Here is a 57,671-nt window from a genome sequence, read left to right as displayed (position 1 = left end):
CACCAGGCGCAGGCTTTGCACCGCATGCGGGTCCACCGGGGCGGGGGCTGCTTCCTGCGCGCTGCGGCCCTTGGCGCTGCTGGTGCTGCTGGCCTTGCCGCTGGGCTTTTTCTCCAGCGAGGTGCGCACCGTGGGGAACTGCGAGCCGCTCTTGTCCGCCACGGCCTTGCCCACGGGCGCACCCACGGTGCTGGCCAGCACCGGCAGCCAGGGCGTGCGGCGCGCAGGCACGGCAATCGATTTCTGGCCGCTCAGGTACTGGCCGGTGAGCGACTGCGGGTGGGCGCAGATGTCGGCATAGCGGCCCTGGGCCATGATCTGGCCGCCGTGCACGCCGGCGCCCGGGCCCATGTCGATGATCTGGTCGGCTGCGCGCATCATGTCCTCGTCGTGCTCGACGACGATCACGCTGTTGCCGATGTCGCGCAGGTGCTGCAAGGTAGCGATCAGGCGGTCGTTGTCGCGCTGGTGCAGGCCGATCGAGGGCTCGTCGAGCACATACATCACGCCGGTCAGGCCAGAGCCGATCTGCGATGCCAGGCGAATGCGCTGCGCCTCGCCGCCCGAGAGGGTCTCGGCGCTGCGTGCCAGGCTCAGGTAGGTCAGGCCCACATCGTTGAGGAACTGCAGCCGCGTGCTGATCTCCTGGATCACCCGGGCGGCAATATCGGCCTTGGCGCCCGTCAGCTGCACCGTGGTGAACCAGGCGTGGGCCTCGCTCAGGGTGACCTGGCTGATGTCCTGGATTGCACGGGCCTGGTCGCCGTCGCCCACGCGCACAAAGCGCGCCTCGCGGCGCAGGCGCGCGCCGTGGCAATCCGGGCAGGGCTGCACGCTCTGGTAGCGCGCCAGCTCGTCGCGCACGATGCTCGAATCGGTCTCGCGGTAGCGCCGCGTCATGTTCGGCAGAATGCCTTCAAACGGGTGCTTCTTCGTGACCATCTTGCCGGCGTTCTCGCCGCTGGCCAGCTCGTACTTGAAGGCAATTTCTTCGTCGCCCGAGCCATAGAGCACCACCTGGCGCACCGCCTCGGGCAGGCTCTCGAAAGGCTGCTCGATGTCGAATTGGTAGTGGCGGCCCAGGCTTTCGAGCATCGCAAAATAGTAGCCATTGCGCCGGTCCCAGCCCTTGATGGCGCCGCTGGCCAGGCTGAGCGTGGGGAAGGCCACCACACGCTCGACGTCGAACACCTCATGCAGGCCCAGGCCGTCGCACGACGGGCAGGCGCCCTGGGGCGAGTTGAAGGAGAACAGGCGCGGCTCCAGCTCGGCCAGCGCATAGCTGCAGACCGGGCAGGAGAACTTGCTGCTGAACAAGTGCTCCTTGCCGGTGTCCATCTCCAGCGCCAGCACCCGGCCATTGCCTTCGTTGCCGCCCACGCGCAGCGCGGCCTCAATGCTTTCGGCCAGGCGCTGCTGCAGCCCGGCGCGTACCTTGATCCGGTCGATGACCACGTCGATGTCGTGCTTCTCGTTCTTGGCCAGCGCGGGCAGGGTCTCGTGCTCGTACATCTGGCCATCGACCCGAAAGCGCACATAGCCCAGCGCCTGCATCTGGGCAAACAGCTCGACGAACTCGCCCTTCTTGCCGCGCGCCACCGGCGCCAGGATCATCAGCCTGGTGTCCTCGGGCAGGGCCAGCACGGCATCCACCATCTGGCTGACGGTCTGGGCCGCCAGCGGCAGGTTGTGGTCGGGGCAGAAGGGCGTGCCTGCGCGGGCGTACAGCAGGCGCAGGTAGTCATGGATTTCGGTGACCGTGCCCACGGTCGAGCGCGGGTTGTGGCTGGTCGCCTTCTGCTCGATCGAGATGGCCGGCGAAAGGCCCTCGATCAGGTCGACATCGGGTTTGTCCAGCCGGCCCAGAAACTGGCGCGCATAGGCCGAGAGGCTCTCGACATAGCGGCGCTGGCCTTCGGCATACAAGGTGTCAAAGGCCAGGCTGGATTTGCCCGAGCCGGATAGCCCGGTGATCACCACCAGCTGGTGGCGGGGGATGTCCAGGTCGATGTTCTTGAGGTTGTGCGTGCGCGCGCCACGGATGGCGATGCGGCTGTGTGCCAGCCGCGCACCCAGGTAGCGGCTGTCGTCCTGGCGCGCCTCGGACACGCCGAGTTCGTGGTGCAGGTCGATGGCAGCGGATGGGTCGGTGGGGGTGCGTGGTGGCATGTGGGCGTCAGGATCCAAAACCCCTCATGATAGCCAGCCTGCCCGTTCGTTGTGCAATCTGCCGGGTATCGCTGCACATGCTTTGCGGATAAACCGGGCGCCGCCCCAGGGGAGCGGCCTACAACTTGCCGCCAAAACCGAGGTGGGGGCTTGCTGCAGCTTTGCGCCCAGCTATCGTTTCTGAAGGGCCTGCAGCCGCGTAGATTCCGTCTGCCAGCAGGGCTTGCGGCTGCGCTCTACACTTGCCGCTGGCGATCGTCGCCATCCGTCCCTTGTTTGCCAGCGTATCGCCCTTGTCTCTCACTTCTGTTTCTTCATCCACGGCCATGCTGCCGGCCGAGCGGCGCGCCAGCTTCAGCCTGGCGCTGATCTTTGCATTGCGCATGCTGGGCCTGTTCCTGGTGCTGCCGGTGTTCGCGCTGGAGGCCCACAAATACCCTGGTGGTGATGACCCGGCGCTGGTCGGGCTGGCCATGGGTGTCTATGGCCTGACCCAGGCCGTCTGCCAACTGCCGCTGGGCATGGCGTCTGACCGCTACGGGCGCAAGAAGGTCATCGTGCTGGGCCTGCTGGTGTTCGCCGCCGGCAGTCTGATCGCCGGCATGGCCGGCAACCTGCATACCTTGCTGCTGGGCCGGGCGCTGCAAGGCGCGGGCGCCGTGTCCGCCGCCGTCACGGCGCTGCTGGCCGACCAGACCCGCGATGTGGTGCGCACCAAGGCCATGGCGCTGGTGGGCGCGAGCATTGGGCTGATGTTTGCGCTGGCGCTGGTGCTCAGCCCGCTGCTGGTCGTGCATATCGGCCTGAGCGGTCTGTTTTTGATGACTTGCGGCCTGGCGCTGGGCGGCATTGCCGTGGTGCTGTGGGTGGTGCCGCCGGAGCCGCTGGAGCACCGGGGCGGCGCACGCGGCGGCCTGCGTGAGGTGATTCGCCATGCCGATCTGGTGCGGCTCAACGCCGGGGTGTTTGTGTTGCACACGGTGCAGATGTCGATGTGGGTGGCCGTGCCCGCGATGCTGGTGGCTGCGGGTCTGCCCAAGGCCGAGCACTGGCAGGTCTACCTGCCGGCCGTGGTGCTGTCCTTTGTGCTGATGGGCGGGTTGTTTGCGCTGGAGCGGCGCGGTTACCTGCGCGGCGCGCTGCTGGGCTCGATCGGGCTGGTGGCCCTGGTGCAAATAGCCTTGGGGCTGGTGGCGACCTCCGGCCAGGCGCCCACGCTGTGGCTGATGGGGGTGCTGCTGTTCGTGTTTTTCTGCGGCTTCAATGCGCTGGAGGCGACGCAGCCGAGCCTGGTGTCGCGCATGGCGCCCGCCTCCCTGCGTGGTGCGGCGCTGGGCAGTTACAACACTTTGCAATCGCTGGGCCTGTTTGCCGGCGGCGCGTTGGGTGGGGTGCTGACCCGCTGGGGCAGTGTGACCGATTTGTTCATCGCCACCAGCGCCTTGGCGCTGATGTGGCTGGTGCTGACCTGGCCCTTGCAACCGCTGGCCCGCACCGCCGCTGGCGCTGGCGCTGCACAAAAGTAAGCGCTGGCTGGGAATGGGGCCGGCCCGTCAGGCCCCTTTGCAGAATCTGCGGGTACTGGGCAAGAAATGCCTGGCCGCTTTGGGGTAGGATACGCCCCTGTATCTCAGTGATGGGCGCTTTGAAGGCTGCAATGCCTGCAACACTGCCAACGCATAGTAGGCGCCCATTTTTCAAAGGAAAAACCTGAACCATGGCATCCGTCAACAAAGTCATCATCGTCGGCAACCTCGGCCGCGACCCTGAAATCCGCACCTTCCCCTCGGGCGACCAGGTAGCCAACGTCACCATCGCCACCACCGACCGCTGGCGCGACAAGAACAGCGGCGAGAACAAGGAAGCCACCGAGTGGCACCGTGTGGTGTTCAATGGCCGTCTGGCTGAAATCGTCGGCCAGTACCTGCGCAAGGGCAGCCAGGTCTATGTGGAAGGCAGCCTGCGCACCCGCAAGTGGACCGACCAGGCCACCGGCCAGGAGCGCTATGCGACGGAAATCCGCGCTGACTCCATGCAAATGCTGGGCAGCCGCCAAGGCCAGGGCGGCGGTGGCGGCCAGGGCGGTGGTGATGACTACGGCTATGGCGACAGCGGCTACGGCGACCAAGGTGGCGGCGGTGCACCCGCTGGCAACTACCAGCGCCGCGCCCCGGCACCGGCCATGGCCCCAGCGGCCGCACCCCGCCAGGCGCCACCTCCCCGTCCTGCGCCAGCGCCCATGCCAGCGCCGGCCCCACGCGCTGCGTCGGGCTTTGACGACATGGACGACGATATTCCGTTCTAAGTCCTACCGGCGTTGCTGCATACCTCGGCCATAAGCTGAGACATCCTCGATTCCACTGGATTTATGCAGCAGCGACCGTCAGGGGGCGTGGCCAGCGCGGTAAATGATTGAGGATTGACGCTCGAATATTGAGCTCGGTCACTTGGCGCTCAAACGTCCTGGCCATCACCTTCTCGCCCAGACGCTTGGAGCAATTCATCTTGGCCTCTACCAGAGACCAAGAGGGCAGCCGCTCCATCTTTTCCAGATAGCCCGCCCCAACCTCCTACGCGCCTTGACCGCTTCATCGCGGTGAGCAAATGCCAGCCCTTTGCACAGCTTCGCTCGTTTGCGGGGTGATTGGACTGGCCCCTCGCAGGTAGCACTCCCTATGTACATCCTGCGTGTCGGATGCCCCTGGGTAGCGTTGAGCCCCTGCAGTCGCGCAGTGCCACATCATGCAGGGCTTACGCAGCATGCGGTCAAAGTGTATAGAAAACCGCAGTTAGCTATGCAGATGGAGGCTGCGTTGCGCGGAAAGGCGCATGAAACGCAGTTTTTCTATACACGTGGGCGGCGATATGTATAAGAATTGGCGTTTTCTATACATGTTGGGTTGACCTCATGGAATCCCTTGCCGCGCTGCGGGCCGAGCGCTTTGACACCGCCCCCATCCTCAAGAAGTTGGCCAGCGCCAGCCGCAAGCTGGCGGAGCTGAAGGGCATTGCTGCGGCCATACCCAATCAAGGCATTCTCATCAACACCTTGGGTTTGCAGGAGGCCAAGGACAGCTCAGAGATTGAGAACATTGTCACCACGCACGATGAGCTCTTCAAAGACGAGGTGTCCCTTGAGAGCAAACTGTCTGCCGCCAGCAAAGAGGTGCTGAGTTACCGGCAGGCGTTGTATACGGGCTTCCGGCTAGTGAAAGAGACTGGCTTGCTGACAGCCAACCATCTGATCGAGATGCAGCGTGCACTGGAGCGCAACCATGCAGGCTTTCGCAAATTGCCCGGCACGGCCTTGAAGGATGGCGCAGGTCGCACGGTGTACACACCGCCGCAGGAGCCAGATGCCATCGTAGGGCTGATGCGCGATTTGGAGCAGGTCATCAACGACCCCGAGGCAGTGCCCGTAGACCCGCTTATCAAGATGGCGCTGATTCACCACCAGTTTGAGAGCATTCACCCCTTCTATGATGGCAATGGCCGAACGGGGCGCATTTTGAATGTGCTGTATTTGGTCAAAGAGGGGCTGATGGACATTCCGGTGTTGTACCTGAGCCGCCATATTGTGCAAACCAAGGCTGAGTATTACCGCCTGCTGCAGGCGGTGCGTGACGACGATGCGTGGGAGGACTGGGTGCTGTACATGCTAGAGGCAGTGGAGCAGACAGCCCAGCAGACGGTGAAGACGGTGATTGCCATTCGGGATGCCTTGTTTGATTACAAGCACCGCATTCGGGAGCAGCACAAGTTCTACAGCCAAGACCTCATCAACAGCTTGTTCATGCACCCGTATACCAAGATTGAGTTCATGCAAAACGACCTGCAGGTATCACGGTTGACGGCGACGAAATATCTGGATGCTCTGACGGAGACAGGTTTTTTACTAAAACAAAAAGCGGGGCGCAGCAACTACTACATTAACCATGCGTTGACCGTGATTTTGACAACGCCCTAATAGTAAGAAGAAGAACTCGATGGGAAAGAATGGGCCAATACCAATGAGAATTTCGCGAAGTTAGACCACTTTTTAGTGGGCACAACCGTTCTAAACAGCCGCTGCCTGTTTCGCAATGAATGACGAGCCCGCGCCTGACCAGGCGCGGGCTATTTTGATGGCGGAGCAAAAGGGGGCTCGCCTGCAGTCTGCTAGGTCTGGCGGACGCCTTGCGCCGGGAGCGCTGATGCGCCCTCGGGCGCGCTGGCCTGCTGGATGCGTAGATGGCGGCGCAGGTCGAATTTGAGCAGTACGGCCCCTGCGCCGATCAGCAACACGTCCTTGACGATGAAGCCGTCCAGCATGGTCAGTTGCGGCAGCAGGCTCAGCGTCGTGATGCCTGTCACGATGACGATGGCCGAGCCCACGATACCGAAGGCCGGTTTCTTGAAACCAACGACCAAGGCCACAAAGGCCAGGGTTTCGACAACGCCGAGAAAGTAGCTGCCTCCGTGCACGCCAAACAGGGTGTAGAGAAAGCTGAGCCAGGTGCTGGAGATCAGCGGCTCCAACTCGCTGACCTCGAAATCAAACCATTTGAAGGTGCCGAACAGCGCAAAGATAAAGATGACGGAAAGCCGCAGCAGGGTGAGGTCGGCATCGGAATGCACAAAGCGGTGGATGGCGTTTTTCATGGGGTCTCCTGTTTCAAGGCGGGGGTGGGGGGATGTGTACCAGTGCTGAGCCAGTGGACGATGGCTTGAACGGCGCCGGCATAGGCATCGTGTGGGGGAATGCGGTTGAGCAAGAGCGCGCCTTTGAGCGCCGCGCTGACCATCATCGCCAGCTCGGCAGCGGGCAGCGCAGCCTGGAGCTGTGCAGATTGCTGACCGGCTGCGAGGATGTCCTGCAGCAGGTGCTGCTCCTTCTGTGCGAGCCGGAACACGGCAATCTGCAGCTCCGGAAGCAGGAGATGGCTGTCTGACAGCATCGCGTAGACGCCGCACATCTGCCCTTGCGCAGCGCAGTCCGAAAAGGCCTCCAGGTAGCCTTGCAGCCGCTGCACTCCCGCAGGCAATTGGTTCAGTTCGGCTTGCAACTGGTCGAACTGCGCGGTCTTGTAGGCACAGTAAGCCAGGCCCAGATCTGTCTTGCTGGGGAAATGGTGGTGGATGCTGGCCTTTCGGATACCAATGCCGGATTCCAGATCCGCGTAGCTGAAGCCCTGGAAGCCACGCTGCTGGATATAGACATTGGCCAGCTCGATGATTTTTTCGTAGGTGGACATATTTATTTATAAAAACTATTAAAAATAGTATTTCATTTGATCTGTTGAATGTACCTACTGAAAGGTAGGCTGTCAAAAGCTGTTGTGATTCAAAGCGTAAACTTCTTGCTGCGCCACCGGTTGGATGCCCGGTCCGTATGCGCTTTGGACGACGTGGCGGCAGGCATTCAGCACCGTGCAGAGGCCTATGCGCCACAGGCCATGCCGGCAGAGGGAGAATGTGGGGGCTGCGGCGTGCCTGCGCGCCGAGCGTCGGCCCAGCGCAGCGCGACGCCCTTTGTTCCACCTTGTCCGAAAGCGGCCATGACAGAGACCACCGATATCGCTTCCCTCATCGCCCCCAGGGGCCGCCTGCGCGCGGCCATCAATGTGGGCAATCCTGTGCTGGCGCACAAACGGGCCGATGGCTCGGCCGCAGGCGTTTCCGTCGATCTGGCGGCGCGCATGGCGGCCCAGCTGGGGCTGCCGCTGGATCTGCAGCTGTTCGAGGCCGCTGCCCATTCGGTCGATGCGGTCACCCAGGGCCAGGCCGATGTCGGCTTTTTTGCGGTGGACCCGGTGCGGGGCGCGGGCATTGGCTTTTCTGCGCCCTATGTGCTGATCGAGGGCGCCTACATGGTGCGCAGCGATTCGGCGCTGACCGACAACGCGCAGGTGGATGTGGCGGCGCACGAAGTGGTGGTGGGCCAGGGCAGTGCCTATGACCTCTACCTGAGCCGGGCGCTGAAACACGCCCGCATCCTGCGGGCGCCCACCTCGCCGGCGGTGGTCGATGTCTATCTGCAACCCCGGGGCGATGTGGCTGCGGGCGTCAAGGTGCAGCTGGAAGCTGCGGTCGCCAGCCACCCGGGTCTGCGCATGCTGCCCGGGCATTTCATGCTGATCCAGCAGGCCATGGGCCTGCCCAAGGACCGGGGCGACGCCGCCCTCCAGTGGCTGGCCACCTTTGTGGAAGAGGCCAAGGCCAGCGGCTTTGTGGCCCGGGCACTGGCACAGCACCAGGTGCAAGGCGCGGTGGTGGCGCCGGGAGTGCAGCGATGAGCGTGTTTGAGCAGCTGCAGCAGTTGCTGGAAGGCGAGGGCGCCCGCTTTCGGGTGCTGAGCCACCCGGCCGAGGGCAAATCGGACGAGGTGGCGCGCATCCGGGGCACCACGCCGGGCCAGGGCGCCAAGGCCATGCTGTGCAAGACCCGCAATGCCGAGCATTGGGTACTGGCGGTGCTGCCGGGCGACCAGAAGCTGGACTTTCGCCTGCTGGCGGCTGCGCTGGGCCTGCCCAAGATGACGATGGCCAGCGCGGAAGAGGCCACCGAGCGGACCGGCTGCGTGATCGGCGCCATTCCACCGTTCAGCCCGGGCCCGCAGGTAGCCCTGGTGGTGGACCCGGACCTGGTGGAGCGCCATGCCGACATCGCGTTCAATGCCGGGCGGCTGGACCGCTCGATGGTGCTCAATGCCCAGGACTATGTGCGCGTGGCCAAGCCGGCGTTGCACCGCATCTGCGCTATGGGCTAACGCAAAAATCCAACACTGCGGCCGGCTGTGCCCGGCGCGGCAGCCTGCCGCCGCAGGGCCGCTGCACAATAGGCGCCATGTTCATCGCCATCCCGCTGGAAAACAAGCCCTCCTGGCAGTCGCCGCCCTGGATGACGGTGCTGCTGATTGCGATCAACTGCCTGGTATTCTGGGTCTGGCAAGGGGGTGAGGAGCGGGCGGCAGAGCGGGCCTCCAAAACCTATGCGCATACGGCGCTGCCGGCGATCGAGGTGCCGGCCTTTGTGAAGTACCTCGACGCACAAAGCCGCAACCCGGACAGCCGCATCCAACCGCAGATGGTGCGCATGGTGCAGGGGCTGCAAAAAAAACAGGACTACGGCCAGATCTACCTGCTGATGCAGCAGGAAGGCCGTTTTCGCCGCCAGCTGCTGGCCGGCGAGGTGATCCAGGCAGGCGATCCGCTGCATGCCGAATGGCAGGCCGCCCGCGCCCGCTTTGCACCGCTGGAGCCCGCTCCCTTCACCGCCCGCTGGGCGATGAGCTATGAAGCCGGTGCCGGCCTGCAGCCCCTGCAGGCGCTGACCTCCACCTTTTTGCATGGCAGCACCGGCCATCTGCTGGGCAATATGGTGTTTTTGTTTCTGTTTGGTTTTACGTTGGAGATGGCGCTGGGCGCCGGGCTCTATCTGTGCTTCTACCTGGCCGCCGGTGTCAGCGCCTCGCTGTTTGCCGGTCTGTTCTATGCCGGCTCCGGCAGCTATGGGCTGGGTGCGTCGGGCGCGATTGCCGGCCTGATGGCCATGTATGTGGTGCTCTACCGCATGCGCCGCATCCGTTTTTTCTACATGCTGGCCTTCTACTTCAACTACGCCACCTGGCCCGCGCTGGTGGTGCTGCCGGTGTGGATGGGCTTTGAGCTGGCCCAGCATTTTCTGGGGCAGCAGGGCGTGGCCTATATGGCGCACTTTGGCGGCCTGCTGGCCGGCGGTCTGCTGATGGCCTTGTACCTGCAGCTGCGGCGCAAGGAATCGGTGGTCGAGGTGGCCGCCCGTGACAAGCAGCAGGCCCAGGCCCAGAGCGCCGCACTGGCCGCCGCCGTGCAACGCGCGCAAAAGCACACCGATGCGCTGGCCTTCGAGCTGGCTGCCCCCGCTTGGCGCCAGGCGGCCAAGCTGGCGCCGGCCGATGCGGCCATCTTGCGCGCTTGGTTTGAAAGCGCCCGCCATGCGCCGGGCAGCGAGGATTTCCACCGCGCGGCCCGCGCCATCTTCAAGCTGCCAGCCAACACCGAGGCGCTGCGCCGGCTCCAGCACCACAGCTGGCAAACCTATGTGAACCGCGCCCGGCCCGCCCCGCGCATCAGCGACAACAGCCTGCATGCGCTGGCGCGCAGCTTTGTCCGCCTGGGCGAATGGGACGATGCCCAGAACATTTGCCAGCAGCTGGAGCACGCCGCCGACCATCCGCACTGGCCCGCGACCCTGGCCCTGGTCGCCAATGGCCTGGCCAAGGCCGGCCGGCTGGATGACGCCCGGCGCTGGCTGCCAGCGCTGCAGCGCGCCGCGCCGCAGGAGCCGGTGACGCGCTGGCTCAGCCAGGCGAGCACCTGAACGCCGGCCGAGCGCCTGTAGGCGTCAGCGCCATGTAAAGTTTTCGTGAAGCCATGCCTTATGATCGCTCCCATGCTGCGCCAGCGGGGGCTGCAGACAGAAAGGCTGGCCATGGGCCCATTGCGTTCTCCACAGCAAGACGACGAGGTTGACAGCGCCCAATGGGTGATCGAGCCGTTCTGGCGCAAGCTCAACAGCTTTTTCCTGTTCCCGCTGCAGCGCAAGCCCTTGCTGTATGCGCTGGTGCTGTCGCTCTGCGCCTATATGCTGATGTGGGGCCTGTTGATCGGCCTGGTCGTGGCGGTGGGCCTGCTGCTGGCGATCAGCCGGCATGCGTTCAAGATCGCGGCCTATGCCTCGCATGGCGTGCTCGACAGCAACGACTACGACGACTACCCCTGCGATGCCGACCTCAAGGTGCTGCCCTGGAAGTTCTTTGGCGTGTTGCTGGTGCATGGCTTTCTGATCGGCATGCTCGCCCGGGTCAGCCCGGGGCTGGCGGCGCTGGGCGATCTGCTCTCGTCCTTTCTGATCCCCGCCACCTTGATGGTGCTGATCACCAGCGGCAGCCTGCGCGCTGCCATCAACCCCTTCCTGCTGCTTGGCACCATGGGTGCCATCGGTCTGCCCTATGGCCTGCTGTGCCTGTTTCTGTTCCTGCTGATGCAGGGCGTGCCGATGGCCTTTGCGCTGTTGGTCACGGTGGTGCCCCAGGCGCTGCTGGCGCCCTTGCTGGCCTTTGTCGTGATCTATTTCAACGGCGTGATTGCCGCGATGATTGGCTATGTGATGTACCAGAACCATGCGGCGCTGGGCATCACGCCGGACAAGGCGCCGCAGGCCGAAGCCGGCGCGCCGGTGGTGGACCCGCAGACTGCGCTGGCCCAGCGCCGCGATGCCCAGATGGCCCAGCTGGTGCAAAGCGGCGACATGAACGCCGCCCTGGCTGAAGCCCGTGAATGGCAGCGCAGCGAACCGGACAGCCTGGCCGACCAGCGCCGCTACCACCGCGTGCTCAAGCTCAGCGACAAGGGCGATGAGCTGGCGCGCCATGCGCAAAGCTATGTTGCGCTGCTGCTGCGCAAGCAGCGCAGTGCCGATGCGCTGGAGGTCTGGGGCAGTTGCTACAAGCGCGACAAGGGCTTTCGGCTGAACGAAGCCAGCCATGCCTTGGCACTGGCACAGATGGCCTGGAAGCGCATGCAACTGCCGCACACCTTGGCCTTGCTCCATGGTTTCGAGAAAAGCTATGCCGGCAGCGATCTGGTGCCCCAGGCGCTGGAGCTGACGGTGCGCGTGCTCAAGCAAGGCGCCAACAAGCCCGACCAGGCCGTGCGCGTGTTCATGCGCATGAAGATCCGCTACCCCGAACATGCCTGCACGCAGGAGGCCGCCTGGATCTTGCGCGATGAGCTGCCGGGCGCTGCGCAGGCGCCTGCCGCACCCGCCTGAGCTGCTGGATTTTTAAGCAGCCGTTGAAGGCGCCACGCTGGCAATGATGCCGCCGCCCAGGCAGACCTCGCCGTCATACAGCACGGCGGACTGGCCCGGCGTCACTGCCCATTGCGCCTCGGGGAAGTCGAGGTGGAACTGCGCGGGCGTCGTATCGGCGCCGATGATCGCGGGCGAATCGGGCTGGCGGTAGCGGGTTTTGGAGCCATAGGTGCCGGCAGCGGGCGGGTGGCCGGCGACCCAGCTGGTGTTGTCGGCGTCCAGTGCCTGCGACAGCAGCCAGGGGTGGTCATGGCCTTGCACCACGCGCAGGATGTTCTTGTCCAGCTCCTTGCGGGCCACAAACCACGGCGCGTGCTCGCCTGCGCCACGGGCAGCGCCTTTTTCCTTCACGCCCCCAATGCCCAGGCCCGAGCGCTGGCCCAAGGTGTAGAACGACAGGCCGACATGCTTGCCCAGCTTGCGGTTGCGGTCGTCGAGGATCGGACCCGGTTCCTGGCTGATGTAGCGGTTGAGAAAGTCGCGGAAAGGGCGCTCGCCGATAAAGCAGATACCGGTGGAGTCCTTCTTCTTGGCATTGGGCAGGCCGATTTCCTCGGCAATGCGGCGCACCTCGGTCTTCTTCAGCTCACCGACCGGGAACAGCGATCTGGACAGCTGGGCCTGGTTCAGGCGGTGCAGAAAATAGCTTTGGTCCTTGGCCGGGTCCAGGCCCTTGAGCAGCTCGAACAACTGGGTGCCGGGGTTCTGGCGCACACGGGCGTAGTGGCCGGTGGCAATCTTTTCGGCGCCCAGCCGCATGGCATGGTCCAAAAAGGCCTTGAACTTGATCTCGGCATTGCACAGCACATCCGGGTTGGGTGTGCGGCCGGCCTGGTATTCGCGCAGAAACTCGGCAAACACCCGGTCCTTGTAGTCGGCCGCAAAGTTGACGTGTTCGAGCTCGATGCCCACCACGTCGGCCACGGCTGCGGCATCGACAAAGTCGATGTTGGACGAGCAGTACTCGCTGTCGTCGTCATCTTCCCAGTTCTTCATGAAGATGCCGACGACCTCGTGCCCCTGCTTTTTGAGCAAATACGCGGTGACGGCCGAATCCACGCCGCCACTCAGCCCCACTACGATGCGCTGTTTAACCATGGGCGCAATTATCCGCTCGTCAGCGGGCGGCCGCTGTGCAAGGGCTATGCGCCAAGCCGTGCTGATCGTTCTTTTTTTTGAACGATGAATGCGAATTTCAGTGATTTATCGTTGATCGTTCCATCGCTAATATTCGTTTCAGGCGTTAAGCACGAATCCTCGTTGCAGACGCTTGCGGTGGGCCCGTCCCGCCAGCGCTTCAGAAAAGGAACGACCATGACCTCCAAGCCCTATGTTCGCCTCGACAAAGACAATGCTGCCGTGCTGCTGGTGGACCACCAGACCGGTCTGCTCTCGCTGGTGCGCGACATCGACCCCGACAAGTTCAAGAACAATGTGCTGGCGCTGAGTGATCTGGCCAATTATTTCCAGCTACCCACGATTCTGACCACCAGCTTTGAAGATGGGCCCAATGGCCCGCTGGTACCTGAGCTGGTCCAGGCCCATCCCCGTGCACCGTTCATCGCCCGCCCCGGCCAGATCAACGCCTGGGACAACGAGGACTTCGTCAAGGCCGTCAAGGCCACCGGCAAAAAGCAGCTGATCATTGCCGGCGTGGTGACCGAGGTCTGCGTGGCTTTCCCGGCACTGGCAGCGATTGCAGAGGGCTTTGATGTGTTCGTGGTGACCGATGCCTCGGGCACCTTCAACGAAGTCACCCGCGATTCGGCCTGGCGCCGCATGGAGGCGGCAGGCGCGCAGCTGATGACCTGGTTCGGCGTGGCCTGTGAGCTGCACCGCGACTGGCGCAATGATGTCGAAGGCCTGGGCACCCTGTTCAGCAACCACATTCCGGATTACCGCAATCTGATGAACAGCTATGCGCGCGCCAAGGGCGGCCAGTAAGGCGCCGTTGCCCTAGCCCACCCGGTTGCCACTGCTAAGGAGTCCCGCCATGGAGCAAGCACAGATCTTGGTCTACCAGCCGCAGACCGGCCTCATCGGCCTGCAGCTGGCCGGTGGCAGCTACGCGCTGGCCGAACAATGGGGCAACCAGCCCTTGCGTGAAGGCCAGCGGCTGCAAGGCAACCTGCACAGTGTGGGGATGGAGACCCTCGAGGACACCCGTACGCATGCGCGCTATGAGGTGTTCATGCAGGCCTACGGGCTCTCGGCAGAAGGTCTGCGGCTGGCCCTGCTGTAAGCACCTGCACAACACCCCCGCAGACCCGTGGGGGCAGAGGGCGATGCAGGCGATCCGACGATGGCCTGCATCGCCTTGCGGCTGCCGCGCCGCCGTGGCTTACTGCGGTGTCAACGCAATGCGCTCGCGGGTGGCCTTTTCCACCGCACTGCGCGAGTAGGCCAGCGGAAAGTACTGGCCTGCGGCCCAGGTGTTGGCCAGGTCGCGGTAATGCGGGCTGGCGGGGTTGCCCGATTGGCCTGGCGTGTTGACCACGCGTGAGGCGTCCCAGTTGCCCACGTCCACCACCATGCGGAAGGATGCGCCAGAGGTCAGCTGGTAGGTGTCCACGTTGTAGCTGGTGGCCATCGGCGTAGCCCAGGAGCCGCCGATGCCGCCGACGCCGACATTGAGCCTTTGCTGGGTGGCACTGTCCACCACACTGGCGAGCGGGTGCACAAAGATCGCCTGGTGCAGGCTGCCCCAGGTCCAGCTCCTGGCATCGGCCCCCAGCTTGGTCTGGATCCATTGCATCGCCGGTGCGATGGACGAGAGCAGCACTTGGTCGCGCTCGGCCTCGCTCATCCAGCCCTGCGGGCTTTCCAGCACCGCGATCATGCGGGTAGCGCTGGTCTCTTTGGCAAAGCTGCGCTCGTTGGCGGCCAGCACCTTGTCGGTCAGCGCTTTCTTCAGGGTGGCATTGCTCCAGACTTCGTAGAGCGCGGCGGCTGCGCTGTCCTTGGCCATCGTGCCGTCCCAGGCTTGCAGCAGTGCCAGGCCCTGGGCAGTCTGTGCATCGCTGCTTTGCAGCGGTGCCAGCAGTTTGAGCAGGCGCTGGGCAGGCACGGCGACGATGTCGGTCTGCCAGGCTTCGGAGTCTGCGACGCTGAGCTTCTTGCCGTCCTTGGCGGCCTTTTCAAACAGGCCATGCAGGCGCTGCGCGCGGGCCGCGTCCGACCATTCGTAGCCAATGCCCTTTTGGTAGAGCGGGTGGGTGGGCGGCACATTGTTTTCGTTGGCCGTCACGACATAGCCGCGCTGCGGGTTGAACTCCCAGGGCAGCTCGTCGCCGTTGCGGTAGCCCGACCATTCATAGCGGCCGTCGCCGGGCACCGGTGTCAGCCCATCCCAGTTGGGGCGGATGGGGGTGAGCCCGCCCGGAATCCAGCCAATGTTGCCACTGCTGTCGGCATAGACCTGGTTCTCGCCCGGTGCGCCCCAGCGGTTCATCGCGGCGCGGAACTGGTCGAAATCCTGCGCACGCATATAGTCCATCGAGCCGAAGTAGGGCGCCATGCCCAAGTCCAGCCAGGCGGCGCGCAGCGCATAGGCCTTGTTGCCTTCGGCAGCCAGCACGGGGCCGTGGCGGGTGTACCAGTTCTCGACGATGACGGGCTGGGCGGCGCCCTTGACCGCAATGGTTTCGGCCACCCGGGTCATCGGCTCCCAGCGGCCCTGGTACTTGTATTCCTTGCTGTTTTGCGGGTTGGTTTCGTAGACATACAGGTCTTCCTGGTCCATGTAGAAGCGCGTCAGGCCAAAGGCGATGCGGCCGTTGTGGCCGATGGAGATGCCGGGCAAAAACGGCTCGCCAGCACCAATCACATCCATGCCAGGCGCGGAGATGTGCGAGATATAGCGCAGGCTGGGCGCGCCATGGGCGCGGTGCGGGTCATTGGCCAGAATCGGGCGGCCGGTGGTGGTCATGCTCGGTGCGATCGTCCAGTTGTTGCTGCCGTAGCTGGCCAAGGTATTCGCATCGGGCTGGTTCAAGGTGGATTCGGACAGCGCCAGCAACTGCTCGGGTGCCATGTCCTGGGCCGAGACCTTGACGTTGTCCTTGGTAAAGCGCGGGCTGGCGGTGGCCAGCGCATAGGCGCGCTTGAGCTCCTTGCCGGGCAGGCCGCAGACCTCCAGCCCTTCGGGAATCTGCGGCTTCACATCGGGCACCAGCTCGCGGCGCAGCCAGTCCACCCGGGTGCCGTTGTGCTGGCCCTCGCAAAAGGCCTGGGCGCGGTCCACTTCGCCGGTGAAGTTCAGGGTCAGGCCATGGTGGCGGATGCGGACCGTGTCTTCCGCAGCCCATCGGGCCGGCTGGTAGCCCAGCAGCCTGAACTCTTCGGGCAGCAGGCTGGGGTCGGCCTGGGTCTGGGCGACGAAGGCGTTGACGCCGGCCACAAAGGCCTCGGCGACGCGTTTGGAGTCCGAGCCATAGGCCAGCCATTCGCGGTACATGTCGCCACGGAACAGCACCGCGCGCGCCGCCTTGTCGCTCTCGACCCAGGCCGGGCCAAAGTCCTGGGCCATCTGGCCCAGTCCGCGCTTGCGCCACAGGTCCATCTGCCAGAGCCGGTCGCGCGCCGCCATATAGCCTTGCACGACAAAAGCGTCATAGGTGGTGCCGGCGTAGATGTGCGGCACGCCCCACTGGTCGACCAGTACCTCGGCCGGCTTTTCCAGCCCGGCAATCCTGGCGCTGTGCTGGCTGGTGGGCGGTGTGCCCAGGGAGCTGCAACCGGCGGCAAGCAGCGCAGCGGCCAGTGGCAGCGCCAGGCGGGTGGCAAAACGACGGGGGTCGTGGTGGGGCATGGTATGTCTCCTCGTTATGGTCCAGGGACAATGCCATGCTTGCCTGCGCTGCGCAATCGCGTTGGCGCCAGGCGTCGGCGGGGCTCCAATCTGTGCGAGGATGCGCGCATCTGCACGCGCTCGCGGCTGCGACTTCGGAAGGAACCCCACCATGGAACTGCGCCAGCTGCGCTACTTTGTACGCATCGTTGAACTGGGCTCGATGAGCCGCGCCGCGCTGGATCTGGACATGGTGCAGTCGGCCCTGAGCCAGCAGGTCAGCCGCCTGGAGTCCGAGCTCTCTACCCGTTTGCTCCAGCGCACCTCACGCGGTGTCATCCCGACCGAGGCGGGCCTGGCGTTTTTCCATGAAGCCCAGCTCAGCCTGCGCCATGCCGACCAGGCCATCCATGCGGCCCAGCAGGCACGGCTGTCGGGCGCTGTCAGCATGGGCCTGTCTCCGACGATCGCCAACGTGCTGGGCCTGCCGCTGCTGCGGGCCATGCGCGAGCGCTACCCCGATGTGCGGCTGCACATGGTCTCGGCGCTGTCCGGCCACCTGACCAGTCTGCTCAACGCCCGGCAGATGGACATTGCCATTCTGTTCGACACGCAGAGCGCACGCCGCTGGCGGGTGACGCCGCTGCTCGAAGAGCAGCTCTTTCTGATCCAGTCCCGCCAGAGCCCTGTTGCACCCAAGATCCGCCATGGCGCGCCGGTCAGTCTGGCGCAGCTGCAACAGGTGCCGCTGATCCTGCCCTCGGGCAGCCATGGGCTGCGCAGCTCGGTGATGGCCTCGTTCACCAGTGCGGGTTTCCAATCGCAGATGGCGATGGAAATCGATTCGCTGCCGCTGTTGATGGAGGCGGTGGACGCAGGCATGGGTGCGACCGTCCAGCCCTGGTCGGCCGTCGGCATGTACCGCGATGCGGAGGCGCGTTTCCAGTGGTCGCAGATTGCAGACGATTCGGTGCGCCGCAAGGCGGCGCTGTGCAGCCTGTCGGACGATGAGCTGTCGCCCGCGGCGCTCGCCGCGCGCGTGGTGCTGGTCGATTGCGCCAGACGGCTGGTGCAATCGGGCCAATGGCTGGGCGCCTCGCTCGCGGCCTGAACGCGGGCGGCGCCCGGCCACATCACAAACCGTGATACCCCCATGCCCAGGGACGGCTGCACCGGCGCGGACCGGTTGTCTACAGTGGGGGCAACTCTCGCCGGTCGGGGTGCCGGGACCGCATCCCTTGTGATGCAGCGCCACGACCAGGACGGGCCCTTCCCACGTTGAACCGCCACCAGGCACGCCTTGTGGCAACCCCTCATGAAAACTGAAGCCTTTGACACCGATGTGCTCGTCATCGGTGGCGGCAATGCCGCGCTGTGCGCTGCCCTCATGGCCCGTGAAGCGGGCAGCCGCGTGCTGCTGCTGGAAGCGGCACCACGCGCATGGCGCGGCGGCAACTCCGGCCACACCCGCAATCTCCGCTGCATGCACAACGCCCCGCAGGATGTGCTGGTCGATGCCTACCCGGAGGAGGAGTACTGGCAAGACCTGCTCAAGGTCACTGCCGGCATCACCGATGAGCACCTGGCCCGCCTGGTGATCCGCGCCTCTTCAACCTGCCGCAGCTGGATGCGCCGGCATGGCGTGCATTTTCAGCCTCCGTTGTCGGGTGCGCTGCATGTGGCGCGCACCAACGCGTTTTTCATGGGTGGCGGCAAGGCCCTGGTCAATGCCTACTACCGCAGTGCGCAGGCGATGGGCGTGGACGTGCGCTACGAGTCGCCGGTGGACCGGCTGGAGATCGCCAACGGCCGCTTCGAGGCCGCCTGGTGCAAGGGCGAGCGCATCACTGCCAAAAGCTGCGTGCTGGCGGCCGGCGGCTTTGAGTCGAACCGGGAGTGGCTGCGCGAGGCCTGGGGCCAGAATGCCCGTGGCGAATGGCCTGCCGACAACTTCCTCATCCGTGGCACGGCCTTCAACCAGGGTGTGTTGCTCAAGCACATGCTCCAGGACCAGCTTGCCGATGCCGTGGGCGACCCCACCCAGGCGCACATGGTGGCCATCGATGCCCGTGCACCGCTGTATGACGGCGGCATCTGCACGCGCATTGACTGCGTGTCGCTGGGCGTGGTGGTCAACCGCGATGCCCAGCGCTTCTACGATGAAGGCGAGGATTTCTGGCCCAAGCGCTATGCCATCTGGGGCCGGCTGGTTGCACAGCAGCCTGGCCAGATGGCGTATTCCATCATCGACAGCAAAGCCATCGGCCGCTTCATGCCGCCGGTGTTTCCGGGCGTGCGCGCTGATTCGCTGCCGCAGCTGGCCCAGAAGCTGGGACTGCCGGTGGAGACCTTCATGCAGACCCTCCAGGCCTACAACGCCAGCTGCAAGGCGGGCCATTTCGACCATACGGCGCTCGACGACTGCCACACCGAAGGTATCAGCCCCGCCAAGACGCACTGGGCCCGGCCGCTGGATACCGGCCCGTTCTATGGCTATGCACTGCGCCCGGGCGTGACCTTCACCTACCTGGGTTTGAAGGTCGATGACAGCGCGGCAGTGCGCTTTGGCGGGCAGGCCAGCCAGAACCTGTTCGTGGCGGGCGAAATGATGGCGGGCAATGTTCTGGGCAAGGGCTACACGGCGGGGGTGGGCATGTCCATTGGTACCGCTTTCGGGCGGATTGCCGGCCGCAATGCTGCACTGGCCGCTGCCGGCCAGCCCGCGCTGCATGGCGCTGTGAACGACGAGGTCTGAATGAGCATCCAATCACTGCAAGAACTGGGCCAGCAGGCCCAGACCCTGGCCACTGGCAAGGTCATCCCCATCATCGCTGCGCCCACGCAGACGCCCGCAGAGCAAGAGGTGGCGCGCGTGATGCAAATCTGCAATGCCTGCCGCTACTGCGAAGGCTTTTGCGCCGTGTTCCCGGCGATGACGCGCCGTCTGGAGTTTGGCAAGGCCGATGCGCATTACCTGGCCAATCTGTGCCACAACTGCGGCGCCTGCCTGCATGCCTGCCAGTACGCGCCGCCGCACGAGTTTGCCATCAACATCCCCCAGGCCATGGCCGAGGTACGGGGCCAGACCTATGCCGACTATGCCTGGCCTCCTGCGCTGGGGCGGCTGTACCAGCGAAACGGCCTGACCCTGTCGCTGGCGATGGTGCTGGGGCTGTTCCTGTTTCTGGCATTGGCTGTCGCGTTGCGGGGCGGCGTGGGCCAGCTGTGGAATGCGCAGCTGGGCAACAACTTCTACAACCTGTTCCCGCATGGCCTGATGGTGGGCATTTTTGCGCCGGTGTTTTTGCTGGTAGTGCTGGCGCTCTTCATGGGCGTGCGCCGCTTTTGGAAAGAGGTCAAGCCCGCCACCAGTGGGGTGGATGTCGGTATGCCGGCTGCGGCAGAGGCGACGCAGGATGTGCTGCGCCTCAAGTACCTCGATGGCGGCCATGGCGAGGGCTGCCACAACGAAGACGATGCCTACACGCTGACGCGCCGCCGGTTCCACCATTTCACCTTCTACGGCTTTGCGCTGTGCTTTGCGGCAACGGCGCTGGCCACGGTGTACCACTATGCCTTCGACCTGCCTGCGCCTTACGAGCTGCCCAGCCTGCCCAAGGTGCTGGGTGCGCTGGGCGGGCTGGCCATGATGGTTGGCACGGTGGGCCTGTGGCGCCTGCACCGAAGCCGTCACCCGCTGCACGGTGATTCCCGGCAAAAGCCCATGGACCTTGGCTTCATTGCGCTGCTGTTTGTGGTGGCCTCCAGTGGCATGGCGCTGTGGCTGGGGCGCGGCACGCCCGCATTGGCACTGTTGCTGTGCCTGCACCTGGGCGCGGTGATCGCATTGTTCGCCACGCTGCCCTACGGCAAGTTTGCCCATGGCGTGTTCCGCACGGCCGCGCTATTGCGCCACAACACTGAAAAGCGGCAGCCCAGCCCGGTAGGCCTGGGCGCCGACTGACAAAAATCCCATACCCAGGAGACTCACGATGAACAAACGACAAGCGCTGTTGCGCACGATGGTGCTCGCACTGGTGGCGGTGCAGGGCGCCGGCCATGCCCAGGATTTTCCGCCGCGCAAACCGGTCACCCTGGTGGTGGGCTTTGCAGCTGGCGGTGCGGCAGATTCAGCAGCCCGCCTGATTGCCAAGAAGCTCGGGGAGAACTTCGGCCAGACGGTGGTCGTGGACAACCGGGGCGGCGCCGGTGGCAACATCGCGCACCAGTTTGTGGCCAAGGCCCCCGCCGATGGCTCGGTGCTGCTGTTCGGATCGGTGGGCCCGCTGACGATCGCGCCACACATCATGAAAGTCGGTTACGACCCATTCAAGGACCTGGCGCCGATCTCGGGCGGCGTGAACTTTCCCAATGTGCTGGTGGTGCACCAGGGCGCAGGCGTGAAGGATCTGGCCGGTTTTGTGGCCAAGGCCCGGAAGACGGCCGGCGGCGTGGACTATGCGTCCACCGGCGCCGGGTCAGCCTCGCACCTGGCGGGCGAGCTGTTCAACCAGCGCGCTGGCGTCGACATGGTGCATGTCCCCTACAAAGGAGGCGCTCCCGCGCTGCAAGACTTGATCGGGGAGCGCGTGACCTCGTACTTTGCGGCTCCGCCGACAGCGCTTCCCCATATCGAGACCGGCAAGCTGATTCCGCTGGCGACCACCGGCTTGACGCGGCCCGCGTACATGCCCAACATCCCCACCGTTGCCGAGGCGGGCTACCCCGGCTTCGAAGCGCTCAATTGGTATGCGTTTGTGGCACCGGGCAAGACGCCCGAGCCGGTGCTCGAACGCTGGAATGCGGAGATTGTCAAGGTGCTGAACGACCCCGCTGTGGGCGAGGCGTTGAAGGTGCACGGCCTGACGCCGCAACCGACCACACGCGCAGCATTTGCCGCCTTCATGAAAAAGGAGTACGAGCAGTGGGGCAAGGTGGTCAAGGAGCGCAAGATCAGCATGCAATGAACGCAGCGGCCAGGGGCCGCCCCCGAGGCTGCCGGTGCGATGCCTGAGGCTTCCCGGGGTCTATTCCAGCGGGTTCACGCCATCGGGCTGCACCAGCACCGATGCATCGGTGTAGATCAGGTTCAGCGCAAAGCGTTGGCCGGCCAGGTAGTCGTCCAGCGACTGCAGCACCAGCGGGCTGCGCATCTGGTGGGCCTCGGCGCGCATTTCATCGGCGGTCATCCAGACGGTGCGGCGTATGCCTTCGTCGAGCGGCTGGTTTTCATAGAACGCGCCCACCGTGCCAGTGAACGCAAAGCGCATATAGGTGGTGTCCGCGCCGCTCTTGGTCCGTACAAAACGGTTCATGTAGATGCCCAGCAGGGCCGAGGGCTTGAAGTCGAAGGCCGTCTCTTCAAGCACCTCGCGCACACAGGCCTGGATGGGGGATTCGCCCGGGTCCAGATGGCCCGCCGGGTTGTTCAGGCGGATGCCGTCCGAGGTGTCTTCCTCGACCAGCAAAAATCGGCCATCGCGCTCAATGACGGCGGCCACGGTGACGTTGGGTTTCCAGCGGTGGGGCATGCGGCATTATGTGCCAAGTCGCTGAAATTATAAAAAGCGGCGAAAGGGCTTGCCGCGCCCATGCAAGCTCGGGCGCTGCAGCCATGCTCTGCAGTACGATAGCGCCATGCACGCACCTGCCCCCACCCCAGCCATACCCGCACAGTCCGTCTATGCCGAGCGCCGCGCCCAGGTCGCGCGCCAGCTGGGCGAAGGCGGGATCGCCATCATCCCCACGGCGCCCGAGCATCCGCGCAACCGCGACAGCGACTTCCTATACCGCCACGACAGCTATTTCTACTACCTGACCGGTTTCACCGAGCCCCATGCCAGCCTCGTGATCACCGCCGATGGCAAGACCACCTTGTTTTGCGCGCCCAAGGACCTGGCGCGCGAGATCTGGGACGGCTACCGCCTGGGCCCGGAGGCAGCGGTGGCGGCCCTGGGTGTGACGCAGGCCTATTCGGTCGCCGAGCAGGCCGCCCGCATGCCCAAGATGCTGGAGAACCGCAGCGTGGTCTGGTACCCGTTTGCGATCCACCAGGGGCTGGAGAGCACGGTGGCGCAGTGGCTCAACGGCGTGCGTGCCCGCACCCGCTATGGCGCGCTGGTGCCCGAGCAGCAGCGCGACCTGTGCACCGTGCTCGACGAAATGCGGCTCTTCAAGGATGCGCATGAGGTGCCGATCCTGCGCCGCGCCGGGGCCATCAGCGCCCGCGCCCATATTCTGGCGATGCAGCGCTCGGCCCGCATGCTCCGCGCCGGCCAGGATGTGCGCGAGTACCACCTGGATGCCGAGCTGCTGCAGGCCTTCCGCGAATACGGCTCGCAGTACCCGGCTTATGGCTCCATCGTGGCCGCTGGCGCCAATGCCTGCGTGCTGCACTACCGCGCCGATGCCGCGCCCATCTGCGATGGTGAGCTGGTGCTGATCGACGCAGGCTGCGAGCTCGATGGCTATGCCAGCGACATCACCCGCACCTTCCCCGCCAATGGCAGGTTCAGCGGCCCGCAGCGCGATCTGTACGATCTGGTGCTGGCCAGCCAGGATGCGGCCATTGCGCTGGCCCGGCCCGGCAAGCGCTTCAACGACATGCATGACGCCACCGTCGCCGTGCTGGCGCAGGGCATGCTTGATCTGGGCCTGCTCGACAAGAACAAGGTCGGCAGCGTGCAGGATGTCATCGACAACCGCAGCTACTTCCAGTTCTACATGCACCGCACCGGCCACTGGATGGGCATGGATGTGCATGACTGCGGCAGCTACATCGAGCCCAGCGAAGTCGGCCACACCAGCGAGCGGCGCGATCCGCTCTCGGGCGAGCTGATCCTCAACCGCCCCAGCCGCATCCTGCGCCCCGGCATGCTGACCACCATTGAGCCCGGTATCTATGTGCGCCCGGCCGATGGCGTGCCTGAAGCGTTCCACAACATCGGCATCCGCATCGAGGATGATGCGCTGATCACCGACGATGGTTGCGAGCTGCTCACGCGCGGCGTGCCGGTCAAGGCCGACGAGATCGAAGCGCTGATGCGCGATGGCGCGCCCCGGCCTGCCGATCTGGCCTGATCCGACCTGCGTTTACACAACACCTGCCGGGCCTGGCGTCTTGCAGGTGTTTTTTGCGGGCCGCGCCATTGTGCAAACGCACATCGAATGAAACCGCGCTGTAACTCGCAGTGGCTGTTTCTCGTGTCAGAATGGAACTGAATTACATCGGGCCGGTATCTGGTGACAGGGCCGGCCCCACTTTTGAGACAAAGACACAGGGACCTGTCCATGATTTCGCCCAAGATCCGCCGCGCCACCAAGATTGTTGCCACGCTGGGCCCCGCCTCCAGCGAGCCGGCCCTGCTCGAAGAGATGATCCGTGCGGGGGTCAATGTGGTGCGTCTGAACTTCAGCCACGGCAAGGCGCAGGACCATGTGGACCGCGCCCGCATGGTGCGCGAGGCGGCGCAGCGTGCCGGCCGTGAAGTGGCGATCATGGCCGACCTGCAAGGCCCCAAGATCCGTGTCGGCAAGTTTGCCGAAGGCAAGGTGATGCTGGAGCCGGGCGCGAAGTTTGTACTCGATGCCTCCCGCCAGGAGCCCGGTGACCTGCAGGGCGTGGGTCTGGACTACAAGGAACTGCCCCGCGATGTGCGCGCGGGCGATGTGCTGCTGCTCAACGACGGCCTGATCGTGCTGACTGTCGATGGTGTGCTGGGCGACGCGGTGCACACCACCGTCAAGCTCGGTGGCGAGCTGTCCAACAACAAGGGCATCAACAAAAAGGGCGGCGGCCTGACCGCGCCGGCGCTGACGGCCAAGGACATGGAGGACATCAAGACCGCGATGAGCTTCCAGGCCGACTACGTAGCCGTCAGCTTTCCCAAGACCGCCACCGACATGGAAATGGCACGCCAGCTGTGTATGGTGGCCGCAGCCGAGTACCGCCACCGCCCCGGCCTGATTGCCAAGATCGAGCGTGCCGAGGCGATTCCGCACCTGGAAGACATCCTGCGCGTGTCCGACGGTATCATGGTCGCGCGCGGTGACCTGGCGGTGGAAGTGGGCCATGCGGCAGTGCCGGCCTTGCAAAAGAAGATGATCCGCATGGCGCGCGAGATGGACAAGGTGGTCATCACCGCCACGCAGATGATGGAGAGCATGATCACCAACCCCGTGCCCACCCGCGCCGAGGTGAGCGACGTGGCCAATGCCGTGCTGGACGGCACCGACGCAGTGATGCTGAGCGCCGAGACGGCTGCCGGCAAGTTCCCGCTGGAGACGGTGCTGGAGATGGTTGACATCTGCGCCCAGGCTGAGGCCTCGGCCGACTGGGATGTGGACACCGACTTTGTGGGCAAGACCTTCCAGCGCATCGACCAGAGCATCGCGTTGGGCGCGCTGTTCACTGCCACCCATCTGGGTGCCAAGGCCCTGGTCGCGATGACCGACAGCGGCTCGACCGCGCTGTGGATGAGCCGCCACCGCACCCAGATCCCCATCTACGCGCTGACGCCGAAGGTGGCTACCCAGCGCAAGATGGCGCTGTACCGCAATGTGCGCCCGTTGCTGATGGACACCAGCGCCGACCGCGACACCGCACTGGCCCAGGCCGAGGTGCACCTGAAGGCCCGCGATATCGTGCAAAGCGGCGATATCTATGCGATCACCTGTGGCGAGCCGATGGGCTCGCCCGGCGGCACCAACATGATGAAGATCAGCCGCGTGCTTTAAAGCCGCCTGGCCTTTGACCGGTACCGGGGCGCTTGCAGGCGCCCTTTTTTTGCGCCGCATGGGGACCTGCTGCAAAGCCCCTGTTATGGCTCGACGGCAAAAGGCGCGATGCGCCGCATCCCGATCCGCGTCCATCCCGTTGGGCAAGGGCCCTGCAGAGGATCGCTAGATCCGTCCCAGGTTGTGCGGATTTGTGACTGCGGCGATACTATGCCGCTCAGCGAGCCTGCCCATACGCCCGTGTGGACCAAGGGACTGCGCTGAAGCCATTCGAAACCAGGCTTTCTTGCCCCCGGAGACAGGGGCAGACCGGTGCTTCACCCGCCTGGCTTTCGACCACCTAGCCAAGCTGCTGCGATAAGAATTCACAACACGCACGCCTATAGCAGCCAAGCCAAACCCTTGTTGTTGAGCAGCACAGCGCCGCTGTGCCTGCATGTTTTTTTGGAAGAGGGAATCTATGTCGCAACGACTAGTACGCCGTTCGGTGTTGGGGCTGGCCTTGGGCCTGGGTTTGGGCGCAGTTGCCGGCGTGTCTGCACCGGCGTTTGCACAGACGGCGGCCGCCAAGGCCGGCAAGCTGGACGCCCGTGCGGTGGCAGTGGGCTACAGCGAATTGGTCTACGCCAACTACAGCGACAGCCTGGCATCGGCACGCGACATGCAAAAGGCCATTGCCGCCTTGCTCGCAGCCCCCTCCAAAGAGACGCTGGAAGCCGCACGCAAGAGCTGGCTCGACGCGCGTGAGTTCTATGGCCAGACGGAAGCGTTCCGTTTCTACGGCGGCCCGATCGATGACGAGAACGGCCCCGAAGGCCAGATCAATGCCTGGCCGATGGACGAGTCCTATGTGGACTATGTCGAGGGCAAGCCCAACGCCGGCTTCATCAACGATCCCAAGTTCAAGATCACCAAGGCCAACCTGGCCAAGCAAAACGAGCGCGGCGGCGAGGAAAACATTGCCACTGGTTGGCATGCGATCGAGTTTCTGCTCTGGGGCCAGGACCTGTCCGAAACCGGCCCGGGCGACCGCTCGTTTGAAGACTATGTCGATGGCAAGCGCGCCAACGCCGACCGCCGCCGCCTCTACCTGAAGGTGGTGACCGAGCTGCTGATCGACGACCTGGCCAGCGTCACCAAGGCCTGGGCGCCGGGCCAGAAGAACTACCGCGCCCAGTTTGACAAGGGTGGCGTGGAGTCGGTGCGCAAGATCATCGTCGGCCTGGGCTCGCTCTCGCGCGGAGAACTGGCGGGCGAGCGCATGGAAGTGCCGCTGAACTCGCAGGACCAGGAAGACGAGCATTCCTGCTTCTCCGACAACACCCACCGCGACATGGTCGCCAATGCCACCGGCATCCAGAACGTCTGGATGGGCCAGTACAAGCGCCGCGATGGCTCGACCCTGAAGGTGGCCTCGCTGGCCGACCTGGTGGCGGCCAAGAATGCCGAGCTGTCGGGCAAGACCAGCGCGCAGATCGCCAGCACGGTCAAGGCGACCGAAGGCATCCAGGCCCCGTTCGACCGCGAAATCATTGGCGGCGCCGACGCACCGGGCCGCAAGCGCATCCAGGCGGCGGTGGACAGCGCAACCGAGCAGTCCAAGCTGCTGGTGCAGGCGGCCAATGCCATCGGCATCACCAAGCTGACCCTGGTCCAGCCCTGACGAAGGACCGTTGCTGCACTATGTCTGTGAAGATGAATGACAACAAGCCCGGTGGCCGCGTGCAGCGGCTGGCATGGGCAGCAGCGGGTCTGTGCGCGGCCACCGCCCTGGTGGTGGCCCTGCGCCCGGAGGCCAGCGTGGCGCAGACCAGCGCCCCCGCCGAGGCCGCCGCAGCGGCGCCCGTGCAAGACCCCAGCGAGATGACCGGCGGCGACACCACGGTGTTTGCCACCGGCAAGAACGCGTTCTCGTTTCCTTTTGCTTCGCTGGCCGATGCAGAGCGCACGCGCTTTGTCATTGGCAACTCCTTTTTCAAGCGCAACTGGGTGGAGGCACCGGCCTCGACCCGGCTGCGCGATGGCCTGGGCCCGCATTTCATTGCCCGCAGCTGCGCGGGCTGCCACGTCATGGATGGGCGCGGTGAGCCGCCAGAGTTCCACCGCACGCTGGGGCCCGATCCCGAGCCCACGGTGGCGCTGCTGATCCGCCTGTCGGTACCCGGCAAGGCCGACCCGCATGCGGGCGTGGTGCCCGAGCCGACCTATGGCGACCAGTTCAACAACGCGGCCGTGCAGGGCGTCAAGCCCGAGGGCATCGTGCGCATCCACGGCACGCCGATCAAGGGCCGCTTTGCCGATGGCACGGCCTACGAACTCATCCAGCCACGCTACGAGCTGACCGACCTGGGCTACGGCCCGATGGCCAAGGATGTGATGCTGAGCCCGCGCATCGCACCCCAGGTGGTGGGCGTGGGCCTGATCGAAGCGATTGCCGAGGCCGACATCCTCGCCAATGTGCAGGAGCAGGCGGCGCTGGCCGGCCCCATCAAGGGCCAGGTCAACCGCGTCTGGGATGCCTATGGCCAGCGTGAGGCGATTGGCCGCTTCGGCTGGAAGGCCAACTCGCCCAGCGTCGCGCACCAGACGGCCAACGCCTTCTCGGGCGACATGGGCATCACCTCGCGCATCTTCCCGAACGAGAACTGCACCCCGGCGCAAAAGGACTGCCTGGCCGCACCGCATGGCGGCGGACTGGACAAATCCACCGCCGGCCGCACGGCGGCGCAGGCGCGCGCCGATGCCCCCGAGATCGACGACAAGACGCTCGACGATGTGATCTTCTACCAGGCCACCTTGGCGCCTGCGGCCCGCCGCAACATCAATGACTCGGCCGTCAAGCTGGGCCAGCGCCTGTTTGCCCAGGCGCAGTGCGCCGTCTGCCACAAGCCCAGCTATGTGACCGGCCCCGGCCCCTTCCCCAGGCTGACGGCCAAGAACATTGCCGGCCAGAAGATCTGGCCCTACACCGATCTGCTGCTGCATGACATGGGCCCGGCGCTGGCCGATGGCAGGCCGGACTTTCTGGCCAACGGCCAGCAGTGGCGCACGCCGCCGCTGTGGGGCATTGGCCTGATTCAGGACGTGAACGGCCACCAGCGCCTGCTGCACGATGGCCGTGCGCGCGGCGTGCTGGAGGCCATTCTCTGGCATGGCGGCGAGGCCGAGCAGGCCAAACAGCAGGTGCTGAACATGGAGGCCTCCGAGCGCGAGGCCCTGGTCAAGTTTGTGGAGTCGCTATGACGCAAGTCGGTACCAAGCGCTGGCCTGTGACGGCCGCGCAATCGCTGGGCAGGGCCTGCGCCCTGGCGGCCCTGGCCGCCACGGGCAGCCTTGCCCCGTTGGCGCAGGCCGCGGACACCCCCATGCCCTACTACACGGCTGCCCAGGCGCTGCAAAGCCTGTATGGCCAGCACCTGCCAGCGCGCGCGGCGGCGTTTACCCAGGCCGCCAACGCGCAGGACCAGGCACTGACGAGCTTCTGCGCCGGACCGGCCGCTGCCGCCAAAACGGCGGCAGCAGAGCTGCGCGGCCAGTGGCAGCGCAGCCATACCGCCTGGCTGCAGTTGTCAACGCCCAGCGTCGGGCCCTTGGTGGAGCGCCGCTCGCTGCGGCAGATCGATTTCACGCCGATCCGCACAGCGCTGATCACCCGCGCCGTCAAGAAAGGCCCGCAGACCGCTGCCGACATGGAGCTGGTGGGCACGCCCGCCAAGGGCTTTGGCGCGTTGGACTGGTTGCTGAGCCAGGGCCTGCAACCAGCCAGCCCGGAATGCGCGTTTGCAGTGCAGGTGGCCAAAGCCATCAGCGCCGAGGCCCAAAGCCTGCAGGCGGCGCTGGAGCCCCTGCGCAGCAAGACCTGGAGCGTCGAAGGCTCGGAGAGCGAGCCTGAAGATGTGGCCAGCCCCGGCGCCAAGGAGACGGGTTCGGCCATCGAGGAATGGGTCAACCAGTGGCTGGGCGGGCTGGAGCGCCTGCGCTGGGCGCAGATGGAAAAGCCGGTCAAGGTGGTCGAGGGCAGCAGCAAGGCCCCCGCCTTTGCCCGCATCGCAATGGCCGACAACTGGCGCGAGTGGCAGACCCAGTGGCAGGCCCTGCATGCCCAGGCCTTGCTCACCCCGGCGCAGCGCCAGCAGCCGCCCGTGCCCGGCAAGGACCTGATCTCGATCGAAGCACTGCTGCTCAGCAAGGGCCATATCGGGCTGGCCCAGCGCTGGCGCGAGGCCATGGGCGCGGCCGATGCCGCGATGCCGGCCCCCGGCAAAGTGCCCGCCAAGGAGGGCGCGCAGGCCAACAGCGAGATTCTGGCGCTCGCCACCAAGCTCAAGGGCATCACCGCGCTGTACCAGGCCGAGGTGGCGCCGGCGCTCGATATTCCGCTGGGCTTTAGCGACAGCGATGGCGACTGAGGACAAACGGTGACGGTGTTATCCACATCCCTGCCCCGGCGCGCGCTGCTGCGCGGGCTGGGCGCGTCGGCGATGGGCGCGCTGGGCCTGGCCGAGCTGTCCTTTGCCAACGATGCGGGCAGTACGGCGGGTATAAGCCGGCTCGCAGCCGTCTGGCGCGATGGACCCAGTGCGATGGCGCAGGACTGGGCCGGTGTGCTTGAAGTACTGCCCCAGGCCGGCGGCGGCCATGCCTGGCGCATGGCAGCGCGCACCCCGTTGCCCACACGCGGCCATGGCGTGCAAACCCTGCCGGGCGGCCAACTGGTGTTTGCCGCGCGCCGGCCCGGCGATTGGCTGCTGCGCTGGCAGCCCGAGACGGACGCGCTGCAATGGGCCTGGATGCAGGAGGACCGCTGCTTCAACGGCCATGTGGCGCTGGCGGCGCCGGCCACTGCGTGGGCTCAATCTGGCGCAGGCCGCAGCGGCATCCTCTTCACCACCGAAACCGATCTGGAAGACAGCCAGGGCTGCATTGGCCTGCGCGACGCCGCCAGCCTGGAGAAGCTGGCCGAATGGCGCAGCCATGGCATGGACCCGCATGAGCTGCTGGTGCTGCCCGCCGCGCTGGGCAGTCTGCCGGCCGGCACCCTGGTCGTCGCCAATGGCGGCATTCCCACCCAAAGCGAGACCGGGCGCAGCAAGAAATGGCTGGACAGCATGGACCCGTCCCTGGTCGCGCTGCACCCGGCCGATGGGCGCCTGCTGGGCCAGTGGAAGCTGCCCGACCCGCGCCTGTCGATCCGCCACCTGGCCTGGGATGCCGCGCGCCAGCGCCTGGGCATTGCGCTGCAGGCCGAGCATGACGATGCGCGGCGCCACAGCGCGCCCATCTTCGCCGTCTGGGATGGCCAGCGCCTGCTGCTGGCGCAGGACCAGCCACCGCTGGCCGGCTACGGCGGCAGCGTGGAATGCGCGCCGCTGGCACAAGGCGGTTTTGTCGTCAGTTGCCCCAAGTCGGACTGCATGGCCTGGTTTGACGCCCAGGCGCGCTACCTGGGCAGCAGCCCGCAAAGCGAAGTCTGCCCGGTGGCCCGCGATGGCGGGCGGCTATGGGCCGGCGGCGGCCATGGGGTGGCCGAGCGGACCAGCCGCAGCAGCGACCGGGCGGTGGCTGCGCTGGACACAGTGACCGGGCTGATGTTCGACAACCACTGGCGCTTGATGGGCTGAGGGGCAGCGCCCCCGGCACGGTTCAGGCGCTCAGGCGCTGAGACGGCGGCGTGCCATGCCCATGTCGATGACCAGGCCTGCGGTCCAGCACAGCCAGGCGGTCCACAAGGTGTGGCTCATATAGTGGGCGCCGCGCATCTGCTGGCCCAGGCCCAGCAGCAGGCCCATCACGAGCGCCACGGCCAGCCACCAGCGGGCAGCGCGCGGTGTGTCGCGGGCCAGCGCAAAATAGCCGCCAACAAAGGAAAAGCCCGCAGCCGCATGGCCGGCCGGAAAGCAGCGGCCCGCGCCCCCGTCATGCACGCCCCAGCGCCAGTGTGATACATACTCGGCCACGCCGCCGAAGACCGACAGATCCCAGGGGCAGCTGGTGGCGCTGCTGCGCTTGAGGATGGCCACCACCGCCAGAGACGCCAGAATGCTGACCAGCAGCTGCACCCGGCGGGCCGTTGGCAGCTTGCGCAGCAGGCCAAACGGCATCCAGACGCCCAGGCTCAAGGCCAGCACGATCACCCAGCCCAGGTTGCGCATGCCCTGGTGCATGTAGGTGACCAGGAAATGGTCGTCGCGCAGCGCAAAGCCCTGGGCGGTGCCCCAGACCTGGGCCAGCGCCAGGTCCTGGCCCGAGACATCCCAGAGCGCAATCAGCAAAAAGCTGAGCACGGTGGCCAGCAGCCAGCGGGGGTTGTAGAGAGCGGGGCGGGGTTCGGTCAGGGGGACGGGAGGGCAGGAAGGCATCATTGCATGCTGCGCCGACCGGCTTAAGGGCTTCTTAATGTCCCAGGTGCAGGGCGCCGGGCATAGGCGCGGTGGCGCAACTCATGCACAATGCCAGCCATGCGCATACTCATGGTGGAAGACGATGCCGGCATTGCCGAGGGCCTGAAGGCCAATCTGCAGCAGCGCGGCCATGCGGTGGACTGGTGCCCGACACTGGCCGAGGCCTGGCGTGCGCTGACGGCCGAGGGCTTTGACGTCGTGCTGCTCGACCTGGGCCTGCCCGATGGCGACGGCTCGCGCCTCTTGCAGCAGCTGCGCAATGCGCCGCCGCCCACGGGCCTGCGCAAAAGCCTGCCCGATCCGGCGACGCCGGTCATCGTGCTGACGGCCCGCGACGGCGTGCATGACCGCATTGAAAACCTGGACCTGGGCGCGGACGACTACCTCTCCAAGCCCTTCGATGCCGAAGAGCTGCAGGCCCGGTTGCGCGCGCTGGTCCGCCGCGCGGCGGGCCGCGCCAATCCGCTGATCCACTACCGCGACCTGGTGCTGGACCCGGCCTTGCACCAGGTGCGGCTGCGGGACGAAGGCGTCGAGCTCTCGCCCCGGGCCTACACGATCTTGCTGATCCTGCTGCAGGCCCATGGCAGGGTGCTGTCGCGCCAGCAGCTTGAAGAAAAGCTCTACAGCTTTGATGCCTCGGTCGAGAGCAATGCGGTGGAGGTGCATATCCACCACCTGCGCAAAAAGCTCGGCGCCGACTACATCCTGACGATGCGTGGCGTGGGCTACTTCATGCCCCAGGACCAGGCATCGTGAACCTGGCGGCCAAGCCCCCGCGCCTGCCGCAGCTGCGCACCCGGCTGCTGGTCTGGATTCTGGGGGCGCTGGTGGTTGTCTGGGCCAGCTTTGTCTACTGGGCCTACCAAACAGGTATCGAAGAGGCCGATGAGCTGACCGACGGGCACCTGGCCGGCGTCGCCGCGCTGGTGCTCAACATTCCTTACAGCGCGCAAATCCCGGCGGGCCTGCCGACCGAGCGGGTGCCGCTGCCGGGGCTGCATGCGCATGACTACCAGCAGTCGATGAGTCTGCAGGTCTGGACTGCCGACGGTGACCTGGTACTCAACGTCGGCAGTGCGCCGCGCCTGCATTTTGCCGATGGACGCAGCGGCTTCTTTGATGCGCAGCTGGGCGCCAGGCATGAGGTCTGGCGCACCTTTACCCAGTGGAACACCGAACACACGCGCAAGGTGGCGGTACTGGTCAACCTGCAGGAGCGCGATGACCTGGCCGATGACATTGCCGGGCAGATGATTCTGCCGGGCTTGTGGCTGCTGCCGGTCGTCACCCTGGTGCTGGGGCTGACGATCCGCGCCGGCCTCAAGCCGCTGACCCAGCTCTCGCGCGATGTGGAGCAGCTCGAACCCGAGCAGGGCCAGCGCCTGTCCACCGGCCACAACTGGCAGGAGTTCCGGGCGGTGACCCTGGCCTTCAACAGCTTGCTGGACCGCAATGACGAGGCGATGGAGCGCGAGCGGACCTTGGCCAACCAGGTCGCCCACGAGCTGCGCACGCCGCTGGCCTCCATCAGCCTGCATGCGCAATCCCTGCAAGGCGGGCTGGACCCGGCCCAGCAGGCCCAGGCGGTGCAGCGCCTGCATGCCGATGCGCTGCGCGCAGGCCATGTGCTCAACCAGATTCTGGCGCTGGCCCGCAGCAACCGGGTGGCGCTGACCCAGCAGGCCGCACCGGTGGACCTGGCGCAGCTGGCCCGCAGCATGGTGGCCGAATACGCGCAGGCGGCCTGGCGCCGGGGCAGCAGCGTGGCGGTAGAGATGCCTGAAAAACTGTGGGTGAAAGGCCATGCCGTGCTGCTGGAGGTGGCCTTGCGCAACCTGGTCGAGAACGCGCTGCGCCACACCCCCGAGGGCACGCAGATCGAGGTGCAGGGCGGCATGGACGGGGGACAGTGCTGGCTGCAGGTCTGCGATGATGGCGGGCGCGTGCAGCAGCAGCCCGTGCCCGAACCGGTGGACAGCCTGCAGCTGGGCCACCAGATCGTGCAGCGCATCATGGCGCTGCACGGGGGCAGTTTTGCGCAGCCGCAGGCGCTGGCGCCCTATACCACTTGCTACCGCCTCAGTATGCCGCTCGCCCAGATGGCCTGAGCTTGCTAAAATAGGCAGTTACCAAGCGGTTACCATGCCGCAGACATGAATCCAGGGTGTTGACGCGGCTGCTGTGGCCGCTGCAGCACTCTTTCTTTGCATTAGAACGGACACGACCACCATGCCTTTGATCTCGATGCGCGAAATGCTCGACCATGCCGCCGAAAATGGCTACGGCATCCCTGCCTTCAACGTCAACAACCTGGAGCAGGTCCAGGCCGTGATGTCGGCGGCAGACGAAGTGGGTGCGCCCGTGATCCTGCAGGCCAGCGCCGGCGCCCGCAAGTATGCCGGTGAGCCCTTCATCAAGCACCTGATCCAGGCTGCTGCCGAGATGTACCCCCACATCCCGCTGGTGATGCACCAGGACCACGGCACGACGCCCGAAGTCTGCCAGGGCGCGCTGAACCTGGGCTTTGGCTCGGTGATGATGGACGGCTCGCTGATGAGCGACGGCAAGACCCCGTCGTCATTCGACTACAACGTCGATGTGACCCAGAAGGTCGTCGCGATGGCCCACCAGATCGGTGCCACCGTCGAAGGCGAGCTGGGCTGCCTGGGCAACCTGGAAACCGGTGAAGCCGGCGAAGAAGACGGCATTGGCGCCGAAGGCAAGCTGGACCACAGCCAGATGCTGACCGACCCCGAGGAAGCGGCCGTGTTCGTCAAGGCCACGCAGCTGGACGCGCTGGCCATTGCCATCGGCACCAGCCACGGCGCCTACAAGTTCAGCCGCAAGCCCACCGGCGACATCCTGGCGATCTCGCGCGTCAAGGAAATCCATGCCCGCATCCCCAACACCCATCTGGTGATGCATGGCTCCTCGTCGGTGCCCCAGGAGCTGCTGGCCATCATCAACCAGTACGGCGGCAAGATGAAGGAAACCTACGGCGTGCCCGTCGAAGAGATCCAGGAAGCCATCAAGTACGGCGTGCGCAAGATCAACATCGACACCGACATCCGCCTGGCGATGACCGGCGCGGTGCGCAAGTTCCTGGCCGAGAACCCCGACAAGTTTGATGCCCGCGAATGGCTCAAGCCCGCCCGTGAAGCCGCCAAGCAAGTCTGCAAGGCCCGCTACATCGAGTTCGGCTGCGAAGGCCAGGGCGGCAAGATCAAGGGCTACAGCCTGGAGCAGATGGCCAAGAAGTACAGCGCCGGCGACCTGGCCCAGCTGGTCAAGTAAATCTGCCTGCGTTGCCAGTGCCTGGGGCACTGGCCGCCAAAGCCTGCAATCGCACCCGCATTGCAGGCTTTGCTTTTGGGCCTACGCGATGCGGCGATAACCGCACACGCGCACTGCGGCCGGTGTTTTTGCACAATGCCATGCATCGCAAACAAAGGAGCGCACAGCATGCAGACAAGCCATTCCTGGGATCTGGACCTGGTGGTGATTGGTGGCGGATCGGGGGGCGTGCGGGCCGCACGCATGGCGGCAGCGCGGGGCGCCAGGGTGGCGGTGGTGGAGTCCAAGGCCATGGGCGGCACCTGCGTCAACGTCGGCTGCATTCCCAAAAAACTCTACAGCTATGCGGCCGGTTACGCCGAGGCCTTTGACGAGGCGCGTGGCTATGGCTGGCAAATGCCCGAGACCATTGCGCTGGATTGGCAGGCGCTGAAGACAGCACGCGCGCGGGAAATCACCCGCCTCAATGGCATCTATGAAGGCCTGATGCGCAATGCCCAGGTGGAGCGCATCGCCGGCCAGGGCCGTCTGACCGATGCCCACACGGTGGTGGTTTCTGCCGATGGCGCCGATGTGCGCACGTTGCGCGCCGCCCATATCCTGATCGCCACCGGCGGCACGCCGGTGCGCCCGGACCTGCCCGGCAGCGAGCATGTGATCGTCTCCGACGACATGTTTGACCTGGCTACGTTGCCGCGCCGCCTGGTGGTCGTGGGCGCCGGCTACATCGGCTGCGAGATGGCGAGCATCTTCCACGGGCTGGGCGTCCAGGTGAGCCTGCTGCACCGGGGCGACCAGATTCTGCGCGGCTTTGACGACGAGGTGCGCAGCTTTGTCGCCGAGGAAATGCGCAAGAGCGGGGTGGAGCTGCGCATGAAGACGGAGGTGACATCCATTGCCTGCGACACTGCCAGCGGCGAGCGCACCCTGACCCTGGCCGATGGCAGCACCCTGAAAGCCGACCAGGTGCTGTACGCCACCGGCCGCAAGGCCAACGTCAGCGGCCTGGGGCTGGAGGCGCTGGGCATTGCGCTGGACAAGAGCGGCGCCATCGTCGTCGATGCGCAGATGGCCACCGCCCAGCCGAGCGTGCATGCGCTGGGCGATGTCGTGGGGCGCATGGAGCTGACCCCGGTGGCGCTGGCCGAAGCGATGGCCTGGGTGGACCATATCTGGGGCCCCGAGGCCGGCAAGGATGCACGGGCCATGGACTACGACAACATCCCGACGGCGGTGTTCACCCATCCGCAGATCGGCACCGTCGGCCTGACTGAGGCCCAGGCCCGCGAGCGCCATGGGGCCGTGCGCATCTACCGCAGCGATTTCAAGCCGCTGCGCCATACCTTGTCGGGGCGCAGCGAGCGCTGCCTGGTCAAGCTGGTCGTCGATGACGCCAGCGACAAGGTGCTGGGCCTGCATGTGGTCGGCGCCGATGCCGCCGAAATCACCCAGGGCTTTGCGGTGGCTCTCAAGGCCGGTGCCACCAAGGCGCTGTTTGACCAGACGATCGGCATCCATCCGACGATGGCCGAAGAGCTGGTCACCTTGCGCGAAGTAAGCCGCAAGTAAGCTTCAGATCGCGGCAGTTGCTGCTTTGCAACATCTTATAAATTCTCTCTATAAAGGCCGCGTGTCTCGGGCATGATACGCGCTCTTTACAGAGGAGATACATATGAAGGAGTGGGTGTATCCGCGCGAGCGGACACTGGGCGCCATCACCCTGGTTCTGGGTCTGTTGGCATGGTTGCTGATCTTGTTGCTGACCCTGGGCACGGTGCTGATCTACCTGCTCGTCGGTTTCATTTTTTATCTTTTTGCACAGTCGGCATTGATTGCGTGGCTGCGCGGCACTGCCGTGCGCCTGTCGGACGAGCAGTTCCCCGACCTGTACCTGCAGTACCTGCAGTGCTGCAAGAAGCTGGAGCTGGTCGACCCGCCCGAGGCCTATCTGCTGCAAGGCGATGGCTTGATGAATGCCTTTGCGACCCGCTTTCTGGGCCGCAACTTCGTCATCGTGCTGAGCGACACGGTCGACGCCATGCGTGCCTTGCCCGATGGCATTAACTTCTACTTCGGCCATGAGCTGGGCCATATCAAGCAGGGCCACCTGACCGGGCACTTCTGGCGCATGCCGGTGCTGTGGCTGCCGCTGGTCGGGGCTGCCTACGCGCGTGCCAAGGAGTACACCTGCGACCTGCACGGCCGCGCCTGCTGCGAAGGCTCGGAGTCCGCAGGCCGTGCGCTGTCGGTGCTCGCCGCTGGCGCGCAGAAGTGGAAAACCATCAACCTGGTGCAGTATGCGCGCCAGACCATGAGCAACCGGGGCTTCTTCCCCGATCTGCACGAGCTGCTGAGTGGCTACCCCTGGCTGACCAAGCGCGTGGCGCGCATGATCAGCCCCGGCATCAAGATGCCGGGCCGCAATCCCTTCTCCTATCTGTTCGCGCTGTTCGTGCCCTATGGCGGCCGGGCTGGCGGCGGGGCGGTGGGTCTGCTGATGGTGATCGCGATCATCGGTATCGCTGCTGCGGTCGCGATACCGGCACTCAAGGGCGGCGCCGGTGGGGGTGCCTTCAGCCAGATGCTGATGCAAGGCATGCAGTCGCAAAAGGGCAAGGAGGCCTTCGAGAAGGAATGGACCCAGGCCGAGCCGGTGCGCCAGGCGCTGTCGCGCTACTACCAGACCTATGAGGAAGTGCCTGACTCCCTGTCCGATGCCGGTGTGTCGCCCGAGCAGGAAGGCAGGCTGATGTATGACAGCGAGGACATGTCGCTGACCGCGCTGACCATCCACGGCCAGTTGCAGATGCAGCCGATGCAGGGCGAGGGCGGCAAGGTGGTCTGGCATTGCATCGCTGATGGCGCGGCGCAACAGTACCTGCCGGCCAGTTGCCAGAGCAAGTGAAGCATTTGGATACATTCGCTGCCGAAGTCTCCTGATTCAGCCCGGCGGCCTCGGACAGAATCCGCAACGGCCTTGCTATGATGCAGGGCTTGGCGGTGTGGCACAGGCCACGCGCTGTCTGTGGGCCGCCGCCACTGTTTTCAGGATCCGTCTATGTCTTTTTCCGCTGCCCGTTCTCTGTCCTGGCTGGGGTGCGCCGCCGCAGCCGTAGTGCTGAGCGCCTGCGCACCGCTGCCTTCGAATGTGGAGCCGGTGGGCCGCACCCTCGTGTCCATGGACCAGAACACGGACCTGCGCTGGACCTACTGGGGCACCGACAGCGAGGTGCTCGATGTGCTGCCCGAAGACCTGGCCAAGGACAAGCCGCTGCAGGCCAAGCTCTGGCAGATGCGCACCAGGCTGGGCGAACTGGTGGGCGTGATGTCGCTGCGCTCCAACGTCGATGACCTGAACAACAAGAACACCGTCTGGACCCAGGACTGCCCCAAGCAAAAGGGCGTGCTGGTCGAGCGCACCCAGGGCTTGAACATTGGCCGCGTGGACTGCCTGCGCATCAAGCGCACCGCCAACAGCAGCGATTGGCTGGCGCAGAACGATGCGGCGATGGCATCCCGCCTGGAGGCCGCTGGTGTCTACTTTGCGCGCCCGGTGGCCTATGTGTCCTACCAGTTCACCACCAGCAATGGCGGCTATGTCGAAGCGCAGGTGCTGGTGGACCAGCGCCTGGTGCGTCCGCCGATCCGCAGCAGCGTGGACTTTCTGGCCGCTGGCCGCTCGCTGGACCGCTGGGCGCAAGCACTGGCGCGCTCCATGCGTGAGAGCACCGGCTACTTCAATGGTGTGCTGACCGTGCCACCTTTCCCTTACGAAATCGACCAGCAGCCGTATTACGAGACCAAGCAGGACGACTCCGATGTACTGTTTGGCAAGGAAAAGCCCAATCCGCAGGCCGCTGAGGAGAAAGCAGCGTCGGTGGTTGCCCCTGCGGGGACAGCACCCGCCGCGGCCGCACCCGCCAAGCGCTGATCGCTTCCCCTGCTCTGCAGCAGCCATGGCCTCGGTCATGGCTTTTTTTTGTCTTTTTACGGGTATATCCAGACTTGGAATGGGCCCAGAATTTGCACAATAGGGTCACATCGAACAACATGGCTCAACAGCAAGCCGGGCGCACTGGGCGCCGGCACCCGCTGTATGACCGACAGGAGACTTGTGCATGACCGAACGCCCATGGCTGGCCACTTACCCCCCAGAGATTCCCGAGGACATTGATCCTGAGCGCATTCCCACCTTGGTGCAGTTGCTCAACCAGGCCTTCATCCAGTACGCCGACCGCACGGCGCTGCATTTCATGGGAGCGCGCTTCAGCTACCGCCAGCTCGACGACTACAGCGTGGCGCTGGCCGCCTACCTGCAGACCTTGCCGCTGGCCAAGGGCGACCGCGTAGCGCTGATGATGCCCAATGTGCCGCAGTATGCGGCGGCTGTCGCTGCCGTGTTGCGCGCGGGCCTCGTGGTGGTCAATGTGAACCCGCTCTATACCGCCTCGGAGCTGGACCACCAGCTCAAGGACAGCGGCGCCAAGGTGATGATCGTGCTGGAGAACTTTGGCGCCACCGTGCAGAACTGCCCGGCCCACCGCCAGCTCGAGAAGATCATTGTCTGCAGCATGGGCGATTGCCTGGGTCTGATCAAGGGCAGCATCGTCAACTACGTGGTGCGCCACAGCAAGAAGCTGGTCGCGCCTTTCACCCTGGAGCGCAGCATCCGCTATCCCGATGCAATCCGGGAGGGCGAGCGCCACAGCTTCTCGCCGGTCGAGATCGGGCTGGACGATGTCGCTGCGCTGCAGTACACCGGCGGCACCACCGGCGTAGCCAAGGGCGCGGTGCTGCTGCACCGCAACCTGGGCGCCAATGTGCTGCAGGTGCAGGCCTGGTACGGGCCGGCGCTCAAGACCATTCCGCAAGGGGAGCAGCCGCTGTGTGTCTGTGCGCTGCCGCTCTACCATATCTTCGCGTTCACGGTCTGTTTTCTGCTGTCGATGCGCCTTGGGCACCAGGTGCTGCTGATCCCCAACCCGCGCGACATGAAGGCGGTGCTGGGCGAGCTGGGCAAGTATGAGTTCCATACCTTGCCAGCCGTCAACACCTTGTTCAACGGCCTGATGAGCCACCCCGATTTTGACAAGGTGAACTGGAAGAACCTGCGCGTGGTCGTGGGCGGCGGCGCGGCGGTGCAATCGTCCGTGGCCGAGCGCTGGCTGCAGCGCGTTGGCCAGCCCATCGTCGAAGGCTATGGCCTCTCAGAAACCAGCCCGGTGGCCAGCTGCAACTTCGTCGGCACCGGCCAGAAGGCCTCGGGCTCGATCGGCTACCCGATGCCGGGCACCGACATGGCCATCCTCGACGATGCCGGCGAGCCGGTGCCACAAGGCGAGCGCGGCGAGGTGTGCATACGCGGCCCGCAGGTGATGGCCGGCTACTGGCAGCGCCCGGACGAGACGGCCAAGTCCATGACCGAGGACGGGTTCTTCCGCTCGGGCGATATCGGCATCATGGAGCCCGATGGCATGTTCCGCATCGTCGACCGCAAGAAGGACATGGTGCTGGTCAGCGGCTTCAACGTCTACCCCAATGAGGTGGAGGACGTGGCCGCATCCTTCCCCGGCGTGGCCGAATGCGCGGTGGTCGGCGTGCCCGACGAGAAGACGGGCGAGGCGATCAAGCTGGTGGTGGTACGCAAGTCCGCCGATGTGACCGAGGCACAGCTGCGCGCCCATTGCGCCGAGCACCTGACCGGCTACAAACGGCCCAAGTACATCGAGTTCCGCGACAACCTGCCCAAGACCCCGGTCGGCAAGATCCTGCGGCGCGAGCTGCGCGACCAAAGCACCAACGCCTGAGCGCCGCAGACCAGTAAGACAAAGCGGAGATTGCAGCGACAATCTCCGCTTTGCCTTTTCTGGATTCCGACGTGACCCTTGCCATTCTCAGCGCCCTTCCCGAGGAGCAGGCCGGCATTGCTGCGCTGCTGACCGATGCCCGCATCCACGACCATGCCGGCCGCCGCTATAGCTGCGGTCAGCTGCACGGCCAGGCGGTGGTGCTGGCGCTGTCGGGCATCGGCAAGGTGGCGGCGGCCAGCACGGCTGCGACCCTGATCGAGCGCTTTGGCGCACGCGGCATCGTGTTTACCGGTGTGGCCGGAGGCCTGGGCGACGGTGTGCAGGTGGGCGATGTGGTCGTGGCCACCCGCTATGCGCAGCACGACCTGGACGCCTCGCCGATCTTCCCGCGCTACGAGGTGCCGGGCTATGGCCGGGCCCTTTTCGACTGCGATGCTGCGCTGAGCGCGCAACTGGCCGTGGCCGTGCAGCAATGCCTGGCCGGTGGCGGAGCCGCTTGGACGGCCGAACTGGGCCTGCCCGCGCCGCAGATGCACCAGGGTCTCGTCGTCAGCGGCGACCGTTTTGTCAGCAGTGCCGCCGAAGTGCAGGCCCTGCGCAGCGGCTTGCGGGCAGCGGGCATGGATGCGCTGGCCGTCGAGATGGAGGGCGCCGCCGTCGCCCAGGTCTGCGCCGACCACGGCTTGCCGTTTGCGGCGATGCGCAGCATCTCCGACCGGGCCGACGACAGCGCGCACCTGGACTTTCCCCGCTTCATCCATACGATCTCCAGCCGCTATGCGCAGCACATCATCGGCAGCCTGGTGCGGAGCTTGCCGGCCCGCTGAATGGCCCGCCCGGTAGCGCGGGTGACTGTGCAGCGCGGCAAGCCTGGTCACAATGGCGCGCTGCCTTGATCTGACCATGCCCCTTTTTTCCGCTCCATCCTTTGCGCCCGGCCAGGTGCTGACCACCTGCAAACTGGGCCTGGGGCAGATGCTGTCCTGGGGCTCGGCGTTCTACCTGCCCGCCATCCTGGCCGGCGCGATGGGCGAGAGCCTGGGCATACCGCCATCGCGCATCTTTGCCGCGTTCTCGGTGGCGTTGCTGATGATGGCGCTCACCGGGCCAGTGGCCGGGCGGCTGATCGACCGCTGGGGCGGGCGCCCGCTGCTGATGGCCACCAACCTGCTGTTTGCGCTGGGGCTGGTGCTGCTGTCGCAGGTGCAGACCCAGGTCCAGCTGTTTGCGGTCTGGTTGCTGCTCGGCCTGGCGATGGGAGCGGGGCTGTACGAGGCGGCCTTTGCCACCTCGGTGCGCCTCTACGGCAAGGCAGCGCGGGGCAGCATTGTCGGCATCACCTTGTTTGGGGGCTTTGCCAGCACCTTGAGCTGGCCGCTGACCACCTGGCTGCTGCATGGCTGGGGCTGGCGCGAAGCCTGCCTGGTCTGGGCGGGGGTGCAGTTGCTGGTATTGCTGCCGTTGCATGCGAGCCTGCCCCGTGCGCCCGCGCGTGCCGGCGCCGATGCGGTGGTACCACCAACGGGCTTGCCGGCGGCCGCGCCTGCCGCTGCTTTGCGGGGCCAGTGGCTCAGCCTGGTCTTGCTGGCGCTGACCTTTGCAGCGATCTGGTTCATCGGCACCTCGATGATGTCGCACCTGCCGCGCCTGCTGATGGTCAGCGGCGCCAGCGCGACAGCGGCCGTCGCTGCGGCAGCGCTGGTGGGCCCTGCCCAGGTGGCCAGCCGCATTGCAGATTATGCTTTGCTGCGCCGCGCCCATCCGCTGTGGTCAGCGCGCATTGCCGTGACGGCCTATCCGTTGGCGGCCTTGCTGCTGGCGGTTTTTGGTGCACCGGGTGCCTGGGCTTATGCGTTGGCCTTTGGGCTGGGCAACGGCATCATGACGGTCGTCATTGGTACGCTGCCGCTGGCGATGTTTGGTGCGCAAGGCTATGGCCAGCGCCAGGGCCTGCTGATGGTGCCGGCCCGCATGACCCAGGCCAGCGCCCCTTTTCTGTTTGGCCTGGCACTGGAGCAGTGGCAGCTGGGCGCCCTCTGGGTGCTGATGCTCGCCGCCTCGATGGCCGCAACGGCGCTGTGGTGCCTGCGGCCCAAGCAGGTGTAGCGCGCGCGGGGGGCGTTACTTGAGCCAGCCGCGCTTGCGGAAGTACAGCATCGGGATCAGCGCGCTGCCCACCATCAGCGCAATACCGTAGGCATAGCCATATTGCCAGTCGATCTCGGGCATGTACTTGAAGTTCATGCCGTAGACGCTGGCGATCAAGGTGGGTGGCAGCAGCGCGACGCTGGCCACCGAGAAGATCTTGATGATCTTGTTCTGGTTGATGTTGATGAAACCGACGGTCGCATCCATCAAGAAGTTGATCTTGTCGAACAGGAAGGCGGTGTGGTTGTCCAGCGATTCGATGTCGCGCAGGATCTGGCGCGCATCCTCGAACTGGTCGGAGTTGAGCATCTTGCTGCGCATGACAAAGCTCACGGCACGGCGGGTGTCCATCACATTGCGGCGAATGCGGCCGTTCAAGTCTTCCTGGCGGGCGATGGCCGAGAGCACTTCGCTCGCATGGGTGTCGGTCACATTGCCGGCCAGCACCTGGGTGCTGACTTTTTCCAGGTCGTCGTAGATGCCTTCCAGGGTGTCGGCCGAGTACTCGGCGTCGGCATCGAACAGCTTGAGCAGTACGTCCTTGCTGTCCTCGATCAGGCCGGGCGCGCGGCGGGCACGCAGGCGCAGCAGGCGGAACACCGGCACATCCTCATCATGGATGGAAAACAGCACGCCATAGCTCTTGAGTGACGCATTGTGCAGGTTCATGATGAAGGCCACGCGCACGCTGCGCGGGTCGTCTTCGTCATCGATCAGGAAGTCGCTGCGGATGTGCAGATCGCCATTGTCTTCTTCGTAGAAACGGGCCGATTCCTCGATGTCCTGGTCCATCGCGTCTTCGGGAATGGACAGGCCGTAGTGCTGCTTGATCCAGCGCTTTTCTTCAAGGGTGGGGGACTCTAGGTCGACCCAGATCGGCTGAAAACGGGCCAGGTCCTGCAGGGATTCGATCTCTTCCTGCACCAGACGGCCATTGGCAAGCGTAAAGATGTTGAGCATAGGCTCACTTCCTTGTTGTTATTGGTCTGCAAAAGGGGGCGGGGGGCGCTTCCGACCCATGTGCAGCCATGTGCTTGCCAGGGTGGAAGCTACCAACTTGGGTAGGGATCCAAGGAGAGACTCCGGTTTGTGAATGGGCGCCATTATGGCATTCCCGCATCCGCTGCGCATGACGATGCGCTTTGTGGGGTTGCAGCGTTGTCAACACCCCACGCCAGCCGCTGTCAGTGGGTGCCTACATTCGCCTGATGGCGTCCCGTTGGAGGCCCATCGGAGACAGATTGGAGGCAAATTGGCAGGTTTGTGAGGAAATTTAACGGCCGGCCTGGGCCAGCGCGAAGCACAGATCGGCCCAGGTTGCCGCCTTGGCCTGGGGTGTGCGCAGCAGGTGGCTCGGGTCGTAGCTGACCACGGCCGGCAGCTGGCTGCCGCCCAACTGGTGGAGCTGCTGGCGCAGGCGGGAGAAGGGCTGGTCGCCCGGCATCAGGTGGCGCACCGCCGGCAGGCCCAGCAGCAGGGCCATCGCAGGCTGGCATTCCTGCACCAGCGCATCGATGCTGTAGCTGGGCAAGCCATCATCGCCTTCCTGATTGGCGGGGATGCGGGCCAGCGGCACCCAGTAGACGGGGGCATCGGTCAGGCGCATGGCCCGCAGCATCTGCAGCAGCAGCTGGCAGGCTTCACCCTGCTGGGGCGCGCCTTCGGGCAGCTCGGCCACTACCAGCCAGGCAGGCTGGGTGGCAGCGACAGGCGGCGGCTGCTTGCCTTGCAGATCGAGCAGCACCGGCGCGCGCAGCGCAAAGCGCACACGCGGAAAATCAGCCGGCAGCGCCTGCGGCGAGGTGGTCCGGGCCGCTGCAGGCGCAGGCGCGGGGGCTGGCGTTGGCGCAGGTGCTGGCGCTGCCGTCTCTGGGATGGCAGCCGCTGGCATCGTAGGTGCTGCAGGTGCAGCCGGTGCAGCGGTCACTCCCGTTGCAGGCACAGGCTCCGCGTGCAGCCGCACTGCGGCCACCGGGGTGGGGGCCGGAGTCACCTCGGGCGCGGTCTGGGCGGCAGGCGCGGGCGATTCGGGCCACCACAGCGGGTGGCCCATCTCTTGCAGCATGGCGCGTTGGCGGGCGTCCAGGTTCAGGCTCATGGGGTGGTAGGCAGCAGATAACGCATGACCATGGCGTCCTCGCGTTCGACATGGGATACCGGATAGTAGCGCTTTCGCAGCCCTACCGATTCAAATCCAAACTGCAGGTAGATCTGCTGGGCGCGCAGATTGCTGATGCGCACTTCCAGCCAGATCGTCTGGGCGCGTGCGCTGACGGCCCAGCTGCGCAGCTGCTCCAGTAGCACCTTGGCCCAGCCCTGGCGCTGGTGCTGCGGGTTGACGGTGATGTTGAGCAGGTGCAGCTCATCGACGCCCTGCATGGCGACAAAGTAGCCGATCAACGCCTCGTCGGCCCAGAGCAGTTGCATCGCATAGCCCATGGCCATCGAATCGATGAAATTGCCCCGCGTCCAGGGGTGGCTGTAGCACTGGTTCTCAATGGCCAGCAGCGCGTCCAGGTCATCGGCGCGCAGCGCGGACCAGCGCAGCTGGGGCGTGGCGGGCAGGCTCATGGCGCACTGCCTGGGCTGCCGGCCGCCTGGGCTTGCTTTTCAGCCTCGCGCTCGGCCGTGGTCTTGGCGACCTTGTCGCGGATATAGAGGGGCAGCGCATCCTGCGCCGCCACCGCCTGGCCTTGGGCCAGCAGGTAGGGCGCCAGGCTCAGCAAGGCCTGGGCGGTGGGCATGGCCTGCAGATGGGTGGCACCGGGCGCCAGGCGCTCACCATAGATGGGCTGGGCATTGCCGGCCACCACAAAGCCTGGGGGCACCTGCACATCCTGCGGCGGGCAGACCTGCAGATCGCCCAAGGTCTGCCAGTGACCATCGGCATACTGGTAGACGGCGTTGTAGACCTCGTCCATGCGCGCGTCCAAGCAGGCCAGCACCTGGGTGCAACCATGTTGCAGGCGGGCCTCTTCGGCCACCGCCATCAGGGTATCGACCGGTAGCACCGGCACACCCTGGCCGCCGTTGGCCACAAAGGCCAGGCCCTGGGCAATGGCGCAGGCGGTGCGCAGGCCGGTGAACGAGCCAGGGCCCCGGCCAAACACAATCGCATCCAGCGCGTCGAAGCCCAGGCCCGCATCGGCCATCAGGCCACGCACCGCCGGCAGCAACTGGCTGGAGGTGTGCTGGCCACCGGCACCGCTGTGCAGCCAGCGCCGGTCATTCCGTGCGGTGGCAATGAAGAGGGTGTCGGTACTGGATTCGAGGGCAAGCAGGTTCATGGGGTAGGGCGCGCGCGGGCACTGTGCAAGCGCCCGGTTTCAGCCCCTGTGCAGGGGCGGCAACCTGCCATTATCGGGGCAAAGCCAAGGCTGCATGCCGGGCTTGGGCATAGCCGCTAGACTGCTGCCCATGCAACAGATTTCTCCGATGGCGCCCCTTTCTCCGTCCCTGGCAGGGCTGAATCCCGGCCGGTCCGGCGGCAGCGGCCGCTGGCTGCTCCCGCTCGCGATTGCGCTCAGCCAGGTCGCCTGCGCCCAGACCCCGGCCGCCCCGGCTGCCGACCCGGCGCCCAAGCCTATCCGGCTGGCCCAGCCCGTGGCTGTAGCGCCCCAGGCAGCCCCGGTACCGGCCAGCGCAGCTATGCAGGCCCCTGCCGCAGCCGCCAGCGCCTGGCCTGCCGACCGCCTGCCGGCCGAGGTCGAAGCCGCGTTGCAGCGCGGCAAGGTAGCGCCCGATGCGGTCTCCGTGGTGGTGATGGATGTCAGCGGCGCGCAGCGCCCGCTGCTCGATGTGCACAGCGATGTGGGCCGCAACCCTGCTTCGGTGATGAAGCTGGTGACCACCTATGCGGCGCTCGAGATTCTGGGCCCCGCCTACACCTGGGACACCCGCATTGCGACCGACGGCCAGGTTGCCCAGGGCGCCCTCAATGGCAATCTGTATGTACAGGGCTCGGGCGACCCCAAGCTGGTGATGGAGCGCCTCTGGCTGCTGCAGCGGCGACTGCTGGGCCAGGGCATCCAGGTCATCGTCGGCGATGTGGTGCTGGACCGCTCGGCCTTCTCGCTGCCGCCCATCGACCCCGCACGCTTTGACAACGAGCCCTACCGGCCCTACAACGCCGTGCCCGATGCGCTGCTGCTGAACTACAAGTCGCTGACGATGCGCTTCATCCCCGATGCGGCCGCCGGCGTGGCCCGTATCGCCTACGAGCCCGCCGTTGCGCATCTGCGGCTGCCCAGCACCGTGCCCCTGCTCAAGACCAAGGGCAATGCCTGTGGTGACTGGCGCGGCGCGCTGAAAGCGCAGCTGGCCGATGCCACGCAGATCCAGTTCCTGGGCGGCTACCCGGCTGCCTGCGGAGAAAACAGCTGGGCCGTGGCGCCTGCCGCGCCCGACCGCTTTGCGCCCCGTGTGTTCGAAGGCATGTGGCGTGAGCTGGGCGGCAAGGTCACCGGCCAGGTGCGCATGGGCACGACGCCCGACGGCGTGCAGCCGCTGATGAGCTTCAGCTCGCCCACACTGGGTGAGGTGGTGCGCGACATCAACAAGTACAGCAACAATGTGATGACCCAGCAGGTGTTCCTGACCCTGGGCAAGGAGCGCGCCGGGGTCGGCACCTTTGAAGGCGGCCGCCAGGCGGTGGCGCAGTGGTGGAGCGAGCGCGTGCCCGGCATGGCCGCGCCCACCATCGACAACGGTGCCGGTCTCTCACGCGATGCGCGCATCACCGCCGGCTCGCTGGCCAAGATGCTCTCGGTTGCCTGGAACTCCAACGTCATGCCCGAACTGATGGCCTCCATGCCCATCGTTGGTGTGGACGGCACGATGAAAAACAGCAAGAGCGCCCACACCGGCGGCGCCCATCTGAAGACCGGCACCCTGCGCGATGCCTCGGCCATTGCCGGCTATGTCAATGGCCGCGACGGGCGCCGCTGGGTCGTCGTGGCGATGGCCAACAGCGACAACGCGCCCCAGGCGCGTCCTGCCTGGGATGCGCTGATCGACTGGGTGGCGGCACAGTAAACCTGGCCAGGTCAACGCTCTCAGCGGGGGGCCGCAGGTCGGGGAAAACTGCCTGCGGCCAAGGTGGGTCTCTGGCGGTATCGGTGTACATTGCGCGTTGGAGCGTGGTCCCCCCGTCTCAAGGAGCCCTGCATGAGCCTGCCCTCGAAGTCCGCATGGTTTGCTGCCGCCAAGCGCTGGGATGCACGTTTGCTGGCCGCCTGGCTGGCGCAGGCGCCTCAGTGGGCCCAGGCGGTGGACAGTAAGGGGCGCACCGCCTTGCAGGTGGCCTGCGGCGTATTGCCGCAAAACGCCCATTCGGCCGATACCAATGGTCTGGAAACGGTGGCCACCTTGCTGGCCGCTGGCGCGCCGCTGGAGGCCCAGGCGCCGATGGGCGAGTGCAATGGCGACTTCCGTGCCACCGCGCTGTGGTTTGCCGTCTCCCGGGGCGAGAACCTGCCACTGGTCAAGCTGCTGCTCTCGCACGGTGCCAATGCCAGCTACTCCCTATGGGCCGCCGTGTGGCGCGATGACGAAGCCATGTGCCGCGCGCTGCTGCAAGCCCGGCCCTTGCTCAACCTGCGTGAGCATGGCGAAACCCCTGTCTTCTATGCCGCCCGCCTGGGCCGGCTCAAAACCCTGGAGCTGCTGCTCGACGCTGGCGCCGATGTCTCCGTGGCCGACTTCAAGGGCCGCGACGCGGTCGATATCGCCGTGGCGCGGCGCCTGCCGCAGGCGCTGATCTACCGCATGCAGCAGTTGCGGCAGCCTCGGCTGGCCTGACGGGCCCGCTGCGCAACCCCTGGTCTGGACAGACTCGGTTGATCCACCAGCGTCGTTTTCTTTGAGACGCTCTCCAATCGTTGTCCCATTTATTTCTGCGACTGCTCTGCAGAGCTGACTGGCGAAGCCATATCCATTTGTAAGCACTCACCACCTTTCGTGGTTGTTGTGTTTGCCTAACTGCGCGTCAGCGTCATGTAAGCAGTGTTCTTTCAAATGCGCTTCAAAATGCAATAGGGCTATCAATGGATTTCTGCCAATACGGTCCATCCATTGACAAGCATCGATTGAGTCGAGGCTGAGGGGGGGAGTCTGCGCACCCGGGCCTATAAAAATTGGACACAGGGTATGTATAAAAACATGAGGGGCCGCCCGCTGTTTACCAGCTGGGCAACGGTGGTGGGCATGTTGGTTCTGGGGCTGCTGTACTCGATCAGCAGTGCCTTTGCGCAGGCAGCGGATGCCGTGTGTGCAGAAGTCAAAATTGTCATCGAGCAAAAGCTTTCGCTGGAGCGCCAGGCCTTTGACGCCAAGATGGTCATCACCAATGGCCTGGCAGACCAGAGGCTGGAGAACGTCTCCATCGAGCTGAAGTTCCTCGATGCCAACAACAACCTGGTGGTTGCCACGTCGGACCCCAATGCCCAGGGCGCCACCTTCTTCTACCGTACCGACCAGGTGACTGGCATCACCGGCCTGCAAAACGGTGTCATCGCACCCAAGGCGGTGGCCAACATCAACTGGCTCATCATTCCCGCGGCAGGCAGTGGCGGCAGCAACCCGCAAGGCGCTGTGTACTACGTGGGCGCCAAGGTCAGCTATACGCTCGATGGCAAGGCCGATTCGGTTGACGTGGCGCCGGAATCCATCGTGGTGCGCCCCCAGCCAGAGCTGGTGCTGGATTACTTCTTGCCGCGCGATGTGTATGCCGATGACGCATTCACACCAGAGACCGAAGCGGCAGAGCCCTTCACCTTGGGCGTCCGAATCAAGAACCAGGGTGGCGGCACCTCTCACAAGACCAAGATCGACACGGCCCAGCCCCGCATTGTGGAGAACCGGCAGGGCCTGGCGATCAGCTTTCAGATTCTCGGCGGCTATGTCGGCGACCAACCAGCAGGCAAGAGCCTGCTTTTGGACTTTGGGGATATTGAGTCTGGTACTTCCAAAATGGGCCGCTGGTCCATGGTTACGAGCCTCGCAGGCAAGTTTGTCGAGTTCAATGCCAGCTTTACCCATGCAGACTCTTTGGGCGGCGCCGTCACCTCGCTGATCAAGGACGTGCGCACGCATACCCTGATCCAGGACGTGCGCGTCGATCTGCCCGGGCGCGACAAGGTACGCGACTTCCTCGCCAAGGATGGCGACGTCTACCGGGTCTACGAATCCGATGGCGCCGACACCGAGGTGCAGAACCAGACGGCATCGGCACAGATGACCATGCAGGGCAACAACGCCAGCCTGCGCTTTAGCCCGGTGACCCAGGGCTTTGCCTATGCCCGGGTGCCCGATCCTGCGCGTGGCGCCAAGCTGCCGGTGCAGGTCACCCGTGCGGATGGCTATATCGTTCCTGCAGAAAACGTCTGGCTGTCCAAGGAGCGCAATGAAGACCTGAGCTGGAGCTACTTTCTCAATATCTTCGATGCCAATACCAGTGGCCAGTACAGCATTGGCTTTGTGGCCGGCGCGGCCGAGGCCAGCATTGCCGGCGTGGTGTACCGGGACAGCAATGCCAATGGCCTGCGCGACAGCGGCGAGCCCGGCATCCCCGTGACCGAGATCAAACTGAGCGGCACCCAGGCCAGCACGGGCGCCGCCGAACTGCAAACGGCGTATACCGATGCGCAAGGCGCGTTCACCTTCACCAACCTCAAGCCGGGCGTTTACACCCTGGTGGCCGGTGTCAGCGATGGCCTGGTGGATGGCACAGCGCTGGCAGGCTCTGCGGGTGGGCAGAGTGAGGCAGGCAAGTTCAGCAGCATTGAGCTGACCGCAGGCGCTGCCGCATCCGGCTATCTGTTTGCCAAGCGCGCTGCCACGCCAGAGAACCCCGACCCAGAGCCCAAGGCCGACCTGAAGGTGGCCGCCGGTGCCACCCCCGCCACGGTCAAACGCGGCGATACATCCACCGTCATGATCACCGCAGAAAACCTGGGCCCGGCGAGCGCTGTGGCGACCTCGGTGAATGTGGAAATTCCAGCTGGCCTTGCTGTGCTTAGCCACTCGGCTGCCGTGGGCAGCTATGCCAATGGCGTCTGGACCCTGGGTGATATGGCCACGCGTTCCACCGCGATATTGACCCTGGAGTTGCAAGCGGCCAAGGACAGCAGTGCCAAGGAGTTTGCGGTGGCCGCGCGTATTGGCGCGTCCACCAAGGACGACATCACCAGCAACAACAGCGCCTCTACCTTGATCCGCATCCAGGCCAGCGAGGCAGTGACTGCCACGCAAACGGCAGACCAGGGTATGCGCGTGCTGGCCTATATCGGCTGCGCTGCAGACCAGGCCTGCGCCGCGCAAAAACGCCAGACCGCGCAAACGGTGCTGGCCGCTTTCGACAGCGAGGCCGACATCGCCGCTACCGCAGCTGATTTCCAAAAGGCGCTGCGTGCAGGCGACTTCAGCCTGCTGTGGCTGAGCGGACCGCTGAGCGATTTGAGCGCCACCCTGCAGGAGGAAGTGCGTGCCGCTGTGCTGCGCGGTGCCTCGCTGGTGGTGGACGGCGCTGCCGATACCCCTCTGCGCGCCATTGCCGATATGTGGGGCAGCTATGCCGATCAGCCGTTGCCTAACGCTGCACTGCAGTTGGGCGCTAACGCGCTGCCGCTCACCAACCCCAACTGGGCTTTGGTGGCCGATGCGCCGGCGGCCACTGAGCTGCGCTACGCCAGCGGAGAAACCGCCGCCGTGCGCAGCAGCTATGGCAAGGGCCAGGTACTGGCGATGGGCTTTGACAGCCTGGGTGAGCCGCTGAGCGGCACGGAATGGACCGCATGGCTCCAGGCCCAGATGGCGCTGAGCAAGCCCAAACTGGTGGACCCGATGCTGGCCCAGTCCAGCGTGTTGGTGAGCACCGTCATCAACAATGGCGACGACAAGGCCCGCCAGCTGACCTTGAGCACCGCCTTGGCCAACGGCGCTCAGCTGCTGTCGTCCAAGCCTGCGGCTGCCGTCAATGGCGATCAACTCAGCTGGCCGCTGGATCTGGCAGCGGGTGCAACACAGACGGTAGAGCTGTGGCTGCAACTGCCCGCGCACGCGCAAGCCTTTAGCCTTGAATCGCAACTGCGCAATACCGCCGATGCGGTGGTGGTGGACAGCTGGTCGCACAACCTGCGCACCATTGCACAGCAGCAGGCTGAGGCCAATGCACGCGCAGCAGTGCCCGCTATCGCAGGCTTGCCAGATGCAGACAAAGCCCAGCTGCTTGCTCTGTTCGACCAAGCAGCCGAAGCTGTCCAGCAGCAAAAGCTGGGCGATGCGATTGCGGCACTGGTACAAGCGCAACAAAAACTGCGTGCGCTGCCGCAAGGTGCTGGGCGTGATGCGGCATTGCAGCCCGTGGCGCAGTGGATTGGCCTGGTATCGGCCGCCTGGAAGGACGATGGCTCTGCCACCAGGAACTGGACCTTGGCCATCAGCAGCGGTAACCAGCAGGTTGCCCAAGTGGGCACTGCGTTTGCGGCGCCGCTCCAGGTGCGTTTGGCAGATGAGAATGGTGCCCCAGTAGCCGGTCAGTCCCTGCGGTTTACCGCACCTGCCAGCGGCGCCACTGCGGTGTTCAGCAACGGCACTGCCGCCTTGCAGGTCAGCACCGACGCCCAAGGCCTGGCGAGCACCGATGCCATCACCGCGAATGCCGTCGTGGGCGCCTACCAGGTGCTTGCCAGTGTGGAAGGCGTCAACACCCCTGCCAGCTTTGACTTGCGCAACAGCGACGCAGCAACCCCCATCCTGACCTTGCAGCAGGTGGCTGGCGATAACCAGACCGCGCAAGTGGGGCAGGCCTTTGCCCAGCGCTTGCAAGCCAAGGTGGTGGATGCGCAAGGCGCAGCCGTGGCGGGCCAGCTGGTCGTGTTTGCGCTGCCAACGGCATCTGCCGGCGCGGCAACTGCCAGCTTTGCTGATGGCTCCCAAACCGCCAGCGTCTCCACCGATGCCCAAGGCCTGGCGATCTCGCCAGTACTGACGGCCAACGGTGCGGAGGGCAGCTACCAAGCGCGTGCGACGGCGGTGGGTGTCTCCGGTGAGCTGGCCTATTCGCTCACCAACACGGCGCAGCCAGTGCAAGTGCTTCAGCTGCTCGGCGTCTCTGGCAGCGGCCAGTCGGCCCCTGTGGGCGCTGCCTTTGCGCAAGCGCTCAAGATCAAGCTGGTGGATGGCCAAGGCGTAGGCGTGGCCAACCACAGCATCCGCTTCGAGCTGCCGTCCAGCGGAGCCAGTGCCACGTTTGCAGGCGGCGCTTTGCAAGTAGAGGTACAGACCGATGCGGATGGCTTTGCCAGCTCGCCGCTGCTTACCGCCAACAATATTGAAGGCCGCTTTGATGCACTGGCCAGTGCCGCTGGCGTGGCAGACAGCGTGCAGTTTGCCTTGACCAACACAGCGGCAACCGCGCCGGTGCTGAACCTGCAGGTGGTGGCCGGTGGCGGCCAGTCGGCGGTGGTCAATACCGACTTTGCCGAAGTGATCCGGGTCCAACTGGTCAACGGCCAGGGTGAGCCAGTGGCAGGGCGTGTGCTGAGCTTCAGCATGCCCGCCAGCGGTGCCGGTGCCGTCTTTGCCGGTGGCGCGCTGACCGTGCAGGCGACCACCGATGCACAAGGCATGGCTGCATCGCTGATGTTCAGCGCCAACCCCACCGTGGGTGACTACGAAGTCGTGGTGACGACAGCCGGCGCGCCTGATGTGAAGCTCGGCCTCAAGAACACCCCGGCACCAACGGACGACAAGCAAGTCACCATCCCCACGCCAACAGGCACCGGCTCGCTCAAGGCCTGGGTGACGGGCGGAGGCGATAGCTGCCACTTCAACCCGGACAAGACATCCGTCAAGCGGGCGCAAGGCTGGCTGCCGCTGTTTGATGTGCTGCTGTTCCCGCATGGCGTGTTCGAGTACGAGCTGGTCGGCTGCGACGTGGGCAGCACTGTGACCATCACCACCGAGTGGCCCAACCTGTTTGGGGTGAGCAGCTACATGAAGTACGGCCCCACGCCCACTTCGCGTGGCCGCAGCCTCTGGTATGTGCCCAAGAACCTGAAGCTGGAAGGCAACCGGGTGAGCTTCACGATCACCGATGGCCAGCTGGGCGATGACGACCTGGTGGCGAACGGCGTGATCAAGGACCCGGGTGGCCCGGTGATCCAAAGTGGGCCACTGCCTGCGGATGAGCAAGCCGTACCAGTGCCGGGCTTGGGTTGGCTGGCGGTGCTGATGCTGTCGCTGCTGACCGGTGTGGCGGCGTTGGCCGGGCTGCGACGCAAGGGCGTGCTTGGAGATGGCCATGGCCGCTAAGCACATGGCGTGCGGCCCCAGGTGGGGCACGCACGCTGCACTGGCCATCTTGGCCAGTGTGGGCCTGGGTGGCACAGCCAGAGATGCGACTGCAGTCTCCCCGCCGCCGGCCCCCTGGGGGGGACCGGCGCCAGTGTCCTCAGCACAGTCCCAGGACTTGGGCTGCTCGGCAGCGCAATATGCGGACCCAACTGCAAACGCAGCTGCGCTCGTATGGCCGGTGCAAGCTGCACCTGTTGCGCTGGACCAGGCCTGCTGGATCAGCGCTGCCGATGCGGCTGCCACCCACCCCAATGCCCAACCACCCACCTTGGTAGATGTGCGCCCGCGCAGCCTGCAACGTACAGCACCCATTGCGCTCGCTTTGCAGATGCAGCTGTCCGACATCGCCAGCAAGCGCTTTTTGCAGCAAACGCCCGTGGTGCTAGTTGGCACCGGGCTCGACAACGCCGATGTGGACCAGGCCTGCCGTCAGCTGCGCCAACAAGGCTTTGCCCAGTTGCAGGCAGTGCAGGGCGGTGCCCGGTCATGGCAAGCCGCGCAGGCGGGGGCAGCAGCGGGCGGGCCCTTGCTGCAGCCCTTGGATGCGCAGACCTGGATAGCCGCATTGGGCCAGGGCATGCACTGGACCGTGATCTCCGCCAGCGAAGCCATGCAAGGTGCGCCCCAGGCCCAATGGCCTGTGCCGCCCGAGCAGCTGGTAGCTGTCCGGGTCGACGGCAAAGAGCGCGACGCCAAGCTGGTAGCCGCCATTGCGCGCGCCTACCAAGACAGGCTTCAGCGTGCAAGTCATGCGGGCTACGCCCAGGCGCTGGTGGTCATCACCGATGGGGTGGTCAGCGATGCCTTGCGCGTCCAGGTCGAAGCGGCCTTGGTGCCTAGCACCGACGCATCCAAAGCGGGCCGCTCCGCCAGTGCGACCAGTACCGCAATGGCCACCCTTCCCGCCTATTGGCTCAACGGCGGCTGGCCAGCCTATGCACAGCAAGTGGCCCAGACCGCAGCCATCCAACAGACCGCCAACCACCGGCTGCAAGCGCCGTGTGGACGCCTATGAGCGCCAACAAAAAATGAGAAATACCGGGGGAAGCATGTACCAACAACAATCACCATCTTCACTGCTCCAAGCTGCGGCCTGGGCACGCAAGGCCTGGCAGGGCTTGCAGATGCTGGGCCTTTGGCTGATGCTGCTCTGTGCGGCCCAGCCAGCCCTGGCACAAACGCCAGTGACGGGTGTGATCACCAGCAACACAACACTGCGTGCAGCGCAGTCGCCCTATCTGTTCCAGGGCGATGTGATGGTGGACAACAACGCCACCCTGAGTATTGAACCCGGTGTGACCATCCAGATGGCAGCGGCGGCCAGCTTTACTTTGAAGCGGGGTGCACTCCAGGCGGTGGGCACCTCCAGCTTGCCCATCAAGATCACCTCGGCATCTGCGACACCCGCTGCCGGTGACTGGCGGCAATGGCGCTTCACCGCAGGCACCAACCAGGCGCTGACGCAACTGGGCCATGTCGTTATCGAATACGGCAGCGGTGTGGCGATTGAATCGGCTTCCCTCGTCATCAACAACACCGCCATCAACCACCACAGTGGGCCCGCCATCAGCATGGACCTGGCCTCGTCTCCGGTAGGTACCGGCAACACCGCCAATGGCAACTCGCTCAATGCGATCGCTGTGCCTGCGGGCACCATTCGCACGCAGGTGGTCTGGGGCATCGTCGGTATCCCTTACCTGGTGCAGCAAGGTCTGGTGCATATCGGCCAAGCGCCTTTGGCGCTGGAGCCGGCCAAACTCAAGCTCAGCCCCGGTGTGGTGGCCATGCTGCGCGTCTCGCTCAACGCACCAGCCCCCGCAGGCGGCACGCTGATCGATGTCAGCAGCAGCGTTCCTTCGGTTGCGTCTGCTGTTACCCGGGTCACTGTGCCTGAGGGGCAAACCAGCGCCGATTTGGAGGTGCAGGCCAGCAGCCTGGGTGTTACCAGGATCACGGCGAGCCATGCCACTTTGGGCATGGCGGAAACCGACATCGAAGTCGTCAGCCTGCCTTCTTTGGGCTTGGCCCCTGCCAGCCCCACGGTCGGGGTCAATCGCAACTATCCGATGACGTTGTCGCTGCCTGCACCCGCTGCAAGTAATGTCGCCGTGCGGTTGGACAACGCGGACACGGCCGTGCTGTCTGCCCCCAGCAGCTTGGTGGTGCCAGCCGGACAACAGAGCGTGAATTTTGAAGTGACTGGCTTGGTCGACGGTACCAGTCGTTTGACCGCGCAGGCAGACGGCTACGCCAGCGCGCTGGCCACCGTCACTGTAAGGGGCAAGGCGTTGGTACTGCCATCCAGCGTAGTGGTGGCGCCGACGGGCAGCACTACGGTGACATTGGAAGCTACGGAGCCAGCCCCTGCAGGCGGCTTGACCGTTAACTTGGCTGTCGCGCAAAGCAGTCTGGCCCAAGCTCCTGCCACCGTGCTCATCCCTGCGGGTCAAAGCCGGGTGAGCTTCAGCATCAATGGCAAGGCCTTGGGTGCCACCACCTTGACTGCAACCGCTGCCGGCTACCAGTCCGGCCAGACCAGCGTAAATGTGGACGCCATCAGTCTTAACACTGATCCTGCTGCAGACCTGGTGATGAATGAAGAGCTCAGCCGCACGGTTCGCGTGCAGTTGAGCAAAGCCGCTCCACTGGGCGGGATTACTGTTTCTGTTGTTAGCCAGAATCCGGCGATTGCTGCTGTGAGTCCTGCTGAGGTGTTTGTGCCTACGGGGCAGATTTATGCGACGGTGCCCATTACCGTTAATGCTTTGACCAAAGGTAAGACGGCGATTGATATTACGGCGCCTGGGTTGATTGGCAATGTGTTGAATGTGGAGGTGAGGGAGAAGTTTGGCTTGAGGCTGATCCGCTCCTATGGCTCAAAAGCAGTTCTGGGTAAGGGGATGAACACCTATCAGAGTGAGCTGGCAGTTCAGCGTTTAATAAATGGAGTTGTGAGTGGAGGTGCAGACCCTGTGGTGGTCAACTTGCGCTGTGCTGCAGCGGATGTGTGTGCCACTCCAACCTCAGTGACGATACCTGCAGGGCAAAGTACGGTTAATTTTATTGCTACTGGTTTAGATGTTGGCAGTACAGAGATAGAGGCTACTGCTACGGGAGCTACCGCATCGACGC

Annotated in this window: 44 protein-coding genes and 1 pseudogene (1 of these 45 running past the window's edge); 33 read left to right on the top strand and 12 right to left on the bottom strand. The window is 65.2% G+C overall.

The window, feature by feature from the left end; genetic code table 11:
• Nucleotides 1-2,169: the 5' portion of an excinuclease ABC subunit UvrA gene (gene uvrA, locus AB7A72_RS12440; protein WP_369460163.1), read on the bottom strand. The gene continues 978 nt to the left of window position 1, outside the view; only the first 2,169 of its 3,147 coding nucleotides appear in the window; the start codon lies at nucleotides 2,167-2,169; its stop codon lies off the left edge, out of view.
• 326 nt (nucleotides 2,170-2,495) lie between these two features.
• On the opposite strand from uvrA, the gene AB7A72_RS12435 reads away from it, so the two are divergent.
• Nucleotides 2,496-3,695 (top strand): MFS transporter, encoded by a 1,200-nt coding sequence (locus AB7A72_RS12435; protein WP_369460350.1) that lies wholly within the window; start codon nucleotides 2,496-2,498, stop codon nucleotides 3,693-3,695.
• 191 nt (nucleotides 3,696-3,886) lie between these two features.
• Entirely contained in the window at nucleotides 3,887-4,474 is a 588-nt protein-coding gene (ssb, locus tag AB7A72_RS12430) for a single-stranded DNA-binding protein (RefSeq protein ID WP_230779615.1), read from the top strand.
• 61 nt (nucleotides 4,475-4,535) lie between these two features.
• Here ssb and AB7A72_RS12425 read toward each other — a convergent pair.
• Nucleotides 4,536-4,871, bottom strand: a pseudogene (locus AB7A72_RS12425) (IS5/IS1182 family transposase); the annotation flags it as partial.
• A gap of 206 nt (nucleotides 4,872-5,077) precedes the next feature.
• Between AB7A72_RS12425 and AB7A72_RS12420 the strand changes: the two are divergent.
• The gene (locus AB7A72_RS12420) at nucleotides 5,078-6,136 is read left to right on the top strand and encodes a Fic family protein (RefSeq protein WP_312450819.1); all 1,059 of its coding nucleotides are present in this window, start codon (nucleotides 5,078-5,080) and stop codon (nucleotides 6,134-6,136) included.
• Between the two features lie 191 nt (nucleotides 6,137-6,327).
• On the opposite strand, the gene AB7A72_RS12415 is transcribed toward AB7A72_RS12420, so the two are convergent.
• Nucleotides 6,328-6,810, bottom strand: a complete 483-nt coding sequence (locus AB7A72_RS12415; RefSeq protein ID WP_239809795.1) for a DUF417 family protein — start codon at nucleotides 6,808-6,810, stop codon at nucleotides 6,328-6,330.
• Complete coding sequence (locus AB7A72_RS12410) at nucleotides 6,807-7,403, bottom strand: TetR/AcrR family transcriptional regulator (RefSeq protein ID WP_369460162.1); 597 nt, start codon at nucleotides 7,401-7,403, stop codon at nucleotides 6,807-6,809. Before AB7A72_RS12410 ends, AB7A72_RS12415 begins: the two co-directional genes overlap by 4 nt.
• A 303-nt stretch (nucleotides 7,404-7,706) precedes the next feature.
• On the opposite strand from AB7A72_RS12410, the gene AB7A72_RS12405 reads away from it, so the two are divergent.
• The 4 genes from AB7A72_RS12405 to AB7A72_RS12390 all read left to right on the top strand — a co-directional run bounded on the left by AB7A72_RS12405 (nucleotide 7,707) and on the right by AB7A72_RS12390 (nucleotide 11,961).
• Complete coding sequence (locus AB7A72_RS12405; protein WP_369460161.1) at nucleotides 7,707-8,444, top strand: transporter substrate-binding domain-containing protein; 738 nt, start codon at nucleotides 7,707-7,709, stop codon at nucleotides 8,442-8,444.
• A complete protein-coding gene (locus tag AB7A72_RS12400) occupies nucleotides 8,441-8,917 on the top strand; it encodes a YbaK/prolyl-tRNA synthetase associated domain-containing protein (RefSeq protein ID WP_313333725.1) in 477 nt (158 codons plus the stop codon). The genes AB7A72_RS12405 and AB7A72_RS12400 overlap by 4 nt, the downstream gene beginning before the upstream one ends.
• Before the next feature lie 77 nt (nucleotides 8,918-8,994).
• Nucleotides 8,995-10,509, top strand: coding sequence for a rhomboid family intramembrane serine protease (locus AB7A72_RS12395; protein ID WP_369460160.1), 1,515 nt, complete (start codon nucleotides 8,995-8,997; stop codon nucleotides 10,507-10,509).
• Nucleotides 10,510-10,620: 111 nt separating this feature from the next.
• The gene (locus tag AB7A72_RS12390) at nucleotides 10,621-11,961 is read left to right on the top strand and encodes a hypothetical protein (protein WP_369460159.1); all 1,341 of its coding nucleotides are present in this window, start codon (nucleotides 10,621-10,623) and stop codon (nucleotides 11,959-11,961) included.
• A gap of 12 nt (nucleotides 11,962-11,973) precedes the next feature.
• Here AB7A72_RS12390 and mnmA read toward each other — a convergent pair whose 3' ends face one another.
• Entirely contained in the window at nucleotides 11,974-13,101 is a 1,128-nt protein-coding gene (gene mnmA, locus AB7A72_RS12385) for a tRNA 2-thiouridine(34) synthase MnmA (protein ID WP_312450804.1), read from the bottom strand.
• A gap of 216 nt (nucleotides 13,102-13,317) precedes the next feature.
• Between mnmA and ycaC the strand changes: the two genes are divergently transcribed.
• The gene (ycaC, locus tag AB7A72_RS12380; RefSeq protein ID WP_239809788.1) at nucleotides 13,318-13,947 is read left to right on the top strand and encodes an isochorismate family cysteine hydrolase YcaC; all 630 of its coding nucleotides are present in this window, start codon (nucleotides 13,318-13,320) and stop codon (nucleotides 13,945-13,947) included.
• Between the two features lie 49 nt (nucleotides 13,948-13,996).
• On the top strand, nucleotides 13,997-14,245 hold the full coding sequence (locus tag AB7A72_RS12375) for a hypothetical protein (protein ID WP_369460158.1): 249 nt from the start codon (nucleotides 13,997-13,999) through the stop codon (nucleotides 14,243-14,245).
• Nucleotides 14,246-14,344: 99 nt separating this feature from the next.
• Here AB7A72_RS12375 and AB7A72_RS12370 read toward each other — a convergent pair whose 3' ends face one another.
• Nucleotides 14,345-16,813 (bottom strand): penicillin acylase family protein, encoded by a 2,469-nt coding sequence (locus AB7A72_RS12370; protein ID WP_369460157.1) that lies wholly within the window; start codon nucleotides 16,811-16,813, stop codon nucleotides 14,345-14,347.
• Nucleotides 16,814-16,964: 151 nt separating this feature from the next.
• Here AB7A72_RS12370 and AB7A72_RS12365 point away from each other — a divergent pair, with 151 nt between their 5' ends.
• The 4 genes from AB7A72_RS12365 (at nucleotide 16,965) to AB7A72_RS12350 (ending at nucleotide 21,759) form a co-directional block, all read left to right on the top strand.
• A complete protein-coding gene (locus AB7A72_RS12365; protein ID WP_312450797.1) occupies nucleotides 16,965-17,903 on the top strand; it encodes a LysR family transcriptional regulator in 939 nt (312 codons plus the stop codon).
• 204 nt (nucleotides 17,904-18,107) lie between these two features.
• Complete coding sequence (gene tcuA, locus AB7A72_RS12360) at nucleotides 18,108-19,547, top strand: FAD-dependent tricarballylate dehydrogenase TcuA (protein ID WP_369460156.1); 1,440 nt, start codon at nucleotides 18,108-18,110, stop codon at nucleotides 19,545-19,547.
• A complete protein-coding gene (gene tcuB / locus AB7A72_RS12355; protein WP_369460155.1) occupies nucleotides 19,548-20,756 on the top strand; it encodes a tricarballylate utilization 4Fe-4S protein TcuB in 1,209 nt (402 codons plus the stop codon).
• 28 nt (nucleotides 20,757-20,784) lie between these two features.
• Nucleotides 20,785-21,759, top strand: coding sequence for a Bug family tripartite tricarboxylate transporter substrate binding protein (locus AB7A72_RS12350; RefSeq protein ID WP_407064978.1), 975 nt, complete (start codon nucleotides 20,785-20,787; stop codon nucleotides 21,757-21,759).
• Between the two features lie 60 nt (nucleotides 21,760-21,819).
• Here the strand turns inward: AB7A72_RS12350 and AB7A72_RS12345 are convergent, their stop codons facing one another.
• Nucleotides 21,820-22,323 (bottom strand): NUDIX hydrolase, encoded by a 504-nt coding sequence (locus AB7A72_RS12345; protein ID WP_239809782.1) that lies wholly within the window; start codon nucleotides 22,321-22,323, stop codon nucleotides 21,820-21,822.
• Between the two features lie 106 nt (nucleotides 22,324-22,429).
• Here AB7A72_RS12345 and AB7A72_RS12340 point away from each other — a divergent pair, with 106 nt between their 5' ends.
• From AB7A72_RS12340 to AB7A72_RS12315, 6 genes are all read left to right on the top strand, one after another.
• Nucleotides 22,430-23,872, top strand: a complete 1,443-nt coding sequence (locus AB7A72_RS12340; RefSeq protein ID WP_369460154.1) for an aminopeptidase P N-terminal domain-containing protein — start codon at nucleotides 22,430-22,432, stop codon at nucleotides 23,870-23,872.
• A gap of 210 nt (nucleotides 23,873-24,082) precedes the next feature.
• Nucleotides 24,083-25,528: a pyruvate kinase gene (gene pyk / locus AB7A72_RS12335; RefSeq protein WP_239809780.1), complete on the top strand. Its 1,446-nt coding sequence runs from the start codon at nucleotides 24,083-24,085 to the stop codon at nucleotides 25,526-25,528.
• A 460-nt stretch (nucleotides 25,529-25,988) separates the two neighbouring features.
• Nucleotides 25,989-27,191, top strand: coding sequence for an imelysin family protein (locus AB7A72_RS12330; RefSeq protein ID WP_312450787.1), 1,203 nt, complete (start codon nucleotides 25,989-25,991; stop codon nucleotides 27,189-27,191).
• Nucleotides 27,192-27,211: 20 nt separating this feature from the next.
• The gene (locus tag AB7A72_RS12325; protein WP_369460153.1) at nucleotides 27,212-28,771 is read left to right on the top strand and encodes a di-heme oxidoreductase family protein; all 1,560 of its coding nucleotides are present in this window, start codon (nucleotides 27,212-27,214) and stop codon (nucleotides 28,769-28,771) included.
• Nucleotides 28,768-29,937 carry an imelysin family protein gene (locus tag AB7A72_RS12320; protein WP_369460152.1) on the top strand — a complete coding sequence of 390 codons (1,170 nt, stop codon included), beginning with the start codon at nucleotides 28,768-28,770 and terminating at the stop codon, nucleotides 29,935-29,937. Before AB7A72_RS12325 ends, AB7A72_RS12320 begins: the two co-directional genes overlap by 4 nt.
• A 9-nt stretch (nucleotides 29,938-29,946) precedes the next feature.
• Complete coding sequence (locus AB7A72_RS12315) at nucleotides 29,947-31,149, top strand: DUF1513 domain-containing protein (RefSeq protein ID WP_369460151.1); 1,203 nt, start codon at nucleotides 29,947-29,949, stop codon at nucleotides 31,147-31,149.
• Between the two features lie 30 nt (nucleotides 31,150-31,179).
• Here the strand turns inward: AB7A72_RS12315 and AB7A72_RS12310 are convergent, their stop codons facing one another.
• Nucleotides 31,180-31,887, bottom strand: a complete 708-nt coding sequence (locus tag AB7A72_RS12310; RefSeq protein WP_369460150.1) for a phosphatase PAP2 family protein — start codon at nucleotides 31,885-31,887, stop codon at nucleotides 31,180-31,182.
• A gap of 99 nt (nucleotides 31,888-31,986) precedes the next feature.
• Between AB7A72_RS12310 and AB7A72_RS12305 the strand changes: the two genes are divergently transcribed.
• The 9 genes from AB7A72_RS12305 to AB7A72_RS12265 all read left to right on the top strand — a co-directional run bounded on the left by AB7A72_RS12305 (nucleotide 31,987) and on the right by AB7A72_RS12265 (nucleotide 43,142).
• Complete coding sequence (locus AB7A72_RS12305; protein ID WP_239809774.1) at nucleotides 31,987-32,688, top strand: response regulator transcription factor; 702 nt, start codon at nucleotides 31,987-31,989, stop codon at nucleotides 32,686-32,688.
• A 2-nt stretch (nucleotides 32,689-32,690) separates the two neighbouring features.
• Nucleotides 32,691-34,040 (top strand): histidine kinase dimerization/phospho-acceptor domain-containing protein, encoded by a 1,350-nt coding sequence (locus tag AB7A72_RS12300; protein WP_407064983.1) that lies wholly within the window; start codon nucleotides 32,691-32,693, stop codon nucleotides 34,038-34,040.
• Nucleotides 34,041-34,161: 121 nt separating this feature from the next.
• Complete coding sequence (fba, locus tag AB7A72_RS12295) at nucleotides 34,162-35,226, top strand: class II fructose-bisphosphate aldolase (protein WP_239809772.1); 1,065 nt, start codon at nucleotides 34,162-34,164, stop codon at nucleotides 35,224-35,226.
• A 168-nt stretch (nucleotides 35,227-35,394) separates the two neighbouring features.
• Nucleotides 35,395-36,795, top strand: a complete 1,401-nt coding sequence (gene gorA / locus AB7A72_RS12290) for a glutathione-disulfide reductase (protein ID WP_369460148.1) — start codon at nucleotides 35,395-35,397, stop codon at nucleotides 36,793-36,795.
• A gap of 103 nt (nucleotides 36,796-36,898) precedes the next feature.
• Nucleotides 36,899-38,131 carry a M48 family metallopeptidase gene (locus AB7A72_RS12285; RefSeq protein ID WP_369460147.1) on the top strand — a complete coding sequence of 411 codons (1,233 nt, stop codon included), beginning with the start codon at nucleotides 36,899-36,901 and terminating at the stop codon, nucleotides 38,129-38,131.
• A 153-nt stretch (nucleotides 38,132-38,284) separates the two neighbouring features.
• A complete protein-coding gene (locus AB7A72_RS12280) occupies nucleotides 38,285-39,157 on the top strand; it encodes a hypothetical protein (protein WP_239809769.1) in 873 nt (290 codons plus the stop codon).
• A gap of 187 nt (nucleotides 39,158-39,344) precedes the next feature.
• Nucleotides 39,345-41,033 (top strand): AMP-binding protein, encoded by a 1,689-nt coding sequence (locus AB7A72_RS12275; RefSeq protein ID WP_239809768.1) that lies wholly within the window; start codon nucleotides 39,345-39,347, stop codon nucleotides 41,031-41,033.
• 71 nt (nucleotides 41,034-41,104) lie between these two features.
• Entirely contained in the window at nucleotides 41,105-41,863 is a 759-nt protein-coding gene (locus AB7A72_RS12270; RefSeq protein WP_369460146.1) for a 5'-methylthioadenosine/adenosylhomocysteine nucleosidase, read from the top strand.
• A 76-nt stretch (nucleotides 41,864-41,939) separates the two neighbouring features.
• On the top strand, nucleotides 41,940-43,142 hold the full coding sequence (locus AB7A72_RS12265) for an MFS transporter (protein ID WP_369460145.1): 1,203 nt from the start codon (nucleotides 41,940-41,942) through the stop codon (nucleotides 43,140-43,142).
• Between the two features lie 15 nt (nucleotides 43,143-43,157).
• Here AB7A72_RS12265 and corA read toward each other — a convergent pair whose 3' ends face one another.
• The 4 genes from corA to tsaB all read right to left on the bottom strand — a co-directional run bounded on the left by corA (nucleotide 43,158) and on the right by tsaB (nucleotide 46,471).
• Nucleotides 43,158-44,144: a magnesium/cobalt transporter CorA gene (gene corA / locus AB7A72_RS12260; RefSeq protein ID WP_239809765.1), complete on the bottom strand. Its 987-nt coding sequence runs from the start codon at nucleotides 44,142-44,144 to the stop codon at nucleotides 43,158-43,160.
• Between the two features lie 313 nt (nucleotides 44,145-44,457).
• Nucleotides 44,458-45,282, bottom strand: a complete 825-nt coding sequence (locus AB7A72_RS12255) for a uracil-DNA glycosylase family protein (protein ID WP_369460144.1) — start codon at nucleotides 45,280-45,282, stop codon at nucleotides 44,458-44,460.
• Entirely contained in the window at nucleotides 45,279-45,755 is a 477-nt protein-coding gene (rimI, locus tag AB7A72_RS12250; protein ID WP_369460143.1) for a ribosomal protein S18-alanine N-acetyltransferase, read from the bottom strand. The genes AB7A72_RS12255 and rimI overlap by 4 nt, the downstream gene beginning before the upstream one ends.
• Nucleotides 45,752-46,471 (bottom strand): tRNA (adenosine(37)-N6)-threonylcarbamoyltransferase complex dimerization subunit type 1 TsaB, encoded by a 720-nt coding sequence (tsaB, locus tag AB7A72_RS12245; RefSeq protein ID WP_369460142.1) that lies wholly within the window; start codon nucleotides 46,469-46,471, stop codon nucleotides 45,752-45,754. The genes rimI and tsaB overlap by 4 nt, the downstream gene beginning before the upstream one ends.
• A 361-nt stretch (nucleotides 46,472-46,832) precedes the next feature.
• Between tsaB and dacB the strand changes: the two genes are divergently transcribed.
• From dacB to AB7A72_RS12220, 5 genes are all read left to right on the top strand, one after another.
• Complete coding sequence (dacB, locus tag AB7A72_RS12240) at nucleotides 46,833-48,218, top strand: D-alanyl-D-alanine carboxypeptidase/D-alanyl-D-alanine endopeptidase (RefSeq protein WP_312451055.1); 1,386 nt, start codon at nucleotides 46,833-46,835, stop codon at nucleotides 48,216-48,218.
• A gap of 132 nt (nucleotides 48,219-48,350) precedes the next feature.
• Nucleotides 48,351-48,983, top strand: coding sequence for an ankyrin repeat domain-containing protein (locus AB7A72_RS12235; RefSeq protein ID WP_369460141.1), 633 nt, complete (start codon nucleotides 48,351-48,353; stop codon nucleotides 48,981-48,983).
• A 348-nt stretch (nucleotides 48,984-49,331) separates the two neighbouring features.
• Nucleotides 49,332-54,497, top strand: a complete 5,166-nt coding sequence (locus AB7A72_RS12230; RefSeq protein ID WP_369460140.1) for a choice-of-anchor U domain-containing protein — start codon at nucleotides 49,332-49,334, stop codon at nucleotides 54,495-54,497.
• 220 nt (nucleotides 54,498-54,717) lie between these two features.
• A complete protein-coding gene (locus AB7A72_RS12225) occupies nucleotides 54,718-55,554 on the top strand; it encodes a rhodanese-like domain-containing protein (RefSeq protein ID WP_369460139.1) in 837 nt (278 codons plus the stop codon).
• Nucleotides 55,541-57,671 (top strand): hypothetical protein (locus tag AB7A72_RS12220; protein ID WP_369460138.1); only part of this gene is annotated, 2,131 nt, incomplete at its 3' end. The genes AB7A72_RS12225 and AB7A72_RS12220, both read left to right, overlap by 14 nt.

The organism is Comamonas sediminis, from assembly GCF_041107495.1.
GTDB lineage: Bacteria > Pseudomonadota > Gammaproteobacteria > Burkholderiales > Burkholderiaceae_C > Comamonas > Comamonas sediminis.
This window is presented reverse-complemented; position numbering and strand designations above follow the sequence as displayed.

What these genes read in the sequence shown, in the direction of transcription:
- AB7A72_RS12435 (WP_369460350.1), top strand. Translation starts at nt 2,496, where the DNA reads ATGCTGCCGGCCGAGCGGCGCGCCAGCTTCAGCCTGGCGCTGATCTTT.
- ssb (WP_230779615.1), top strand. Translation starts at nt 3,887, where the DNA reads ATGGCATCCGTCAACAAAGTCATCATCGTCGGCAACCTCGGCCGCGAC.
- AB7A72_RS12420 (WP_312450819.1), top strand. Translation starts at nt 5,078, where the DNA reads ATGGAATCCCTTGCCGCGCTGCGGGCCGAGCGCTTTGACACCGCCCCC.
- AB7A72_RS12415 (WP_239809795.1), bottom strand. Translation starts at nt 6,810, where the DNA reads ATGAAAAACGCCATCCACCGCTTTGTGCATTCCGATGCCGACCTCACC.
- AB7A72_RS12410 (WP_369460162.1), bottom strand. Translation starts at nt 7,403, where the DNA reads ATGTCCACCTACGAAAAAATCATCGAGCTGGCCAATGTCTATATCCAG.
- AB7A72_RS12405 (WP_369460161.1), top strand. Translation starts at nt 7,707, where the DNA reads ATGACAGAGACCACCGATATCGCTTCCCTCATCGCCCCCAGGGGCCGC.
- AB7A72_RS12400 (WP_313333725.1), top strand. Translation starts at nt 8,441, where the DNA reads ATGAGCGTGTTTGAGCAGCTGCAGCAGTTGCTGGAAGGCGAGGGCGCC.
- AB7A72_RS12395 (WP_369460160.1), top strand. Translation starts at nt 8,995, where the DNA reads ATGTTCATCGCCATCCCGCTGGAAAACAAGCCCTCCTGGCAGTCGCCG.
- AB7A72_RS12390 (WP_369460159.1), top strand. Translation starts at nt 10,621, where the DNA reads ATGGGCCCATTGCGTTCTCCACAGCAAGACGACGAGGTTGACAGCGCC.
- mnmA (WP_312450804.1), bottom strand. Translation starts at nt 13,101, where the DNA reads ATGGTTAAACAGCGCATCGTAGTGGGGCTGAGTGGCGGCGTGGATTCG.
- ycaC (WP_239809788.1), top strand. Translation starts at nt 13,318, where the DNA reads ATGACCTCCAAGCCCTATGTTCGCCTCGACAAAGACAATGCTGCCGTG.
- AB7A72_RS12375 (WP_369460158.1), top strand. Translation starts at nt 13,997, where the DNA reads ATGGAGCAAGCACAGATCTTGGTCTACCAGCCGCAGACCGGCCTCATC.
- AB7A72_RS12370 (WP_369460157.1), bottom strand. Translation starts at nt 16,813, where the DNA reads ATGCCCCACCACGACCCCCGTCGTTTTGCCACCCGCCTGGCGCTGCCA.
- AB7A72_RS12365 (WP_312450797.1), top strand. Translation starts at nt 16,965, where the DNA reads ATGGAACTGCGCCAGCTGCGCTACTTTGTACGCATCGTTGAACTGGGC.
- tcuA (WP_369460156.1), top strand. Translation starts at nt 18,108, where the DNA reads ATGAAAACTGAAGCCTTTGACACCGATGTGCTCGTCATCGGTGGCGGC.
- tcuB (WP_369460155.1), top strand. Translation starts at nt 19,548, where the DNA reads ATGAGCATCCAATCACTGCAAGAACTGGGCCAGCAGGCCCAGACCCTG.
- AB7A72_RS12350 (WP_407064978.1), top strand. Translation starts at nt 20,785, where the DNA reads ATGAACAAACGACAAGCGCTGTTGCGCACGATGGTGCTCGCACTGGTG.
- AB7A72_RS12345 (WP_239809782.1), bottom strand. Translation starts at nt 22,323, where the DNA reads ATGCCCCACCGCTGGAAACCCAACGTCACCGTGGCCGCCGTCATTGAG.
- AB7A72_RS12340 (WP_369460154.1), top strand. Translation starts at nt 22,430, where the DNA reads ATGCACGCACCTGCCCCCACCCCAGCCATACCCGCACAGTCCGTCTAT.
- pyk (WP_239809780.1), top strand. Translation starts at nt 24,083, where the DNA reads ATGATTTCGCCCAAGATCCGCCGCGCCACCAAGATTGTTGCCACGCTG.
- AB7A72_RS12330 (WP_312450787.1), top strand. Translation starts at nt 25,989, where the DNA reads ATGTCGCAACGACTAGTACGCCGTTCGGTGTTGGGGCTGGCCTTGGGC.
- AB7A72_RS12325 (WP_369460153.1), top strand. Translation starts at nt 27,212, where the DNA reads ATGTCTGTGAAGATGAATGACAACAAGCCCGGTGGCCGCGTGCAGCGG.
- AB7A72_RS12320 (WP_369460152.1), top strand. Translation starts at nt 28,768, where the DNA reads ATGACGCAAGTCGGTACCAAGCGCTGGCCTGTGACGGCCGCGCAATCG.
- AB7A72_RS12310 (WP_369460150.1), bottom strand. Translation starts at nt 31,887, where the DNA reads ATGCCTTCCTGCCCTCCCGTCCCCCTGACCGAACCCCGCCCCGCTCTC.
- AB7A72_RS12305 (WP_239809774.1), top strand. Translation starts at nt 31,987, where the DNA reads ATGCGCATACTCATGGTGGAAGACGATGCCGGCATTGCCGAGGGCCTG.
- fba (WP_239809772.1), top strand. Translation starts at nt 34,162, where the DNA reads ATGCCTTTGATCTCGATGCGCGAAATGCTCGACCATGCCGCCGAAAAT.
- gorA (WP_369460148.1), top strand. Translation starts at nt 35,395, where the DNA reads ATGCAGACAAGCCATTCCTGGGATCTGGACCTGGTGGTGATTGGTGGC.
- AB7A72_RS12285 (WP_369460147.1), top strand. Translation starts at nt 36,899, where the DNA reads ATGAAGGAGTGGGTGTATCCGCGCGAGCGGACACTGGGCGCCATCACC.
- AB7A72_RS12280 (WP_239809769.1), top strand. Translation starts at nt 38,285, where the DNA reads ATGTCTTTTTCCGCTGCCCGTTCTCTGTCCTGGCTGGGGTGCGCCGCC.
- AB7A72_RS12275 (WP_239809768.1), top strand. Translation starts at nt 39,345, where the DNA reads ATGACCGAACGCCCATGGCTGGCCACTTACCCCCCAGAGATTCCCGAG.
- AB7A72_RS12265 (WP_369460145.1), top strand. Translation starts at nt 41,940, where the DNA reads ATGCCCCTTTTTTCCGCTCCATCCTTTGCGCCCGGCCAGGTGCTGACC.
- corA (WP_239809765.1), bottom strand. Translation starts at nt 44,144, where the DNA reads ATGCTCAACATCTTTACGCTTGCCAATGGCCGTCTGGTGCAGGAAGAG.
- AB7A72_RS12255 (WP_369460144.1), bottom strand. Translation starts at nt 45,282, where the DNA reads ATGAGCCTGAACCTGGACGCCCGCCAACGCGCCATGCTGCAAGAGATG.
- rimI (WP_369460143.1), bottom strand. Translation starts at nt 45,755, where the DNA reads ATGAGCCTGCCCGCCACGCCCCAGCTGCGCTGGTCCGCGCTGCGCGCC.
- tsaB (WP_369460142.1), bottom strand. Translation starts at nt 46,471, where the DNA reads ATGAACCTGCTTGCCCTCGAATCCAGTACCGACACCCTCTTCATTGCC.
- dacB (WP_312451055.1), top strand. Translation starts at nt 46,833, where the DNA reads ATGCAGGCCCCTGCCGCAGCCGCCAGCGCCTGGCCTGCCGACCGCCTG.
- AB7A72_RS12235 (WP_369460141.1), top strand. Translation starts at nt 48,351, where the DNA reads ATGAGCCTGCCCTCGAAGTCCGCATGGTTTGCTGCCGCCAAGCGCTGG.
- AB7A72_RS12230 (WP_369460140.1), top strand. Translation starts at nt 49,332, where the DNA reads ATGTATAAAAACATGAGGGGCCGCCCGCTGTTTACCAGCTGGGCAACG.